This window comes from Burkholderia sp. 567 (assembly GCF_040545115.1).
Lineage (GTDB): Bacteria > Pseudomonadota > Gammaproteobacteria > Burkholderiales > Burkholderiaceae > Burkholderia > Burkholderia ambifaria.
On sequence record NZ_JBEPLG010000017.1, the window covers coordinates 1 to 57,671 of the forward strand.

The 57,671-nt window shown below is 66.2% G+C and carries 51 protein-coding genes (1 of these 51 running past the window's edge); 12 read left to right on the plus strand and 39 right to left on the minus strand.

All coding sequences use genetic code 11. The annotated features are described in order from the left end of the window. The 3 genes from ABIC50_RS32480 to ABIC50_RS32490 form a co-directional block, all read left to right on the plus strand. Nucleotides 1–409 (plus strand): hypothetical protein (locus ABIC50_RS32480; RefSeq protein ID WP_502913538.1); only part of this gene is annotated, 409 nt, incomplete at its 5' end. 51 nt (nt 410–460) lie between these two features. Continuing rightward, entirely contained in the window at nt 461–892 is a 432-nt protein-coding gene (cadR, locus tag ABIC50_RS32485; protein ID WP_354168854.1) for a Cd(II)/Pb(II)-responsive transcriptional regulator, read from the plus strand. A 68-nt stretch (nt 893–960) separates the two neighbouring features. Next, complete coding sequence (locus tag ABIC50_RS32490) at nt 961–1,533, plus strand: PadR family transcriptional regulator (protein ID WP_354168857.1); 573 nt, start codon at nt 961–963, stop codon at nt 1,531–1,533. A gap of 26 nt (nt 1,534–1,559) precedes the next feature. Here ABIC50_RS32490 and ABIC50_RS32495 read toward each other — a convergent pair whose 3' ends face one another. The 4 genes from ABIC50_RS32495 to ABIC50_RS32510 all read right to left on the minus strand — a co-directional run bounded on the left by ABIC50_RS32495 (nt 1,560) and on the right by ABIC50_RS32510 (nt 5,964). Further along, nucleotides 1,560–2,990, minus strand: coding sequence for an FAD-binding oxidoreductase (locus ABIC50_RS32495; RefSeq protein WP_354168860.1), 1,431 nt, complete (start codon nt 2,988–2,990; stop codon nt 1,560–1,562). 13 nt (nt 2,991–3,003) lie between these two features. Further along, nucleotides 3,004–3,792: an ABC transporter substrate-binding protein gene (locus ABIC50_RS32500; protein WP_175657298.1), complete on the minus strand. Its 789-nt coding sequence runs from the start codon at nt 3,790–3,792 to the stop codon at nt 3,004–3,006. A 116-nt stretch (nt 3,793–3,908) separates the two neighbouring features. Further along, on the minus strand, nt 3,909–5,063 hold the full coding sequence (locus tag ABIC50_RS32505) for a pyridoxal phosphate-dependent aminotransferase (protein ID WP_175700211.1): 1,155 nt from the start codon (nt 5,061–5,063) through the stop codon (nt 3,909–3,911). Nucleotides 5,064–5,295: 232 nt separating this feature from the next. After that, nucleotides 5,296–5,964 carry a TetR/AcrR family transcriptional regulator gene (locus tag ABIC50_RS32510; protein WP_354168863.1) on the minus strand — a complete coding sequence of 223 codons (669 nt, stop codon included), beginning with the start codon at nt 5,962–5,964 and terminating at the stop codon, nt 5,296–5,298. Nucleotides 5,965–6,083: 119 nt separating this feature from the next. Here ABIC50_RS32510 and ABIC50_RS32515 point away from each other — a divergent pair, with 119 nt between their 5' ends. Further along, the gene (locus ABIC50_RS32515) at nt 6,084–7,736 is read left to right on the plus strand and encodes an acyl-CoA dehydrogenase family protein (RefSeq protein ID WP_229061223.1); all 1,653 of its coding nucleotides are present in this window, start codon (nt 6,084–6,086) and stop codon (nt 7,734–7,736) included. Nucleotides 7,737–7,770: 34 nt separating this feature from the next. Here the strand turns inward: ABIC50_RS32515 and ABIC50_RS32520 are convergent, their stop codons facing one another. After that, a complete protein-coding gene (locus ABIC50_RS32520; RefSeq protein WP_105830791.1) occupies nt 7,771–8,622 on the minus strand; it encodes a LysR substrate-binding domain-containing protein in 852 nt (283 codons plus the stop codon). A gap of 113 nt (nt 8,623–8,735) precedes the next feature. Here ABIC50_RS32520 and ABIC50_RS32525 point away from each other — a divergent pair, with 113 nt between their 5' ends. Further along, nucleotides 8,736–9,404 (plus strand): FMN-dependent NADH-azoreductase, encoded by a 669-nt coding sequence (locus ABIC50_RS32525; protein WP_354168866.1) that lies wholly within the window; start codon nt 8,736–8,738, stop codon nt 9,402–9,404. Nucleotides 9,405–9,581: 177 nt separating this feature from the next. Here ABIC50_RS32525 and ABIC50_RS32530 read toward each other — a convergent pair whose 3' ends face one another. The 4 genes from ABIC50_RS32530 to hemE form a co-directional block, all read right to left on the minus strand. Then, the gene (locus ABIC50_RS32530) at nt 9,582–10,721 is read right to left on the minus strand and encodes a branched-chain amino acid ABC transporter substrate-binding protein (protein WP_006751777.1); all 1,140 of its coding nucleotides are present in this window, start codon (nt 10,719–10,721) and stop codon (nt 9,582–9,584) included. An 84-nt stretch (nt 10,722–10,805) separates the two neighbouring features. Further along, complete coding sequence (gene putA / locus ABIC50_RS32535; RefSeq protein ID WP_354168869.1) at nt 10,806–14,738, minus strand: trifunctional transcriptional regulator/proline dehydrogenase/L-glutamate gamma-semialdehyde dehydrogenase; 3,933 nt, start codon at nt 14,736–14,738, stop codon at nt 10,806–10,808. A gap of 351 nt (nt 14,739–15,089) precedes the next feature. Continuing rightward, nucleotides 15,090–17,351: a primosomal protein N' gene (locus ABIC50_RS32540; RefSeq protein ID WP_175665552.1), complete on the minus strand. Its 2,262-nt coding sequence runs from the start codon at nt 17,349–17,351 to the stop codon at nt 15,090–15,092. 448 nt (nt 17,352–17,799) lie between these two features. Then, entirely contained in the window at nt 17,800–18,894 is a 1,095-nt protein-coding gene (gene hemE, locus ABIC50_RS32545) for a uroporphyrinogen decarboxylase (RefSeq protein WP_041491061.1), read from the minus strand. 149 nt (nt 18,895–19,043) lie between these two features. Between hemE and ABIC50_RS32550 the strand changes: the two genes are divergently transcribed. Next, nucleotides 19,044–19,856 (plus strand): transporter substrate-binding domain-containing protein, encoded by an 813-nt coding sequence (locus ABIC50_RS32550; protein WP_354168872.1) that lies wholly within the window; start codon nt 19,044–19,046, stop codon nt 19,854–19,856. 716 nt (nt 19,857–20,572) lie between these two features. On the opposite strand, the gene ABIC50_RS32555 is transcribed toward ABIC50_RS32550, so the two are convergent. The 26 genes from ABIC50_RS32555 to ABIC50_RS32680 all read right to left on the minus strand — a co-directional run bounded on the left by ABIC50_RS32555 (nt 20,573) and on the right by ABIC50_RS32680 (nt 49,681). Continuing rightward, a complete protein-coding gene (locus tag ABIC50_RS32555; protein WP_354168875.1) occupies nt 20,573–22,300 on the minus strand; it encodes an AMP-binding protein in 1,728 nt (575 codons plus the stop codon). A gap of 256 nt (nt 22,301–22,556) precedes the next feature. Then, nucleotides 22,557–22,982, minus strand: coding sequence for a F0F1 ATP synthase subunit epsilon (locus ABIC50_RS32560; RefSeq protein WP_006477288.1), 426 nt, complete (start codon nt 22,980–22,982; stop codon nt 22,557–22,559). A gap of 150 nt (nt 22,983–23,132) precedes the next feature. After that, on the minus strand, nt 23,133–24,527 hold the full coding sequence (gene atpD / locus ABIC50_RS32565; RefSeq protein ID WP_175661328.1) for a F0F1 ATP synthase subunit beta: 1,395 nt from the start codon (nt 24,525–24,527) through the stop codon (nt 23,133–23,135). Nucleotides 24,528–24,593: 66 nt separating this feature from the next. Further along, entirely contained in the window at nt 24,594–25,469 is an 876-nt protein-coding gene (atpG, locus tag ABIC50_RS32570) for a F0F1 ATP synthase subunit gamma (RefSeq protein ID WP_006751770.1), read from the minus strand. Between the two features lie 69 nt (nt 25,470–25,538). After that, a complete protein-coding gene (gene atpA / locus ABIC50_RS32575) occupies nt 25,539–27,080 on the minus strand; it encodes a F0F1 ATP synthase subunit alpha (protein WP_126226910.1) in 1,542 nt (513 codons plus the stop codon). Nucleotides 27,081–27,124: 44 nt separating this feature from the next. Continuing rightward, nucleotides 27,125–27,664: a F0F1 ATP synthase subunit delta gene (locus ABIC50_RS32580; protein WP_006756468.1), complete on the minus strand. Its 540-nt coding sequence runs from the start codon at nt 27,662–27,664 to the stop codon at nt 27,125–27,127. 2 nt (nt 27,665–27,666) lie between these two features. Further along, a complete protein-coding gene (locus tag ABIC50_RS32585) occupies nt 27,667–28,137 on the minus strand; it encodes a F0F1 ATP synthase subunit B (protein WP_006751767.1) in 471 nt (156 codons plus the stop codon). 128 nt (nt 28,138–28,265) lie between these two features. Continuing rightward, on the minus strand, nt 28,266–28,535 hold the full coding sequence (gene atpE, locus ABIC50_RS32590) for a F0F1 ATP synthase subunit C (protein WP_006482730.1): 270 nt from the start codon (nt 28,533–28,535) through the stop codon (nt 28,266–28,268). A gap of 75 nt (nt 28,536–28,610) precedes the next feature. Next, nucleotides 28,611–29,459 (minus strand): F0F1 ATP synthase subunit A, encoded by an 849-nt coding sequence (gene atpB, locus ABIC50_RS32595; protein WP_011655618.1) that lies wholly within the window; start codon nt 29,457–29,459, stop codon nt 28,611–28,613. Nucleotides 29,460–29,569: 110 nt separating this feature from the next. Continuing rightward, nucleotides 29,570–30,097, minus strand: coding sequence for an ATP synthase subunit I (locus ABIC50_RS32600; RefSeq protein WP_006751765.1), 528 nt, complete (start codon nt 30,095–30,097; stop codon nt 29,570–29,572). 573 nt (nt 30,098–30,670) lie between these two features. Next, nucleotides 30,671–31,801 (minus strand): SLC13 family permease, encoded by a 1,131-nt coding sequence (locus tag ABIC50_RS32605; RefSeq protein WP_354168954.1) that lies wholly within the window; start codon nt 31,799–31,801, stop codon nt 30,671–30,673. A 13-nt stretch (nt 31,802–31,814) separates the two neighbouring features. Then, on the minus strand, nt 31,815–32,708 hold the full coding sequence (locus ABIC50_RS32610) for a ParB/RepB/Spo0J family partition protein (protein WP_006756473.1): 894 nt from the start codon (nt 32,706–32,708) through the stop codon (nt 31,815–31,817). Between the two features lie 31 nt (nt 32,709–32,739). Beyond that, complete coding sequence (locus ABIC50_RS32615) at nt 32,740–33,519, minus strand: ParA family protein (RefSeq protein ID WP_105830746.1); 780 nt, start codon at nt 33,517–33,519, stop codon at nt 32,740–32,742. Nucleotides 33,520–33,570: 51 nt separating this feature from the next. Next, entirely contained in the window at nt 33,571–34,257 is a 687-nt protein-coding gene (gene rsmG, locus ABIC50_RS32620) for a 16S rRNA (guanine(527)-N(7))-methyltransferase RsmG (RefSeq protein WP_354168878.1), read from the minus strand. Further along, nucleotides 34,254–36,224: a tRNA uridine-5-carboxymethylaminomethyl(34) synthesis enzyme MnmG gene (mnmG, locus tag ABIC50_RS32625; RefSeq protein WP_175657290.1), complete on the minus strand. Its 1,971-nt coding sequence runs from the start codon at nt 36,222–36,224 to the stop codon at nt 34,254–34,256. The genes rsmG and mnmG overlap by 4 nt, the downstream gene beginning before the upstream one ends. Nucleotides 36,225–36,721: 497 nt before the next feature. After that, entirely contained in the window at nt 36,722–37,480 is a 759-nt protein-coding gene (locus ABIC50_RS32630; protein WP_126226906.1) for an ABC transporter ATP-binding protein, read from the minus strand. Then, nucleotides 37,480–39,264, minus strand: coding sequence for a branched-chain amino acid ABC transporter ATP-binding protein/permease (locus ABIC50_RS32635; protein WP_175676241.1), 1,785 nt, complete (start codon nt 39,262–39,264; stop codon nt 37,480–37,482). The genes ABIC50_RS32630 and ABIC50_RS32635 overlap by 1 nt, the downstream gene beginning before the upstream one ends. A 4-nt stretch (nt 39,265–39,268) precedes the next feature. Then, entirely contained in the window at nt 39,269–40,324 is a 1,056-nt protein-coding gene (locus ABIC50_RS32640; RefSeq protein ID WP_105830751.1) for a branched-chain amino acid ABC transporter permease, read from the minus strand. A 200-nt stretch (nt 40,325–40,524) separates the two neighbouring features. After that, on the minus strand, nt 40,525–41,682 hold the full coding sequence (locus tag ABIC50_RS32645) for an ABC transporter substrate-binding protein (protein WP_175708636.1): 1,158 nt from the start codon (nt 41,680–41,682) through the stop codon (nt 40,525–40,527). Nucleotides 41,683–41,783: 101 nt separating this feature from the next. Further along, nucleotides 41,784–42,500 (minus strand): hypothetical protein, encoded by a 717-nt coding sequence (locus ABIC50_RS32650; protein ID WP_354168881.1) that lies wholly within the window; start codon nt 42,498–42,500, stop codon nt 41,784–41,786. Between the two features lie 287 nt (nt 42,501–42,787). Beyond that, on the minus strand, nt 42,788–43,762 hold the full coding sequence (locus ABIC50_RS32655) for a branched-chain amino acid ABC transporter permease (protein WP_164714849.1): 975 nt from the start codon (nt 43,760–43,762) through the stop codon (nt 42,788–42,790). Further along, complete coding sequence (locus ABIC50_RS32660) at nt 43,762–44,646, minus strand: branched-chain amino acid ABC transporter permease (protein WP_011655604.1); 885 nt, start codon at nt 44,644–44,646, stop codon at nt 43,762–43,764. Before ABIC50_RS32660 ends, ABIC50_RS32655 begins: the two co-directional genes overlap by 1 nt. A gap of 119 nt (nt 44,647–44,765) precedes the next feature. Then, complete coding sequence (locus tag ABIC50_RS32665; RefSeq protein WP_012362755.1) at nt 44,766–45,965, minus strand: ABC transporter substrate-binding protein; 1,200 nt, start codon at nt 45,963–45,965, stop codon at nt 44,766–44,768. A 77-nt stretch (nt 45,966–46,042) separates the two neighbouring features. After that, entirely contained in the window at nt 46,043–46,798 is a 756-nt protein-coding gene (locus ABIC50_RS32670) for an ABC transporter ATP-binding protein (protein ID WP_011655602.1), read from the minus strand. Further along, nucleotides 46,795–47,574, minus strand: coding sequence for an ABC transporter ATP-binding protein (locus ABIC50_RS32675; RefSeq protein WP_011655601.1), 780 nt, complete (start codon nt 47,572–47,574; stop codon nt 46,795–46,797). The genes ABIC50_RS32670 and ABIC50_RS32675 overlap by 4 nt, the downstream gene beginning before the upstream one ends. 421 nt (nt 47,575–47,995) lie before the next feature. Continuing rightward, complete coding sequence (locus ABIC50_RS32680; protein WP_354168884.1) at nt 47,996–49,681, minus strand: GMC family oxidoreductase; 1,686 nt, start codon at nt 49,679–49,681, stop codon at nt 47,996–47,998. Nucleotides 49,682–49,855: 174 nt separating this feature from the next. Here ABIC50_RS32680 and ABIC50_RS32685 point away from each other — a divergent pair, with 174 nt between their 5' ends. Both ABIC50_RS32685 and ABIC50_RS32690 read left to right on the plus strand, forming a co-directional pair. Beyond that, complete coding sequence (locus ABIC50_RS32685; RefSeq protein ID WP_354168886.1) at nt 49,856–50,755, plus strand: LysR family transcriptional regulator; 900 nt, start codon at nt 49,856–49,858, stop codon at nt 50,753–50,755. A gap of 196 nt (nt 50,756–50,951) precedes the next feature. Continuing rightward, nucleotides 50,952–51,485 carry a class IV adenylate cyclase gene (locus ABIC50_RS32690; RefSeq protein WP_354168889.1) on the plus strand — a complete coding sequence of 178 codons (534 nt, stop codon included), beginning with the start codon at nt 50,952–50,954 and terminating at the stop codon, nt 51,483–51,485. A gap of 54 nt (nt 51,486–51,539) precedes the next feature. On the opposite strand, the gene ABIC50_RS32695 is transcribed toward ABIC50_RS32690, so the two are convergent. Beyond that, nucleotides 51,540–52,025 (minus strand): Lrp/AsnC family transcriptional regulator, encoded by a 486-nt coding sequence (locus ABIC50_RS32695; RefSeq protein WP_006408082.1) that lies wholly within the window; start codon nt 52,023–52,025, stop codon nt 51,540–51,542. A gap of 106 nt (nt 52,026–52,131) precedes the next feature. Between ABIC50_RS32695 and phhA the strand changes: the two genes are divergently transcribed. Together phhA and ABIC50_RS32705 are read left to right on the plus strand one after the other, a co-directional pair. After that, the gene (gene phhA, locus ABIC50_RS32700) at nt 52,132–53,058 is read left to right on the plus strand and encodes a phenylalanine 4-monooxygenase (RefSeq protein WP_354168892.1); all 927 of its coding nucleotides are present in this window, start codon (nt 52,132–52,134) and stop codon (nt 53,056–53,058) included. 160 nt (nt 53,059–53,218) lie between these two features. After that, nucleotides 53,219–53,527, plus strand: coding sequence for a 4a-hydroxytetrahydrobiopterin dehydratase (locus ABIC50_RS32705; protein ID WP_269016335.1), 309 nt, complete (start codon nt 53,219–53,221; stop codon nt 53,525–53,527). 90 nt (nt 53,528–53,617) lie between these two features. Here ABIC50_RS32705 and ABIC50_RS32710 read toward each other — a convergent pair whose 3' ends face one another. Further along, nucleotides 53,618–53,848, minus strand: a complete 231-nt coding sequence (locus ABIC50_RS32710; RefSeq protein WP_041491056.1) for a DUF3717 domain-containing protein — start codon at nt 53,846–53,848, stop codon at nt 53,618–53,620. A 122-nt stretch (nt 53,849–53,970) separates the two neighbouring features. On the opposite strand from ABIC50_RS32710, the gene ABIC50_RS32715 reads away from it, so the two are divergent. Beyond that, entirely contained in the window at nt 53,971–54,663 is a 693-nt protein-coding gene (locus ABIC50_RS32715) for a response regulator (protein ID WP_006401494.1), read from the plus strand. A gap of 116 nt (nt 54,664–54,779) precedes the next feature. Next, nucleotides 54,780–56,264 (plus strand): sensor histidine kinase, encoded by a 1,485-nt coding sequence (locus ABIC50_RS32720; RefSeq protein WP_105830761.1) that lies wholly within the window; start codon nt 54,780–54,782, stop codon nt 56,262–56,264. A 108-nt stretch (nt 56,265–56,372) separates the two neighbouring features. Here ABIC50_RS32720 and ABIC50_RS32725 read toward each other — a convergent pair whose 3' ends face one another. Together ABIC50_RS32725 and ABIC50_RS32730 are read right to left on the minus strand one after the other, a co-directional pair. Further along, entirely contained in the window at nt 56,373–56,909 is a 537-nt protein-coding gene (locus ABIC50_RS32725; RefSeq protein ID WP_011655594.1) for an SET domain-containing protein, read from the minus strand. 180 nt (nt 56,910–57,089) lie between these two features. Further along, nucleotides 57,090–57,671 carry the 3' portion of an NADH:flavin oxidoreductase/NADH oxidase gene (locus tag ABIC50_RS32730; protein WP_175735406.1) on the minus strand. The gene runs 531 nt beyond the window's last position, so 582 of the gene's 1,113 nt are visible here — the last part of the coding sequence; its start codon lies beyond the right edge, outside the window — the gene reads right to left on this strand; the stop codon is at nt 57,090–57,092.

Consider the following 57,671-nt stretch of genomic DNA (forward strand, 5'->3'; position numbering starts at 1 on the left):
CCGCGTCGCCGTGCGCAGGGTCGGCCTGATCGCCGTGGTCATGCCCCGTGCCGCGCGCAGATCCGTGATCGTGATCATGCTTGTGACCGCATCCACGCGGCTGCGCGCCGCGCGCTGCCGCGTCGCCGTGCGCAGGGTCGGCCTGATCGCCGTGGTCATGCCCCGTGCCGCGCGCAGATCCGTGATCGTGATCATGCTTGTGACCGCATCCATCCGCCTGCGCGCCGCGCGCTGCCGCGTCACCATGCGCGTGCTCGCCGGCCGCCGGCCCCGCATCGGCAACGGTCGCCGCCTGCGTGTCGCGCGCGTCGGCGCTGCAGGTCGCGGCGCCGCCGGCATGACGGTGTCGTGGGTCGTGGGGACGCTGCGCGTCGGTCATGACAACCTCCTCTATGGCTTGACGGTGTAGAGTTAACACCCTGAAGCCACTACAAGGTCAACCCTTGCAACGGAGAAAGCCATGAAGATCGGCGAATTGGCCAAGGCGGCCCGCTGCACGCCCGAAACGATCCGCTTCTACGAGCGGGAGGGGCTGATGCCCGACGCCGAGCGCACCGATGCGAACTACCGCAACTACACCGACGTGCACGTCGAACGGCTGCGCTTCATCCGCAACTGCCGCGCGCTCGACATGGCGCACGACGAAATCCGCACGCTGCTGCAGCTCACCGACACGCCGGCCCACCCGTGCGATTCGGTCAACTCGCTGCTCGACGAGCACATCGGCCACGTCGACGCGCGCCTCGCCGAACTGACGCATCTGCGCGACCAGCTCACCGAATTGCGCCGCCAGTGCGTCGGCGAACATTCGGTGGAGGATTGCGGAATCGTGCATGGTCTGGCGACGATGGAAACCGTCGCGCCGGCCGCGAAGCGCTCGCACCTCGGCTGAAACCCTTGTGGAATATGATTGTCTAGTTAATACTAGTCATATTCTTACTAGGTATAAGATAACTATTCATGACATCGAGCCGCCCGTCTCCGCTCGCGCTCGCGGTCCTCGCGACGCTCACCGAAACGCCGATGCATCCGTACGGGATGCTGCAGCAGCTGAAGGCGCGAGGCTATGACGAAGTCGTCAACGTGCGGCAGCGCACGAGCCTCTACCAGACGATCGACCGTCTGCTGCGCGACGGGCTGATCGCCGTGCACGACACCGAGCGCGATGGCGCGTTTCCCGAGCGCACGCTGTACACGCTGACCGAGACCGGACACACGGCCGGGCAGGCGTGGCTGCATGCGCTGCTCGCGGAGCCTGCGCGCGAGTTTCCGGCGTTCGGCGCCGGCCTTGCATTCCTGCCGCTGCTCGACGCGGAGGACGCACGCCACCAACTCGAGCGCCGCATCGCCGCGCTCGAAGCCGAACGCGAACGTCTCGAGTCGCTGCGCAACGCCGCGCAGAACGACCAGGTGCCGCGCCTGTTCCTGCTGCAGAACGAGCATGCGCTCGTGCTGCTCAACGCGGAGCTCGACTGGGCCCGCAGCGTCGTCGAACACCTGAAGATCGGCGCGCTGCGCTGGGTCGACGTCTGACGCGCATCACCCTCGGCTCGCGCCGCTCAAAGCACCTTGCCGGGATTGAGTAGGCCTGCGGGATCGAGCGCGGCCTTCAGGCGCCGCATCAGGCCGATTTCGGCTTCGCCGCGCGTGTGGCCGAGATAGGCTCGCTTGAGCATGCCGATGCCGTGCTCCGCCGACACCGAGCCGCCCATCTCGCGCACGACCGCATACACGCACCGATCGATCGCGTCGGCATCCGTGTCGCGCATGTCGGCGAGCGATACGCCGATATGCACGTTGCCGTCACCGACGTGGCCGAAGCACAGACACACAATGTCGGGCCAAAGCGCACGCAATGCCGCTTCGCAGCGCTCGGCGAACAGGCCGAGTTCACCGGTCGGCAGGCTCACGTCGAAGTTCATCAGATGCGGCAGCGCATCGATTGCAAGGCCCTCGCGCAAGGTCCACAGGTCACGCGCCTGCCGCTCCGAGGTCGCCAGCGCGGCATCGTCCACCAACCCCATGTCGATCGCATCCGCGAGCGCGGTTTCCAGCGCCTCGCGCGCATCGCCGCGCGGGGCGCTCGTCGCGCACTCGATCAGCACCGCGAAGCTGCCGTCGCCCGCGAACGGCGCGACGACGCCGGGCGTATGACGCGCGACATAGTCGTAGAAAGCCGGCCACATCGCTTCGAAACTGACGATCTCCGGTAGTGCGCGCATGCGGTTCCACAACGCGACGACGGCGTCATAGCCATGCACCCGGCAGAGTGCGGTGGCCGGTGCGGCGAGCTTGGGATGCAGCCGCAGCACCGCACGCGTGACGACGCCGAGCGTGCCTTCGCTGCCGATGAACAGCTGCTTCAGGTCGTAGCCCGCGTTGTTCTTCAGCATCCGGTTCATCGACGACACCACGGTGCCGTCGGCCAGCACGGCCTCGAGCCCGAGCACCTGCTCGCGCATCATGCCGTAGCGGATCGCGCGCGTGCCGCCCGCGTTGGTCGCGAGCATGCCGCCGATCTGGCACGAACCGCGCGCGCCGAGATCCACACCGAACGTGAAACCCGCCGCGTCCGCCGCTTCCTGCACCGTCTGCAGCGGCGTCCCGGCGCGCACCGTCATCGTCCCTGCCGCCGTGTCGATCGCTTCGACGCCGGCGAAACGTTCCAGCGACAGCACGACCTCGCCGCCCAGCGCGACCGCGCCGCGCGCAAGCCCCGTGAGGCCGCCCTGCGGCACGACCGGCTGCCCGAGCCGCGTGCACAGCGCAAGCGTGCGCGACACGTCGTCGACGCTGCGCGGCCGCACCAGCGCGCGCGTCCGCACGCCGGCCGGCTCGTTGTACGCGGTGAAGTAGTGCGGATCGATGTCGGCCGCCCGCGTGACGAGTGCGTCGCCCAAGCCGGCGACGAGCGCCGCCTCCAGCGCGTCGTCCGCCAGCGGTGCCGCGCCGTGACCGTCTTTCGCGGCAGCCGTATTCTGGCTCTGCATCACGCGCGCCCGCTTACTTGGTGGAAATGTCGATGTCGCCGAAGTACTTCTGGCCGAGCGACTTCACCGTGCCGTCCGCCTTCAGCTTGTCGATCGCCGCATCGAGCTTCGCCTTCAGCGCGTCGTCGCCCTTGCGCAGGCCGAACGCGATCCCGCTGCCGAGAATCTTGTCGTCGCGCACCGGCTGACCGACGAACGCGAAGCCCTTGCCATCCGGACGCGACAGGAAGCCGCGCTGGCCGGCCGGCGCGAGCACCAGCGTCGCGTCGACGCGACCCGCCACGAGATCCGCATACGCCTGGTTCTGGTCCTGGTACGCGACGATCGACACGCCGGCCGGCTCCCAGTGCGCCTTCGCATAGGTTTCCTGGATCGACGCCTGCAGCACGCCGACGCGCTTGCCCTTCAGCGCTTCCGGCGTCGGCAGCAGGCCGCTGCCGGTGCGCGCGATCAGTTGCGTCGGCACGCGATAGATGATCGTCGTGAAGTCGATCGCCTGGCGCCGCTGTTCGGTCGCATTCATCGCCGAGTTGATCGCGTCGAACTTGCGGCCTTTCAGCGCGGGAATCAATCCGTCGAACGACGTCTCGACCCATTTGCACGACAGCTTCGCGCTCTGGCAGACGGCGTTGCCGACGTCGATGTCGAAGCCCTGCAGGTCGCCGTTCGGCGCCTTCGATTCGAACGGCGGGTATTGCGCCTCCAGGCCGAAACGCAGGGTCTGGCCGTCGGCGAACGCCGCACCGGCGCCGAGCGCGCATGCGAGTGCGAACGCGAGTTTCAGGGTGTGTCCGTGCTTCATCGTGAATCTCCTGACTTGTCGACCGGCGCCGCGCTTCGGCGCGTGCTCCGGTCCCATCCGTGGCCTTCGGTGCGACGTACATGTCGCCTGCTTGGGTGCGGGCTCGCGCCCGCGATTTACAGCGACCGCAACCGCCGCGCGCCTTCGATCAGCGTCGCGTCGTCCTTCGAGAAACTGAGGCGAATCACGCCCGCGTCGGTGCCGTCGGCATAGAACGCCGACAGCGGAATCGTCGCGACGCGCGCATCGCGGATCAGGCGCAGCACGAAGTCGCTGTCGCGCTCGTCCGAGAAGTGCCGGAACCGCGCGAGCATGAAGAATGAGCCTTCGCTCGGCAGCAGCTCGAAGCGCGAATCGGCCAGCTCGCGCGCGAGCAGGTCGCGCTTGGCCTGGTAGAACGCCGACAGGCCGAGATAGCTTTCGGGCCGCGCGAGGATTTCCGCGAACGCGACCTGCATCGGCGTATCGGCCGAGAACACCATGAACTGGTGCACCTTGCGGATCTCGCCCATCAGCTCGGCCGGCGCGAGGCAATGGCCGACCCGCCAGCCCGTCACGTGGAACGACTTGCCGAACGACGACACGATCACGCTGCGCTCGGCCAGCTCGCGATGACGCGCGACGCTCTGGTGCTGCGCGCCGTCGAACACGACGTGCTCGTAGACTTCGTCGGACAACACCACGATGTCGGTATCGCGCGTGAGCTGCGCGAGCCGTTCGAGATCGTCGGCGGAAAACACCGTCGCGGTCGGGTTGTGCGGCGTGTTGACGATGATCATCCGCGTGCGCGGCGTGATCGCCGCGGCCACTTCGTCCCAGTTCACGCGGAAATGCCCGGACGACAGCTTGATCGCGACCGGCGTCGCGCCCTGCATCCGCACGATCGGCGCATAGCTGTCGAACGACGGCTCGAAATAGATCACCTCGTCGCCCGGATGCACGAGCGCGCTGATCGCCGCGTAGAGCCCTTCGCTCGCGCTCGCGATCACCGTGATCTCGGTGCCCGGGTCGTAGCGCGCGCCGTACAGCGCCTCGGTCTTCTCCGCGAGCCGCTCGCGCAGCGACGCGAGGCCGGCCATCGGCGCGTACTGGTTGTGGCCGTCGCGCATCGCGCGCGCGACGCCCTCGACGAGCGCCGGATCGGGCGCGAAATTCGGCGCGCCCTGCGACAGGTTCAGCGCATCGTGCTGCGCGGCGAGTTGGCCGATCACCGTGAAGATCGTCGTCCCGACGTCCGGCAGTTTCGAACGGGGCGTGGTGGCGCTTCGCATGACTCCTCCTTCTGATGTCCTTTCGGGCTGGCCCGCGCAACGCAACGCGCGCGGCCCGGCTCATGCGGGATGATTTAGCCCGAGCCAATAAGCGTGGACAACCGAAAGTTCGTCATGGAGGCCATGCATTTTTCTCATGGCCCGGCAGCAGAAAGGCGCGATGCCACCGTGGTGCCGCCGACAATGCATGCGAATCAGGCATTACCCCTAGGCGGTGCGGCCGCAGCGCGCATCACTCGCCTGCTGCCGCCAGATAGGCGCGCAGCACGGCCTGAAGCTCGGCGCGCAACGCGATGAAATCGAGTGAGGGCCCGAGCGTGAGCAGCGCCTGCGACACGCCGCCGTAGCAGATCGTATGCGCCATCCGTGCGATCCCGTCGAGCCGCGCGGCCGGCGGCGGATCGGCGGCCTGCGCGAACGCGTCGCGCCACAGCGCGACATACGCGTCGTAATGCCGGCGGTACGCGGCGAGCGGCGACACCTGCCGCTCCAGCGCGAAGAAAGCGCCCCACAGTGCGGCGTCGGCGCCGATCGCATCGACCTGCACATCCACCAGCGCGGCCGCGAGTTCGACGCGCGGCGCGCCGCGCAAGCCGTGCGCCGCGTCGCGCAGCCGGTCGGCCAGCGCCTGCACGCGCCGGTGGATGCACAGCGCGGCGAGGCTCTGCTTGTCGCCGAAGTATTCGTAGAAGGTGCCGATGCTCACGCCCGCGACGGCCGCGATCTCGCGGATCGTCGCCTTCGCGTAGCCGTGCTCGAGCAAAAGCTGAACGAAGGCCTGCTGGAGCGCGTCGGACGTGGCCTGCGCGCGCGACTGGCGCGGCCGGCGGCGCAACGCGGGCGCGGGTTGCGCCGCCGGCTGGCCGGGCGGCGCCGGAACCTGAACATGTCGCGGCGGCATATTTGCTACTCTGAAATTCAGTGGATACACGTATGACCGGAAGCCGGCGCTGGCGCGCAAACGCCAGCGCTGCGGCACCCGAGCGGCAGACCGCGAAGCACGAGACCGGAGACAGCCCGATGACCGAATCGAACCATGCCGTCACGAACCAGTTCGACGAACTGGTCGACTATAACCTCTTCGCCACCGACATCGCGCTGCGCGACGCGCTGGCCCGCGCGGGCGCCGACTGGGCCGTGCCGCAGCTCGACGCATACGGCGCGCGCCTTGGCAGCGCCGACACCGCACAGCTCGCCGACGAAGCGAACCGCCACACGCCGGAGCTGAACGCGTTCGACCGGCGCGGCCGGCGCATCGACCGCGTCGACTTCCATCCGGCCTGGCACACGCTGCTCGGCCTGTACCGCAACGAAGGCTTCGTGTCACTGCCGTTCCGCGATACGCGCCCCGGCCGCTGGGCCGCGAGCGCGGCCGGCTTCTACCTGCACGGCCAGATCGAAGCCGGCACGCTGTGCCCGGCGACGATGACGCAGGCCGCGATTCCGGTGCTGCAGAAGGAGCCCGCACTGTGGAACCTGCTGCGCGACAAGCTGTACAGCGACGACTACGATCCGCGCGACGTGCCGGTCGCCGACAAGCGCTCGATCTGGTTCGGCATGGGGATGACGGAGAAACAGGGCGGCTCCGACGTGCGCGCGAACACGACGCTCGCGACCGCGGTCGGCGCGGGCGGGCGCGGCGGCGAATACCGGCTGCGCGGCCACAAGTGGTTCTTCTCCGCGCCGATGTGCGACGCGCACCTGGTCGTCGCGCGTACCGAGGCCGGCGGCCCGTCGTGCTTCTACGTGCCGCGCTGGCGGCCGGACGGCACGAAGAACGCGGTCGAAATCCAGCGGCTGAAGAACAAGGTCGGCAACCGCAGCAACTCGAGCAGCGAGATCGAGCTGAATGATGCGTGGGGCATCATGCTCGGCGACGAAGGCCGCGGCATTCCGACCATCATCGAGATGGCCACCTACACGCGGCTGAGCTGCGTGCTCGGCAGCGCGGCGATGCTGCGCCAGGGCGTCGTGCAGGCGATCGCGTACACGCGCCAGCGCCATGCGTTCGGCCGCGCGCTCGCCGAGCAGCCGCTGATGCGCACCGTGCTCGCCGATCTCGCGCTCGAAAGCGAGGCCGCGCTCGCGCTCGCGATGCGGCTCGCCGACGCGTTCGAGCGCGACGACTCGCCGCGCGAACGCGCGTGGAAACGGATCGTCACGCCCGCCGCGAAATTCTGGGTCTGCAAGCGCGCGGTTGAGCTGACCGGCGAGGTGATGGAAGTGTTCGGCGGCAACGGCTACGTCGACGACGGCCCGATCGCGCGGCTGTTCCGCGAAGCGCCGGTCAACTCGATCTGGGAAGGCTCCGGCAACGTGATGTGCCTCGACGTGCTGCGCGCGGTGTCGCGCGAACCCGACGCGGCCGCGGCGTTGCTCGCCGAACTGGCCGACCTCGGCGCCGGCGAACCGCGCATCCGCGCGGCGCTCGATGCGCTGCGCGCAATGCTCGCGGCGCCGGCCGACACGCTCGAGGCGTCGGCCCGCCTGTTCGCGCAGCGGCTCGCGCTGGTCGCGCAGGCGTGCCTGCTGCGGCGTGACGCGCCCGCGGCCGTCGCCGACGCGTTCATCGCGACGCGGCTCGCCGCGCCCGACTGGGGCCGCATTGCAGGCGGCTTCGATCCGCATGCGCTCGACGTCGCTGCGTTGCTGCAACGGGCCTATCCGGCTTGATGGCCTCCCGCCCCGGTCGCCGCGATGATCGTCGTCATCCTTTGTGCGCGAATGCCAGCACGATCGCGTTGCCCAGTTCATCGACGACCCGGGCCGACGCGCCCGGCGCCGCGAACATCGTGAACTCTACATCGGGCAGCGCCGGCAGGCCGGCATCCGGCGGGATCGCACGCAAGCCGTGCGCAAGTTGCGTGTGCACGATCGGCGTGACCGCAAAGCCCGCGTGCGCGGCGGCGCACAGGCCGGCGCTGCTCGGGGATACGAGCACGATCCGGTAATCCACGCGCGTGCGGGCCAGTGCTGCCAGCGCGGCCTCGCGATACGGGCACGGTTCCGGCAGCAGCGCAATCGGCACCGGTGCGCCAGGCGTGAGCGACGCCCAATCCGCACCGGCCCACACGAGCGGCTCGCGCCAGAGCACGCGTCCGGTGGGCCCGTCGTGGCAGCGTCCACCCATCACCACATCCAGTTCACCGTGATCCAGCGCCTGGAGCAGTTCGCCCGGGATGCCGACCCTGATGCTGAATGCGATGCGCGGGTACCGCACGGCAAACGCCTGCATCACATGCATCAGCCTGACATTGGCGAGGTCTTCCGACAGACCCACGCGGATCGTGCCAGCGCTCGGTTCGCGCATCAGCTGCGCCCGCGCGTCCTGATTGAGCGCGAGGATGGCGCGCGCGTAACCGAGCAGCAGTTCGCCGTCCACTGTGAGCGTGACCGAGCGGGTGGTGCGCACGAGCAGGTCACGGCCGATCTGTTTTTCCAGGCGCCGCAGATGCGCGCTGACCGCGGACTGCGTCAGATTCAGACGGGCCGCGGCATGCGTGAACCCGCCTTCCTGGACGACGGCCACGAAGGAGCGCAGCAAAACGGTATCGAACATGAGATGCCCCGCCATTTAGTGCGAATCCTACTGATTAGCGCGATGATACTTCGTTTATATTTTGAATCGAACTATGTTCTGATGAGGGCCGTCAACCCGTCAGGAGTGGTTCCATGTCGACCTTGCTGCATATCGAATCTTCCCCGCGCAAGTCGCGGTCCGCATCGCTCGACGTCGCGCACGCGTATCTCGACGCCTGGCGCGACGCGCATCCGGAGCATCGGGTCGACGTGCTCGACCTGTGGGCGACGCACTTGCCCGAACTCGACGGCGATGCGCTCGATGCCAAATACGCGGACTTGAGCGGCACGCCGCTCAGCGAAGGTCAGCAGCAAGCGTGGGCAGGTTTTCGGCAGCTGGCGCAGCGGATGCACGACGCGGATACGCTGTTGTTCTCCGTGCCGCTGTGGAATTTTTCCATCCCCTACAAGCTCAAGCATTTCATCGATGCCGTGTCCCACCGCGGCATCCTGTTCTCATATGACGAGCGCGGGTTGGCGGGATTGCTGAACGGCAAGAAAGCCGTCGTGATCTATGCGAGAGGCCTCGACTATTCAAGGCAATCGAGCACGCCCGCCGAGTCGTTCGACTTTCAGCGGCCGTTTCTTGAAGCGTGGCTGCGCTTCATCGGTATCACGGACATCGAATCGATCGTCGTCGAGAAAACGCTGTTTGGACCTGAAATCGATCACGCGGGCAGAGAGGCTGCGCGCGAACGGGCCGTGACGCTGGCACACGCGGCTTCGTCATCATCGGTAGCGTCGGCTTCGGTTGACGGCTGAACTGGCCAATCGCTGGAGATCGCCGAGCAGCGTGCGGTCGTCGGCGATCGAAAATCATTGCAGAAGAAAAAACGCCCGCCACAAGCGCATCGCGCTTGCAGCGGGCGTTCGACGCTGGCCGCCGACGCCGCGAAACTCCCGTTTCACGGCGCCGCGAACCACGTCATACCATCGTGCTTACTTGCCGCCGATGCTCTTCAGCGGCTTCCACTCGCCCTTCTCGACCTTGTACATCGTGATGCCGCCGTTCTTCAGGTCGCCCTTCGCGTCGTACGCGACGTGGGTCGACGTGACGCCGGCCATGTCGGTCTTCGCGAGCACCGGCAGGTACTTCGCCGGATCGGTCGAATCGGCCTTCTTCATCGCGTTCAGCATCGCCATCGCGCCGTCGTATGCGTACGGCGAGTAGGTCTGCACGTCTTCGCCGAAGCGCTTCTTGTACTTCTCGGCGTACGACTTGCCGCCCGGCATTTCGTCGAGCGGGAGGCCGGCCAGCGATGCGATCGTGCCTTCGGCCGCGTTGCCCGCGATCTTCAGGAACGTCGGCGTCTTCACCATTTCGCCGCTCATCAGCGGTGCGGCCATGCCAAGCGCCTTCATCTGCTTGACCATCGGCGCTGCCTGCGAATCCGCGCCGCCGTAGTAGACGAGATCCGGCTTCGCCGCCTTCAGCTTGGTCAGGATCGCCTTGAAGTCGACGGCCTTGTCGTTCGTGAACTCACGGTCGACGATCGTCGCGCCGCCAGCCTTCGCGGCCTTCTCGAACTGGTCGGCGAGACCCTGGCCGTAGGCCGTGCGGTCGTCGACGATCGCGATCTTCTTCATGCCGAGATCCTTCGACGCGAACGTGCCCGCCACCGAGCCCTGCTGCGTGTCGGACGTCATCATGCGGAAGGTCGTCTTGTAACCCTGCTGCGTGTATTCCGGCGCCGTCGCCATCGCGATTTCCGGAATGCCGGCGTTCGCGTAGATGCGCGAGGCCGGGATCGTCGTGCCCGAGTTGAAGTGGCCGAGCATGCCCTTGATGCCGTCGTCGACGAGCTTCTGCGCAACCGTCGTGCCGGTGCGCGGGTCAGCCTGGTCGTCCTGCGTCTCGAGCATGAACTTCACCGGCTTGCCGCCGATCTTCGGGTTCGTCGCGTTGAAGTCTTCCAGCGCGAGCGCGATCCCGTTCTGCATATCCTTGCCGTAGTGAGCCTGGGCGCCCGTCATCGGCCCTGCGTAACCGATCTTCACGTCGTCCGCATGGGCCGTCCCCGCCAGCGACATGACAGCGACGAACGTCGCGCCTGCCACCTTTTTCATCGTGTGTTGCATAGCATCTCCTTGGTACCAGGGTAAATGGAGCGGCTTCGGGATCGCCTTGCCGCTTCCTTTGTTTGATCCGAACGGCAAGGATGGTCAGCCGATCGTCATCAAATTCGCATTGCCGCCCGCCGCGGCCGTGTTCACGCTGACCGAGCGCTCGGTCAGCAGTCGCTCGAGCGCGTAGTCTTCCGCGTCGCCGTTCTCGAACGCGCCCGCCGACACGCCCTGCACCGACACGATCGGGCCCGGCCGCTGCGCGACGTCCTTCACGAGCGTCTGCAGTTCGTCGCTGTCGCCTTCGAACAGCACCGCGTCGAACGGCGCGTCGGGCTGCTTGCGCACGGCCGCATGCGCCTTCAGCGCAGCCGGCAGCGCCGCGACCAGCGCCTCGCCCGCCGCACCGGCGAACAACGCGCGGTTGCCCGTCGCCAGCACCGCCGCGAACTGCGCACGCGCACCGCTCGGCGTCGCCGCGACGCACAGCACCGTGCCGCGCGGGCCGAGTGTATACGTGTTTCGCTCGCCCGTCGGGCCGGTCAGCACCGCGGTCGCGCCGGCCGGCACCTGCGCCAGATAGCCGTCGCAGCGCGCGGCCAGCGCCGGTTCGCGCTGCTCGATCAGCCAGTCGCGCAGCGCGGTAAGCGCCGCCGCCGGGTTGCCGCGCGAGTCGCCTTCGACCGCGCCGTCCGCGATCAGCATCTGCGCGAGCGAACGCGGCAGGCCCGACGGACGCGTCGCGAGCAGGCGCTGCAGATACAGCGCGCCGCCGGCCTTCGGGCCCGTGCCCGACAGCCCTTCGCCGCCGAACGGCTGCACGCCGACCACCGCGCCGATCACGTTGCGGTTCACGTAGATGTTGCCGACGTGCGCGTTCGAGATCACGTGCGCGATCGTCTCGTCGATGCGCGTGTGGATGCCGAGCGTCAGCCCGTAACCCGTCGCGCGGATCTGCTCGAGCAGCTTGTCGAGCTGATTGCGGCGGTAGCGCACGACGTGCAGCACGGGGCCGAACACCTCACGCTTGAGCTCGTCGATGCTGCCGATCTCGATCAGCGTCGGCGGCACGAAGGTGCCGTGCGCGCAGGCTTCCGGCGCCGGCAGCTGCGTGATCGTGTGACCCTTGTCCGTCATCGTCGCGACGTGCGTGTCGATCGTCTGCTTCGCTTCGGCATCGATCACCGGGCCGACGTCGGTCGACAGACGGTCCGGGTTGCCGAGCGCCAGCTCGTGCATCGCGCCCTTGAGCATCGTCAGCGTGCGGTCCGCGACATCGTCCTGCAGACACAGAACGCGCAGCGCCGAACACCGTTGACCGGCCGAGTCGAACGACGACTGCAGCACGTCCGCGACCACCTGTTCCGCGAGCGCCGACGAGTCGACGATCATCGCGTTCTGGCCGCCCGTTTCCGCGATCAGCGGAATCGGCTTGCCGTCCGGGTCGAGGCGCGCGGACAGCGTCTTGTTGATCAGGCGCGCGACTTCGGTCGAGCCGGTGAACATCACCGCGCGCGTGCGCGGATCGGCGACCAGCGCCGCACCGACGGTCTCGCCGGTGCCCGGCAGCAACTGCACCGCGCCGGCCGGCACGCCGGCCTCGCGCAGCAGGCGCACGGCTTGTGCCGCGATCAGCGGCGTCTGTTCGGCCGGCTTCGCGAGCACCGTGTTGCCGGCTGCCAGTGCAGCGGCCACCTGGCCCATGAAGATCGCGAGCGGGAAGTTCCACGGGCTGATGCAGACCACGGGGCCGAGCGGACGATGCGTGTCGTTCGAGAATTCGTCGCGGATCTGCGCCGCGTAGTAGCGCAGGAAGTCGACGGCTTCGCGGATTTCGGCGATCGCGTTCGGCAGCGACTTGCCGGCCTCGCGCACGATCAGGCCCATCAGCGTGTGCATCTGCGCTTCGAGCAGGTCGGCCGCGCGCACCAGGCAGTCGGCGCGCGCATCGACCGGCGTCGCCTGCCAGATCGGCGCGGCAGCCACCGCATGCGCGAGCGCCGCGCTCACGTGTTCGGCCGTCGCTTCGCTGACCGTGCCGACCACGTCGCGCAGGTCGGCCGGGTTGCGCACGTCGCGCGCCGGTGCGTCGGCGAGCGCGTCGTCGGCGAGCATCGGCGCCGCGCGCCACGGATGATGCGCGCTCGCGAGCAGCGCGGACGACAGCGACGCGAGACGGTGTTCGTTCGACAGGTCGAGGCCCATCGAATTGGGACGCTCGTCGCCGTACAGGTGGCGCGGCAGCGGGATCTTCGCGTGCGGCGCGCCGAGCGGCACGACCTTCGACGCCTCGTCGACCGGATCGGCGACCAGTTCCTTCACCGAAACGGTCTTGTCGGCGATGCGGTTCACGAACGACGTGTTCGCGCCATTCTCCAGCAGGCGGCGCACCAGGTACGCGAGCAGCGTTTCATGCGTGCCGACCGGCGCGTACACGCGGCACGGACGGTTCAGCTTGTCGCGGCCCGTGACTTCCTCGTACAGCGGCTCGCCCATCCCGTGCAGGCACTGGAATTCGTACTGGCCCGGGTAGTAGTTGTGGCCGGCCAGGTGATAGATCGCGGCCAGCGTGTACGCGTTGTGCGTCGCGAACTGCGGGTAGACGGCGTCGGGCGCCGCGAGCAGCTTCTTCGCGCACGCGAGGTACGACACGTCCGTGTAGATCTTGCGCGTGTAGACCGGATAGCCTTCGAGGCCGTCGACCTGCGCGCGCTTGATTTCGCTGTCCCAGTACGCGCCCTTGACCAGGCGGATCATCAGGCGGTGACGGCTGCGGCGCGCGAGATCGATCAGGTAGTCGATCACGAACGGGCAGCGCTTCTGGTAGCCCTGCACGACGAAGCCGATGCCGTTCCAGCCCGCGAGCTCCGGATCGAAGCACAGCGCCTCGAGCAGGTCGAGCGACAGTTCGAGACGGTCGGCTTCTTCCGCGTCGATGTTCAGGCCGATGTCGTAGCGGCGCGCGAGCAGCGCCAGCGCGCGCACGCGCGGCAGCAGCTCGCTCATCGTGCGGTCCTGCTGCGAGCGCGCGTAGCGCGCGTGCAGCGCCGACAGCTTGATCGAGATGCCCGGGCCTTCGTAGATGCCGCGGCCGCCGGCCGCCTTGCCGATCGCGTGGATCGCCTGCTCGTACGACGCGTAGTAGCGCAGCGCGTCCTCTTCGGTCGTCGCCGCTTCGCCGAGCATGTCGTACGAGTAGCGGAAGCCGCGCGCTTCGTACTTGCGGCTGTTCGCGAGCGCCTCGGAAATCGTCTCGCCGGTGACGAACTGCTCGCCCATCAGGCGCATCGCCATGTCGACGCCCTTGCGGATCAGCGGCTCGCCGCCGCGGCCGATCAGGCGCGTGAGCGCCGACGACAGGCCCGCTTCGCTGTTGGTCGTCACGAGCTTGCCGGTGATCATCAGTCCCCAGGTCGCCGCGTTCACGAACAGCGACGGCGCGTGGCCGACGTGCGAGCGCCAGTCGCCCTTGCTGATCTTGTCGCGGATCAGCGCGTCGCGCGTCGCGCGGTCGGGGATGCGCAGCAGCGCTTCGGCGAGACACATCAGCGCGACGCCTTCCTGGCTCGACAGCGAGAACTCGTGGATCAGCCCTTCGACGCCGCCGCCGGAGTTCTTCTCGCGCAGCGCCTCGACGAGCGTCGTCGCGAGCGCCTGCGCGTCCGCTTGCAGGTTGGCCGGCAGGCGCGCCTGGCCCAGCAGGAACGGCACGCATTCCGGCTCGGGGCGGCGATACGCGGCCGTGATCGCCGCGCGCAGCACCGATTGCGGCTGCACGTTCTGCGCGAACTCGAGGAACGGATGCGGCGAGTTGTCGTCGTCGCTGTCCGTCGACTGACCGTCGGCGAGCTCCGTCACGCCGCTGTGGCCCGACAGCTCGGGCGGCAACTGGCCGTGCTCGATCCGCTCGAGATACGCGAAGATCGCCTGCTTGATCAGCCAGTGGGGAGTGCGCTCGAGACGCGCGGCCGCGTCTTTCAGGCGCGAGCGGAGAAGGTCGTCGACTTTGACGCCGAGAGTCGTGCTTGCCATGGTGGGTTCGTGCGCCGGTGCGGGCCCGGCAATGTGGTGTGAGAGGATGCGCGAAATCCTACGGCACGCAATAAAAAGGTGCAACCGAATTGCGAGATTGGTTGCACCCACAAGTTAGCCAATATAATCAGCCACTTAGATCGTTGCAACCTAGGGGTTGCCCGTGGTCGGCGGATCGGTGTTTTCCCTGATCGGGCCGCTTTGAGGCGCGTGGGCAACCCCCGGGATGAAGGGTGGAGAGGAAAAACGGTTGCACTGGGCGGCCGGGCGGGCGCCGCAAGCGGGTGTGGAAAGGGCCTCGACGGCCGGCCCGCGTGATCAGATGGTGGCGCGCGGCCCGCGCCGCTCGGATCAGATATCGAGCGGATCGACCTCGAGGTTCCACCGATGTACGCCCTTCAGCGCGCGCAGCTCGGGGAGCCAGGCCCGCAGCGCATGCTGCAGCGCCGCCCGCGACGCGCTTTCGAGCAGCAGCTGCGCGCGGTGGACGTTCGCGACTTTCACGATCGTCATCGGCACCGCGTCGTATACGGTCACCCGATCGGCGCCCGGCAGCCCCGGCAGCGCGGCGGCGGCCTGCAGCAGGAACGCGAGCGCCGCGTCGAGCGTGCGTCCTTCGGCGCGCAGCAGCGCCTGGTAGACGAACGGCGGCAGGTGCGCGTCGCGGCGCTCGCCGAGCGTCGAATTCGCAAAACCGACGTAATCCTGCCGGCCGAGCGCGTGATACAGCGCGTGACGCGGATAGCGCGTCTGCACGAGCACCTCGCCGGGCAGCCCGGCGCGCCCCGCGCGGCCGCTCACCTGCATCAGCTGCGCGAACAGCCGCTCGCTCGCGCGGAAGTCGTGCGAGAACAGCGCGGTGTCCGCATTGAGCACGCCGACGAGCGACACGCGCTGGAAGTCGTGCCCCTTCGCGATCATCTGCGTGCCGACCAGGATGTCGACTTCACCGGCGTGCACGTCCGAGAACAACGCCTGCGCGCTGCCCTTGCGTCGTGTGCTGTCCGCGTCGATCCGCAGGATCCGCGCGCCCGTCACGGCCTCCGCGAGCGCCTCCTCGATGCGCTGCGTGCCGCGCCCGAGCGGCGCGATGTCGACGTTCCCGCATTCCGGGCACGAGCGCGGAATACGCGCTTCCCAGCCGCAGTGATGGCAGCGCAGCGCATGCTCGGGCTTGTGCAGCACGACGTAGGCGCTGCAGCGCGGGCAACCGGCGACCCAGCCGCACGCGTCGCACGCGAGCTGGGGCGCGTAACCGCGCCGGTTCAGGAACACGAGGCTCTGTTCGCCGCGCTCGAGCCGCGCCTTCAGCGCCGCGACGAGCGGCCCCGACAGCCCGCCCAGCGACGCGCGCCCGCGCCGCCGCTCCTCTTCGAGATCGATCAGCCGCACGGTGGGCAGCGTCGCGTCGGCCACCGCGCGGCGCGACAGCGTGAGCCGCGTGTAGCGCCCCTGCTCGGCCTGCCACCAGCTTTCGAGCGACGGCGTCGCCGAGCCGAGCACGACCGGAATGCCGAGATGCTTCGCGCGCCACACCGCGAGATCGCGCGCCGAATAGCGCAACCCTTCCTGCTGCTTGTACGCGGGCTCGTGTTCCTCGTCGACGACGATCAGCGCGAGCGTCGGCAGCGACGCGAGCACCGCGAGCCGGGTGCCGAGCACGATCCGCGCGCGGCCCGTGTGCGCGGCGAGCCAGTTGCGCGCACGCTCGCCCTCGGCGAGCCCGCTGTGCAGCGTGACGATCGCGTCGTCCGCGAGCGTGCCCGCGAAGCGCGCGCGAAACGCGGCCTCGAACTGCGGCGTCAGGTTGATTTCGGGCACGAGCACGAGCGCCTGCGCGTCGGGCCGCGCGTCGAGCAGCGCGGCAAGCGCATGCAGATAGACCTCGGTCTTGCCGCTGCCCGTCACGCCATGCAGCAGGAACGGCGCGAAACCCTGCGCGGCGCGGATCGCGTCGAGCGCCTCGGCCTGCTGGTCGGTGAGCGCCGGCGGCACAGCTCGTCCACTGGTTGTCGACAGGTTATCCACAGCTTTGGGCACAGGCGCATCGGCCCAGCCGATCTCCTCGATCGCGACCCAGCCGCGCGCCGCCCAGTCGTCGAGCGTGGCGGCCGCCTTCGGGTGCAACGCGCGCACGTCGGGCAATGTCAGCGAATCGGTGTCGGCGAGTGCCTGCGCGAGCCGCCGCAACGCGGCCCCGCGCGCGGGCAGTGCGTCGGGAAGCGCGGCGCGGCCGGCTTCGCTCAGCCGGTAGCGTACTTCCGGCGCCAGCAGCCGCCCCCAGCGCTGCGCATCGCGCAACGCCTGCGGCAACGCGGGCAGCGCGACTTCGCCGCGGCCACGCTGGTAGTAATCGGCCGCGAACGACACGAGCGCGAGCCAGTCCGGCGCCAGCGGCGGCAGTTCGGTACAGATTGCGTCGATCGCGCGCAACCGGGACGGCGGCACGTCGGTGTGAGTCGTCACTTCGCAGACGAGCCCGACGACCTGCCGCTTGCCGAACGGCACCTGGACGAGCGTGCCGGGCTCGGGCGCTGGCTGGACGTCGCAGCGGTAGTCGAACAGGGTGGCGAGTGGGTGGTCGAGCGCGACGCGCAGGTAGGTATCGGCCATCAGCGCGCTCCGTCGGCGGTTCGCGGCGCGCGAACGGCCGGCGCCCACGTTCGCGTCAAGGTGGCGAACTTAAAGTAAAACTTCAGATTCGGCGCTAAGTTTTGGATTCGCATTAGGAATCGCCGTATACCCTGAACTGCCTGTGGATAACTTTGTTGAGAACTCGCCGTTCAACAGCCGCAAAGCGCGCGGGGCCGTGCTTTCCGCCGATTTGGCCCGCCCGCTGCCGCATCCCGCGAAGCCTTATTCCATAAGGCTGCTATTCAAATTCCCAAACCATAGCGAGACAATTCGACCGATACAGGGCTCTACCGCGCTGCAACGTGGAAAATGTGCATAAGTCAAGTCTTGACAAGCGATGAATCGGCAACCGGTGCGGGCTTGCGCCCTGTTTAGTGCCGGCCGCGCAACGCCGTCACGCCGCGGTGCAGCATGACGGCGCTGGCGCTCAGACCGCCGCTCCGCTAAGGATCTTGCGGCTGTGGCTATGCACTTCGTCGACGAGTTCGGCGACGTGATCCGGCGACGTGAACTGCGAAATGCCGTGGCCGAGGTTGAACACGTGGCCCGGATGATTGCCGTAGCTGTCGAGTACCGCGCGCGCCTGCTCGCGCACCGCGGCCGGCGGTGCAAACAGGATCGTCGGGTCGAGGTTGCCCTGCAGCGCGACGCGCCCCGCGACGCGCTCGCGCGCGGCGCCGAGGTTCACCGTCCAGTCGAGCCCGACCGCGTCGACGCCGGTCGCCGCGATTTCCTCGAGCCACAGGCCGCCGCCCTTCGTGAACGTGATCACCGGCACGCGCTCGCCGTCGTGCTCGCGCTTGAGCTGGCCGACCACGCGGCGGATGTAGTCGAGCGAGAAGCGCTGGTACGCGCCGTCCGCCAGCGCGCCGCCCCACGTATCGAAGATCATCACGGCCTGCGCGCCGGCTTCGATCTGCGCGTTCAGGTACGCGGCCACGGCCTGCGCGTTCACGTCGAGGATCCGGTGCATCAGGTCGGGGCGCGAATACGCCATCGACTTCACCGTGCGGAAATCGTCCGATCCGCCGCCTTCGACCATGTAGCACGCGAGCGTCCACGGGCTGCCCGAGAAGCCGATCAGCGGCACGCGCTGGCGGCCTTGGCCGTCGGTCAGCGCGCGGCGGATCTCGCGCACGGCGCCCGTCACGTAGCCGAGCGTCGCTTCGATGTCCGGCACCGCGAGCTTCGCGACGTCGGCCTCGGTGCGCACCGGATGCGCGAACTTCGGCCCTTCGCCGACCTGGAAGTCGAGGCCGAGACCCATCGCGTCGGGAATCGTCAGGATGTCCGAGAACAGGATCGCGGCGTCGAGCGGGAAGCGCTCGAGCGGCTGCAGCGTCACTTCGGTCGCGTAGTCGGGATTCTTCGCGAGGCCGAGGAAGCTGCCGGCGCGTGCGCGCGTCGCGTTGTATTCGGGCAGGTAGCGGCCCGCCTGGCGCATCAGCCAGATCGGCGTGTAGTCGGTCGGCTCGCGCAGAAGCGCACGCAGGAAGGTGTCGTTGAGCAGGTTATGGGCCACGGTAGGAGCGACGATGCGAAGGCAAAGCGGCATTTTACCGGAGCGGGGCCGTGCCGCTGCGTATGCCGATGCGATGGCGGCCATATGACGCGCGCGAGGGCTCCGTTATGATCGGACGCTGATATCAACCCGAACGAAGGAGGAGACCGATGAAGACATTCGCCCCGCTGGCCGCGCTTGCCGCCGCCACCCTGCTTTGCTGCGCCGCCGCGCACGCTCAGACCGCCGCAGCCGCGTCCCCGGTCGCCGGCGCCAACGCCGGCTCGCGACTCGACGACATGCTCGCCCGCGGCACGCTGCGCGTGTGCACGACAGGCGACTACAAGCCGTATTCGTACTACCGCACGGACGGCCGCTTCGAGGGCATCGACATCGACATGGCCGAATCGCTCGCGAAATCGCTCGGCGTGAAGGCCCAGTTCGTGAAGACGAGCTGGTCGAACCTCACCAACGACTTCGTCGCGAAGTGCGATATCGCGGTGGGCGGCGTATCGACCACGCTCGAGCGCCAGAAGCGCGTGTTCTTCACGCAGCCATACGTGGTCGACGGCAAGACGGCGATCGCGCGCTGCGCGGATGCAGACAAGTACCAGACCGTCGCGCAGATCGACCGGCCCGAGACCCGCGTGATCGTGAACCCGGGCGGCACCAACGAGCGCTTCGCGAAGCAGTTCTTCACGCACGCGAACCTCACCGTCTATCCGGACAACGTGACGATCTTCAAGCAGATCCTCGCGGGTAAGGCGGACGTGATGGTGACGGACGCGTCCGAGACGATGCTGCAGCAAAAGCTGAATCCGGGCCTCTGCTCGGTGCATCCGGACAAGCCGTTCCAGTTCGGCGAAAAGGCGTACATGGTGCCCCGCGGCGACGTCGCGTTCCAGCAGTACGTCGACCAGTGGCTGCACCTCGCGCTGTCGAGCGGCGAGTACCAGTCGATCTCCGACAAGTGGCTGAAATAAGCGCGATCGCGCACGGCAACGGCCGCCGATAACGCGCACCGACCCCGCGTCCCTCTCATCGAATGCGAAGCGCCGTTACATCTCGGCGCGGGACGCGGCGGTCGCAAAATCGTGAAACTGGCCGAATGGCCGACTATCGCGGCCGCCGATCACGTTTCAAAATCTTTCCGACGAATGAATCGTCATACACGGTAGCTGTCATGCGATGCACGTTCGGTCGTGTAAATCGGCAATTCGCTGATGCCGATACGCATGAAAAACGCATTGCGCGCACACGATGAAAACTCTGCGGAAAGGATAAGTAAATATGACCATTTTCAGGATCCCGAAAACAGCAAAAAATCCCGGAAAGCCTTATCTGGCGGGCGTTACAACCTGAAACACTTTGTTACCGCGAGGGGTCATTAATTCGCCCACAATGGGCCTCAACGGTTTCAACACGGATGCGGTCTCGTGTGCCAAGTGTGAGCGGACGCGAAGCGCTGCGAGCCAGTCGGTCACGTACCGAAGCCCTTCCGAGGGGCATCCCTGTTGGAGTCGTTTCCGGCCCCCGCCGGACACGGTTTCATCTTTGGTCTCCTCGCGCTAACCCCGTAGCGTGTGGTTTTTAGCGGGCTAATAAGCCCGCTTTTTTTCGTCCATCGAAAACGCAGCGGCCCGCATCGGGCGGCCCGAAGGCCGCCGCGCTTGTTCCCGCATCCGGGCCGCCCGTCGTTTCAAGCGGTCTTCTGCACGTCGAGCTTCAACTCTTCGATCATCCGTTCGCGCATCACGAACTTCTGCACCTTGCCCGTCACCGTCATCGGCAGCTCGTCGACGAAGCGGATGTAGCGCGGAATCTTGTAGTGCGCGATCTGGCCATTGCAGAACGCGCGCACGTCGTCCTCCGACATCTGCTCGTCCGCACGCAGCACAATCCATGCGCACAGCTCCTCGCCGTACTTCGCATCCGGCACGCCGAACACCTGCGCGCTCTGAATCTTCGGATGCCTGAACAGGAATTCCTCGATCTCGCGCGGATACACGTTCTCGCCGCCGCGGATCACCATGTCCTTCAGCCGGCCCACGATGTTGCAGTAGCCATCCGCATCGAGCGTCGCGAGGTCGCCCGTGTGCATCCAGCCGTCGACCAGCACCTCGCGCGTCTTCGCGTCGTCGTCCCAGTAGCCGAGCATCACCGAATAGCCCTTCGTGCACAGCTCGCCCGTCGCGCCGACCGGCACGATGCGCCCTTCCGGATCGACGATCTTCACTTCCAGATGCGGCTGAATGCGGCCGACCGTCGTCGTGCGCTTCTCGAGCGGATCGTCGGTCGAGCTCTGGAACGACACGGGGCTCGTCTCCGTCATCCCGTACGCGATCGTGATCTCGGACAGATGCATCTGCGACACGACGCGCTTCATCGTCTCGATCGGGCACGGCGAGCCGGCCATGATCCCGGTGCGCAGCGTCGACAGGTCGAATTTCGCGAATTCCGGATGATCGAGTTCCGCGATGAACATCGTCGGCACGCCGTGCAGCGCGGTGCAGCGTTCGTCGGCGACGGCCGCGAGCGTCGCGACCGGGTCGAACGCCTCGCCGGGGAACACCATCGCCGCGCCCGTCGATACGCACGCGAGCACGGCCAGCACCATCCCAAAGCAGTGATACAGCGGCACCGGGATGCACAGCGCGTCCTGCTCGCTGAACCGCATCGTCATCGCGATGAAGCGCGCGTTGTTGACGACGTTGCGGTGCGTGAGCGTCGCGCCCTTCGGGCTGCCGGTCGTGCCGCTCGTGAACTGGATGTTGATCGGATCGGTAGCCGCGAGCGTCGCGCCGATCGCATCGAGCCGCGCGACGTCGAGCGTGTCGCGGCCGCGCGCCATCACGTCCGCGAAGCGGAACATGCCGGCCGGCGCGACCTCGCCCATCGACACGACCGTGCGCAGGCTCGGCACGCGCGCCGCCCGCAGGTCGCCCGGCGTCGCGCTCGCGAGCTCCGGCGCGATGGTCTGCAGCATCTCGACGTAGGCCGACGTCTTGAAGCGCTCGGCCGCGATCACGGCCTTGCAGCCGACCTTGTTCAGCGCGTACTCGAGTTCCGCGAGCCGGTAGGCCGGATTGATGTTGACGAGGACCGCGCCGATGCGCGCGGTCGCGAATTGCGTGAGCAGCCATTCGCTGCGGTTCGGCGACCAGATGCCGACGCAATCGCCCTTCACGATCCCCAGCGCAGTCAGGCCGGCCGCGAGCACGTTGACCTCGTGCACGAACGCGCGCCAGGTCCAGCGCACCTGCTGTTCGCGGAACACGACGGCCGGACGATCGGGAAAGCGGCCGGCCGTGTCGAGCAGGAACCGGCTGATCGTCGCTTCGGATAGCGGCACGTCGGTCGCGCCGCGCACGTACGACAGTCCGTTTTCGGGCGCGATCAGCGCCCCCACGTCAAGGTCTGCTGCCATCGATGTCTCCGTCCGTTTTTGTCCGATCGGCCCGGCACGCGGCTCACGCGCGCCTGCTCCGCCGCGATCGCGGCGGACCGCCTCTGCACGCATGATGCCGCGCGCCGCTGACGACACTCTGACATCAAATCACGGCGGACGGACGAAATAGCACGACCGGACGATACGATCCGGCCCGCAAAAAACAGACGAAAACGACGGACGAAAAAAAAGCAGCCCGAAGGCTGCTTCCTTTCGCGGGATACGCGCGCGCGGCTTAGTGCCGGCTGCGAATCTTCGCGAGGCGCTGGATCGCCTCGAGCTGCGCCATCGCGGTCGCGAGCTCGGATTGCGCCTTTGCGAGGTCGAGGTCCGACTTCGCGTTCTGCAGCGTTTCCTCGGCACGCTTGCGCGCTTCCTCGGCTTTCGCCGCATCGAGGTCCTTGCCGCGGATCGCGGTGTCGGCGAGCACCGTCACGGCGCCCGGCTGCACTTCGAGAATGCCGCCCGCGACGAACACGAATTCGTCGTTGCCGCCCTCGACTTCGATGCGCACCGCACCCGGACGAATCCGCGTGATCAGCGGCGTGTGACCCGGCAGAATGCCCAGCTCACCCGTTTCGCCCGGCAGCGCGACGAATTTCGCCTCGCCCGAGAAGATCTGCTCTTCCGCGCTGACGACGTCTACTTTGATGGTTGCCATATGAACTCCTGTCGATCGGAGTGAGCGCTTCAGCGCTTACTCCGATCCCATGCCGTGGTTGGCCTGAATTAGCGCTTTAGCGCTTACTCGGGCCCCATGGCGGTCGGCAGAAGTGAGCGCTTCAGCGCTCCCTTCCATCCCACATGACCCTTACTGGATCTTCTTGGCCTTTTCGAAGGCTTCGTCGATCGTGCCGACCATGTAGAACGCCTGTTCCGGCAGGTGGTCGCACTCGCCGTCGACGATCATCTTGAAGCCACGGATCGTTTCCTTCAGCGGCACGTACTTGCCCGGCGAACCCGTGAACACTTCAGCGACGTGGAACGGCTGCGACAGGAAACGCTGGATCTTACGCGCACGTGCGACCGACAGCTTGTCTTCCGGCGACAGTTCGTCCATGCCCAGAATCGCGATGATGTCGCGCAGTTCCTTGTAGCGCTGCAGCGTCTGCTGAACGCGACGGGTGATCGAGTAGTGCTCTTCACCGATCACGTTCGGGTCGATCTGGCGCGACGTCGAGTCGAGCGGGTCGACCGCCGGGTAGATACCCAGCGAAGCGATGTCACGCGACAGAACGACGGTTGCGTCCAGGTGGCCGAAGGTCGTGGCCGGCGACGGGTCGGTCAAGTCATCCGCAGGGACGTACACGGCCTGAACCGACGTAATCGAGCCCTTCTTGGTCGACGTGATGCGTTCCTGCAGCTTGCCCATTTCTTCAGCCAGCGTCGGCTGATAGCCCACTGCCGACGGCATACGGCCGAGCAGTGCCGACACTTCGGTACCGGCCAGCGTGAAACGGTAGATGTTGTCGACGAAGAACAGCACGTCGAGGCCTTCGTCACGGAAGTGCTCGGCCATCGTCAGGCCGGTCAGCGCGACGCGCAGACGGTTGCCCGGCGGCTCGTTCATCTGGCCGTACACCAGCGCGACCTTGTCGAGAACGTTCGAGTCCTTCATTTCGTGGTAGAAGTCGTTCCCTTCACGGGTACGCTCGCCCACGCCCGCGAACACGGAGTAACCGCCGTGTTCCTTAGCGATGTTGTTGATGAGCTCCATCATGTTGACGGTCTTGCCCACGCCAGCACCGCCGAACAGGCCAACCTTGCCGCCCTTCGCGAACGGGCAGATCAGGTCGATGACCTTGATACCCGTTTCGAGCAGTTCGGTCGACGGCGACAGTTCGTCGAACGCCGGAGCCTTCTGGTGGATCGAACGCGTCACTTCGCTTTCGATCGGGCCAGCTTCGTCGATCGGACGGCCAAGCACGTCCATGATTCGGCCGAGGGTCGGCTTGCCGACCGGCACCGAAATCGGTTTTGCCGTGTTCTTCACGGTCAGGCCGCGGCGCAGGCCGTCGGATGCACCCAGACAAATGGTACGGACCACGCCGTCACCCAGCTGCTGCTGGACTTCGAGCGTCAGTTCCGAGCCATCGAGAATGAGCGCGTCGTAGATCTTCGGCATGCTTTCGCGCGGGAATTCCACGTCGATAACGGCGCCGATGCACTGTACGATCTTGCCTTCTACCAAAGCAGCAGTACTCATCGCTTTTCCTTTAAATACCTGATTCTTTACTCGCGCAAAGGCGCAGTTGTCGTCCCGGGCGCGCGCTTAAACAGCGGCTGCGCCGCCGACGATCTCCGACAGTTCTTTCGTAATCGCGGCCTGGCGGCTCTTGTTGTATACGAGCTGCAGTTCGCTGATCACCGTCTTCGCGTTGTCGGACGCGGCCTTCATCGCGACCATCCGCGCCGATTGCTCGGACGCCATGTTCTCCGCGACAGCCTGGTAAACCAGCGCCTCGACGTAACGCACGAGCAGTTCGTCGACGACTGCCTGCGCGTCCGGCTCGTAGATGTAATCCCACGACGTGGCCGGCGTACCGTCATCGGCCTCGAAGTGCTCCGACGACAGCGGCAGCAACTGCTCGATCACGGCTTCCTGCTTCATCGTGTTGACGAAGCGCGTGTAAGCGATATAAACCGCCGACAGCTTGCCTTCCGAGTACAGGTCGAGCTGCGTCTTCACGGCGCCGATCAGCTTGTCCAGATGCGGGGTGTCGCCGAGGTGCACGACCTGCGACATCACCTTCGCGCCGAAGCGGTTCAGGAACCCGAGGCCCTTGCTACCGATCGCGGTGGCTTCGACCTTCTGGCCCTTCTCTTCCAGCTCCTTGAACTTCTGCACCGTCGCACGCAGCACGTTGGTGTTCAGACCACCGCACAGACCCTTGTCCGTCGTGACAAGGATGATGCCGGCCGTCGTCGCGCCGTCGTTCGCCACCATGAACGGGTGGCGGTACTCCGGGTTCGCACGGCTCATGTGCGCGGCGATGGCTCGGACCTTGTCCGCGTACGGACGAGCGGCGCGCATGCGTTCCTGCGCGCGGCGCATCTTCGATGCGGCCACCATCTCCATCGCCTTCGTGATCTTGCGCGTGTTTTGCACGCTCTTGATCTTGCCGCGAATTTCCTTCATTCCAGCCATAGCTTGCTCCTTGACCGAAGCGGCGCGGGCGCATCAGCACCCGCGCGGCCTCAGTGTGTCACTCGCGGATCAATAGGCACCCGACTTCTTGAAGGACTCGATCGCCGCGCGCAGCGCGCCTTCGTCGTCCTTCGAGAGATCCTTGGTGTCTTCGATGCGCTTGATGAGGTCAGCGTGGCTGGTCTTCAGGTTGTCGCGCAGGCCCTTCTCGAACGGCAGCACTTGCTTCACGTCGAGATCGTCGAGGTAGCCGTTGTTCGCGGCGTACAGCGACACGGCCAGTTCCCACACCTGCAGCGGCTGGTACTGCGGCTGCTTCAGCAGTTCCGTCACGCGGCGGCCGCGCTCGAGCTGCTTGCGGGTCGCTTCGTCGAGGTCCGATGCGAACTGCGCGAATGCGGCCAGTTCACGGTACTGCGCGAGGTCGGTACGGATACCGCCCGACAGCTTCTTCACGACCTTCGTCTGAGCGGCGCCGCCGACGCGCGACACCGACACGCCGGCGTTGATTGCCGGGCGGATGCCTGCGTTGAACAGGTCGGTTTCCAGGAAGATCTGGCCGTCGGTAATCGAGATCACGTTCGTCGGAACGAACGCGGTCACGTCGCCAGCCTGCGTTTCGATGACCGGCAGTGCCGTCAGCGAGCCGCTCTTGCCCTTCACTTCGCCGTTCGTGAACTTCTCGACGTACTCTTCCGACACGCGAGCAGCACGCTCGAGCAGACGCGAGTGCAGATAGAACACGTCACCCGGGTAGGCTTCACGGCCCGGCGGGCGGCGCAGCAGCAGCGAGATCTGACGGTATGCCCAAGCCTGCTTGGTCAAGTCGTCATAGATGATCAGCGCGTCTTGACCGCGGTCGCGGAAGTATTCGCCCATCGTGCATCCGGCGTACGGTGCGAGGTACTGCATCGCGGCCGAATCCGAAGCCGAAGCGGCGACGACGATCGTGTATTCCATCGCGCCCGTTTCTTCGAGCTTGCGCACCACGTTCATGATCGACGAAGCCTTCTGGCCGATCGCGACGTAGATACAGACCAGGTCCTTGCCCTTCTGGTTGATGATCGCGTCGATCGCCACCGCGGTCTTGCCGCACTGACGGTCGCCGATGATCAGCTCACGCTGGCCACGGCCGATCGGTACCATCGCATCGATCGACTTGATGCCCGTCTGCACCGGCTGCGACACCGACTTACGCCAGATCACGCCCGGAGCGATCTTTTCGATCGCGTCGGTCAGCTTCGCGTTGACCGGGCCCTTGCCGTCGATCGGGTTGCCGAGCGCGTCGACCACGCGGCCGACGAGTTCCGGACCAACCGGGACTTCGAGAATGCGGCCCGTCGTCTTGACGATGTCGCCTTCCGAGATGTGTTCGTATTCACCGAGAATCACGGCGCCGACCGAGTCGCGCTCGAGGTTCAGCGCGAGGCCGAACGTGTTGCCCGGAAACTCGAGCATTTCGCCCTGCATCACGTCCGACAGGCCGTGGATACGCACGATACCGTCGGTCACGGAGATCACGGTGCCCTGGTTGCGAACGTCTGCGCTCGCTTCAAGGCCCTGGATCCGGCTCTTGATCAGCTCGCTGATCTCAGAGGGATTGAGTTGCATTATTCGCTCCTGATAGTCAATTCTGTTGCGTGCCGGCGTGGCGCTCAGGCGGTCAAGGCAGCCTGCATCGATGCGAGGCGCGCGCGAACCGAGGTGTCGAGCACTTCGTCGCCGACCGTCACGCGCACGCCGCCGATCAGCGACGAATCGACTTCGACCGTCGGCTTCAGCTTGCGCTTGAACTTGCGTTCGAGGCCAGAGACGAGACTTTCGAGATCCGCGCCGTTCAGCGGGAACGCGCTCACGATCTCGGCGTCGGCTGCACCTTCACGTTCGTTCTTGAGCGCCTCGAACTGCTCGGCGATTTCCGGCAGCAGCGCGATACGATGATTGTCGACCAGCATCTGCACGAAGTTCTTCGCTTCCGCGCCGGCCGCGACCGGCGACTTCACCGCAGCAAGCAGCAGCTCGACCACTTGCGTGCGCGTCACCTTCGGGCTCGACGCGACCGACAGCACTTCCGGCAGACGCGCAACCTGGGCCAGCTCTTGCACGAGCGTGGACCAGGCGGCGATGTCACCTCCCTCGGCCACGCGGAACAGCGCTTCTGCGTAAGGGCGGGCGATGGTTGCAAGTTCGGCCATGATCAGAGCTCGGCTTTCAGTTGATTCAGCAGTTGGGCGTGGGCCGTTTGATCGACTTCGCGCTTCAGGATCTGCTCGGCGCCCTTCACGGCCAGCGAGGCGACTTCGCCACGCAGCGCTTCGCGCGCCTTCACGATTTGCTGTTCTGCTTCCGCCTTCGCCTGGGCGACGATGCGGGCGGCTTCAGCCTGGGCGTTGGCCTTGATTTCCTCGGCGACCGCCTGGGCACGCTTTTCAGCGTCGGCGATGCGCTGCTGGCCGTCGTTGCGGGCCTGCGCGAGTTCCTGGTCCACGCGCTTGTGCGCTGCGTCGAGTTCCGCCTTGCCCTTCTCCGCGGCGGCGAGGCCGTCGGCGATCTTCTTCGAACGTTCGTCGAGGGCGTTGATCAACGGCGGCCACACGAATTTCATCGTGAACCACGCGAGGACCAGGAACACGACCATTTGCGCAAACAGAGTTGCGTTGAGATTCACGGTGTTTCCTTATCTGCTATCCGGAAAAATGAAACGGTAAGGCGCTCATCGAGTTGCATTCGATCAGCGCCCCAAGTCTCCGTTCCGCCCTGCGCCGGCTTGCGCCGGGCGCATATTTCCGAGGAACCTTAGCCTGCGAGCTTCGACAGGAGCGGGTTCGCGAACGCGAACAGCATTGCGACACCAACACCGATCAGGAATGCAGCGTCGATCAGGCCGGCCAGCAGGAACATCTTCGTTTGCAGCGGGTTGATGAGTTCCGGCTGACGTGCGCACGCTTCGATGTACTTGCCACCCATCAGCGCGATACCGATACAGGCGCCGATTGCACCCAGGCCGATGATGATGCCGATACCGATGGCGGTCAGACCCTGGATGTTGGCGATGTAAGCTTGCATGATCACTCCTTTGTGAAAAGACTTGGAACTGAGATTTAAAAAACTAAAACGAAGACTCTTTGTTGCACGCCGCGCTTAGTGCTTGTCGTGCGCCTGGCCGAGATACACCAGCGTCAGCATCATGAAAATGAATGCCTGCAACAGAACAATCAGGATGTGGAAGATTGCCCAGACGCTGCCCGCGATCACGTGACCAATGAAGCCGAGGAACGTTGCGTCGCCACCGAAGCTCCACATGCTGCCGAGCAGGGCGATCAACAGGAACAACAGCTCACCCGCGTACATGTTGCCGAACAGCCGCATGCCGAGCGAAACGGTCTTTGCGACGTATTCGACGATGTTGAGCGCGAGGTTGGGGATCCACAGCAGCGGGTGGCCGCCGAACGGGGCCGAGAGCAGCTCATGCACGAAGCCGCCCGCGCCCTTGATCTTGATGCTGTAGTAGATCATCAGGACGAACACGCCGAGCGCGATGCCGAGCGTGCCATTCAGGTCGGCCGTCGGGACGATGCGATGGTGGGAAATCACGTCCGACAGACCGAGCAGGCCGATCACGCGGCCCGGCAGGTCGACCGGGAGGAAGTCGAGCGAGTTCATCAGCGTGACCCACACGAACACCGTGAGGGCGAGCGGCGCGATGAACGTACGATTGCCGTGGACGATGGCTTTCGACTGGTCTTCGACCATTTCGACGAGCATCTCGATCGCGCACTGGAAACGGCCCGGCACGCCCGACGTCGCCTTGCGGGCGGCCAGACGCAGCACGAGGATCGTCACGATGCCGCACACGATCGACCAGAACAGCGTATCGAGATTCCAGACGTGGATATCGAAAATCGACGTCTGATGCGAGGTGGAGAAATTCTGCAAGTGGTGCGCAATGTACTCGGACGGATCCGGACGCGTGCCTTCGCTAGCTGCCATATCGTTAATGCCACCCAAATTGTCGAAAATCGTTTTGCCCCATTCCGCAATACGCTATTGCGGGAACGGGCCGGTGCGGTTCGTTGTCGAAACCGCACGCTGCTTGTTTCTTACCGCCAGGCCAGCGCGATCCAGTACGTCTTCAGCACGACGAGGTACGTGACCAGGAACGGCACCCAGTGCACGCCGGCCCAGCCGAACGCCACTGCTGCGAACATCCCGATCGTCAGGCCGAGTTTCAGGGCTTCGCCCATCACCCAGCTCATGACGGTGGCCGAGCCACCTGCCTTCAGTCGTGCCACGAACAACGCGCTTGGCACCCAGCCGATCGCCCCGCCCAGAAACGCGGACTGCGCAGCGGCGCCCGGCGACTTTGAAAACAGCCACCACGCCAGCGTTGCAACCAGGGACAAGACCACCTGCGCGGCCACCACCTTGGAGGGGGTCACGCGCGACGGCTTGCTCACGTTCGGACCGAACAGCCTTTCGGCTTCCGTCCGCGTGAGCGGAACGATGTTGTTATCTTGCTGCTCGGCATCCCAGTCGTCGGCATCGGACTCGCGCCGTTCGCCGGCCGCTGAAGCGGTGCGTTGCGCTCGGTGATCATCGTGCCTGTCGTTCGGCGCCTGACCCGCCATCGCAATTTTCCGCAAAATCCTTGAACCCGGCCCCAGACTTTCCGAAAGCTTTCAGGGGTGCCTAGCTAACAAATCCGGGCGATTGTAAGCGATAGTTGCAAGTGATTCAAGGCTTTAGACGCGACAAAAACCTGTGCAAAACGACGCCTCATCATGTGAAAAACGCGCGAATCGGCGACGTACGATGACAGTTGTAAGGTCGCCTTCCTGCACCGGTATTTCTTGCCCGAAAAAGTGCGGCGACGAGGAAATGACGCGACATCGATGCCTGGCACGGGCGTCATCGACGCGACGCGATCGCAGCAGGAATGCTGCTGTGACGCGACCACGGAAAACGACCGTGCGCAGCGATGCGGAACGAAGGAAATAGCGCGACCACCGCGTTGGGCGCGACGCGCGAAATGCGCTCGGCCGCGAGCGGGCCGAGGCTCGCAATCAGTTGTTGTGCCGCCACAGAATATCGACTGTGAATCGCCGCACTTATCAACAGCCCGGGTTCGCCACGGCCGGGAACGCCGTGCGCCCTCCCCCGTCACGCTTGCAGCACGTCTGCACCGCAGGCGGCCGCGCCGCTCAACCGTGAACGAGCAACCACGCGCCCAGTGCCGCGCTCACGATCGCGAACGGAATCGACACCAGGTGAAACGGCAGCCACATGCGCGGCTCCTTCGCGAGACGCACCGCGATCAGGTTCGCGAGCGAACTGATCGCGAAGCCGAAGCCGCCGACCGATACGCCGAACGCGAGCGCACGCCAGTCGTGCGTGAATTCCGACAGCAGGATGGCCGCCGGCACGTTGCTGATTCCCTGTGACAGCACCACACCCGCCCCGAACACCCGCAGCGGCGAATCGAGATGGGTCCGCGCGATCGCGTCGTGCACGATGGGCAGCGCGGCCGCGCTACGCAGCACGACGAACATCAGCACGAAGATCAGCAGCAGCAGCCAGTCGATCTTCAGGACTGCGTCACGTTTTGCGACCAGCAGCGCGATCACGACGGCGAGCAGCGCCGGCACCGGATGGTGCGCGTCGGCCAGCAGCACGAACGCACCGAACAGCACCGCCGCGAGCAGCGCGTGCATGCGCTGCACGGGAACGGCCTCGACGTCGCCCGACAGGTCGAGCGGTTTCGCGCGGAACGCGCACGCCGTCAGCACGAGCAGCAGCGCCATCAACGCCAGTGCGAGCGGACCGAGCGTCACGACGAAGCGGCCGAACGACATGCCGCTCAATTGCCACAGGAACAAGTTCTGGGGATTGCCGAGCGGCGTCGCGACGGACCCCGCGTTGACGGCCAGCGCGACCACGATCACGAGCCGACGGAACGGTAGCGGCGTCAGCGCGCGCAGTGACACCATCAACGGCACGACGACGAACAGCGCGACGTCGTTGGTGAGCCACATCGCGAGTGCCGCCGCGAACACGACAAGCAGTATCGCGAGCCCGCGCTCCGAATGCACGTGATGGACGATGCGATGCGCGAGCCACATCAGGCATCCGGACAACTCGAGCGCCTTGGTCAGCATCAGCAGGCCCGCGAGCGTCGCGACGGTCTGCCAGTCGACGCGCCCGGCCAGCGTGGCGATTGGTTGCGGATGCAACCATTGCAGAATGATCAGTGCAAGCGCCAGTACCGACAGCACCGGCTCCTTCAACAGCCAGGCAAGCCAACAGCGTGGTGCCGCCGCGCCCGTGTTCTCTATCAATCGCGCCTCGTTATTCTTCGGTCGCGACGTTGCCGCGCAGGCGCACGAGAATGCCCTCGAGCGCATCGAGGTTGCCGAAATCGATCATCACCTGCCCTCGCCCGCGGCGGCCGAGCTTGATCTTCACCGTCGACGCGAGCAGGTCGGACAACTCCTCTTCGAGACGGCGCGTGTCGCGGCCGCCGTCATCCTTGGCGCGCGCCTTCACCGCAGGCGCTTCCTTTGTCGTGTGCGCGACCAGCTTCTCGGTCTCGCGCACCGACATGCGCTTGTTGACGACCTGGTGCGCGAGCGTGATCTGCGTCGCCGCGTCGACCGCGAGCAGCGCACGCGCGTGGCCCATGTCGAGATCGCCGGCCAGCAGCATCGTCTGCACCGGCGCAGCGAGGTTCAGCAGGCGCAGCAAGTTCGACACCGCGCTGCGCGAACGGCCGACCGATTCGGCCGCCTGTTCGTGCGTGAAACCGAACTCGTCGAGCAGGCGCTGGATACCGTGCGCCTCTTCCAGCGGGTTCAGGTCTTCACGCTGGATGTTCTCGATCAGCGCCATCGCGGCAGCGGCCTGATCGGACACGTCCTTCACGAGCACCGGCACTTCGTCGAGACCGGCCAGGCGCGCCGCGCGGAAACGTCGCTCGCCGGCGATGATCTCGTATTTGTCAGATGAAATGGGCCGCACCAGGATCGGCTGCATCACGCCTTGCGCGCGGATGCTGGCCGCCAGTTCCTGCAGGCTGCCTTCGTCCATCCGGGTCCGCGGCTGGTACTTGCCGGCCTGCAGCTTGCCGAGCGCGAGCGTGTTCGGCGCCCCTTCGATCTTCACCGCTTCGGTGATGTCCGCACTGCCGCCGAGCAGCGCTTCGAGGCCACGTCCCAAGCCCTTCTTCTTTGGTACCGCGTTCATGTCTTTCTTCCTCGCTTCGCTCATGTCCGGATCACGACACCTCGAACGCGCGCACGCGGTCGATCATCTCGGCACCGAATTGGATATACGCCTGCGCACCGCGCGAGTTGCGGTCGAACACGACGCCCGGCAACCCGTAACTCGGCGCTTCCGCCAGGCGCACGTTGCGCGGGATCACCGCGTCGAACACCTTGTCGCCGAAGTGCGCTTTCAGTTGATCGGAGACCTGCTGCTGCAGCGTGATGCGCGGATCGAACATCACGCGCAGCAAGCCGATGATCTTCAGGTCGCGGTTCATGTTCGCGTGAACCTGCTTGATCGTATTGACGAGATCCGACAGCCCTTCCAGCGCGAAGTACTCGCACTGCATCGGGATCACGACGCCATGTGCCGCGCACAGTCCGTTCAGCGTCAGCAGCGACAGCGTCGGCGGGCAATCGATCAGCACGAAGTCGTAGTCGTCGGCCACGTGCTCAAGCGCGGCCTTCAGCCGACGCTCGCGGTTGTCGATGCCGATCAGCTCGATCTCGGCACCCGACAGCTCGCGGTTGGCCGGCAGCACGTCGTACGTGACGCCCTCCGGACGCACGCGTGCGTCCGACACCGATACGCCGTCGATCAGCACTTCGTACACGGTCGACTCGCAGGCGGCCTTGTCGATCCCGCTGCCCATCGTCGCGTTGCCCTGCGGGTCGAGATCGATCAGCAGGACTCGTTGCTCCTGCGCTGCAAGGCTTGCGGCGAGATTGACCGATGTCGTCGTCTTGCCGACGCCCCCCTTCTGGTTCGCAACGCAGAAGATCTTTGCCATCGTTGGTGTGTTCCCTTTACCTTCAAACAAACGGCGCGCTACCGCGCGCCTTCAATTCGCCTCGTCGACGACGACCTCAATCAGGTGCCGTTCGGCATCGAGCATCGGTACTGCAAGCCGCATCGTCTGCTTTACGCGGCTGCCTTCCGGCAGTCGCGCAATTTCGTCGTCCGGGTGAACACCCTTCATTGCCCAGATCGATCCGCCGGGCGCGACGAGATGACGAGCAAGTTTAACGAAGTCGGATAGATCCGCGAAGGCGCGGGACACGATCATGTCGAATTTTTCCGGCACGTCGACACCCGGCTGCAGCAATTCGACCCGCCCGGTGACGACCGACAGGTTCGCGAGCTTCAGCTCCGCGCGCATTTGCGTCTGGAATGCAGACTTTTTCTGCACGATATCGTTCAACGTCACCAGCCAGTCCGGCTGGACGATCGCCAGCACGATGCCGGGCAGGCCGCCGCCCGAACCCACGTCGAGCACGCGCGCCGATGCACGGTCGCGCAGATGCGGAACGATGGAGAGCGAATCGAGGATGTGCTGGATCAGCATCTGCTTCGGGTCGCGGATCGCAGTCAGGTTGTAGACCGCGTTCCACTTGCCGAGCAGCGCGACATAGTCGAGCAGCTGGTTGCGTTGTGCATCCGTCAATGCGATGTCGAGCGCGGCCGTGCCGTCGACGAGCATCTGTTCAAGTACGTCCCGATTAACCGCCGGCGCGCGACGCGCCGTCATTGTTGCGTCGGGACGGTGCCGTCCCCCTGCTCCGTCGCCTCTGCGGCGGTGCCGTTACGACGGCCAAGGCCACGGCGTTTCAGATGCACCATCAGCAATGAGATCGCAGCCGGCGTGACGCCCGAGATCCGCGAGGCCTGACCGATCGTTTCCGGCCGGAACTCGTTCAGCTTCTGGCTCACTTCGAACGACAGGCCGCGAACCTCGCGGTAGTCGATACCGTCCGGCAGGCGCGTGTTCTCGTTCGCATCGTTGCGCTCGATCTCGCTCGCCTGCCGCTCGATATAGCCCTGATACTTGATGCCGATCTCGACCTGCTCCTTGATCTGCTCGAGCAGAACCGGATCGTCGGCCAGCGGTTCGGCCGGTGCGCATTCGCCACCCTTCAGGCTGCACACGCCGTCGTAGCTAATGCCTGGGCGGCGCAGCAGCTCGGCGAGGCTGTATTCGTGATCGATCGCCTTGCCGAGCAAAGCCGTCGCTTCTTCCGGCGGCAGCGTCTTCGGCGTGACCCACGTCGACTTCAGGCGTTCGGTTTCACGTGAAACAGCGTCGCGCTTCCGGCTGAATGCGTCCCAGCGCGCGTCGTCGACGAGCCCCAGTTCGCGGCCGATCTCCGTCAGTCGCATGTCCGCGTTGTCTTCACGCAGGCTCAGGCGGTACTCCGCACGGCTCGTGAACATCCGGTACGGTTCGGCCACGCCGCGCGTGACGAGGTCGTCGACCAGCACGCCCAGGTACGCCTGGTCGCGACGCGGGCACCATGCGTCCTTCTCCTGCACGTAGCGGCCTGCGTTCAAGCCGGCCAGCAGGCCTTGTGCGGCCGCTTCTTCATAGCCGGTCGTGCCGTTGATCTGGCCCGCAAAGAACAGCCCGTTGATCGCCTTCGTCTCGAGCGACGCCTTCAGCGCGCGCGGGTCGAAGTAGTCGTACTCGATCGCGTAGCCGGGCCGCAGGATGTGCGCGTTCTCGAGGCCGCGCATCGAGTGCACGAGCTCGAGCTGCACGTCGAACGGCAGGCTCGTCGAGATCCCGTTCGGATAGAACTCGTTTGTCGTCAGCCCTTCCGGCTCCAGGAAGATCTGGTGCGATTCCTTCGACGCGAACCGGTGAATCTTGTCCTCGATCGACGGGCAGTAGCGCGGGCCGACGCCTTCGATCACGCCTGTATACATAGGCGAACGGTCGAGGCCGCCGCGAATGATGTCGTGCGTGCGCTCGTTCGTATGCGTGACCCAGCATGGCAGCTGCTGCGGATGCTGCTCTGCCCGGCCCAGGAACGAGAACACGGGAATCGGATCGAGGTCGCCCGGCTGCTCGTCCAGCTTCGAAAAGTCGATCGAGCGGCCGTCGATACGCGGTGGCGTGCCCGTCTTCAGGCGGCCCTGCGGCAGCTTCAGCTCCTTCAGGCGCGCCGACAACGACACGGCCGCCGGATCGCCCGCGCGACCGCCCGTATAGTTGTTCAGACCGACGTGGATCTTGCCGTCGAGGAACGTCCCTGCCGTCAGCACCACCGCACGCGCGCGGAAGCGGATGCCGATCTGCGTAACGGCGCCGACCACGCGGTCGCCTTCGACCATCAGGTCGTCCACGGCCTGCTGGAACAGCCACAGGTTCGGCTGATTCTCGAGCCGATGGCGGATCGCAGCCTTGTACAGGATACGGTCAGCCTGAGCGCGCGTCGCACGCACGGCCGGGCCCTTCGACGAATTGAGGATCCGGAACTGAATACCGCTCTCGTCCGTCGCGGCGGCCATCGCACCGCCGAGCGCATCGACTTCCTTGACCAGATGGCCCTTGCCAATGCCGCCGATCGACGGATTGCAGCTCATCTGCCCGAGCGTTTCGATGTTATGGGTCAGCAGCAGCGTCTTCGCACCCATACGGGCCGATGCCAACGCGGCTTCCGTGCCCGCGTGCCCGCCACCGACAACGATGACGTCAAATTCTGTGGGAAAAAGCATGGTGGATTCCGCACACAGGACTGTGCACGAACCTATCTGAGAAATGTATGGGGCGAATTATAGCGGGTTCGCTTTTCACCCGAAGGCCATCCGAATGGTAGGGCCGGTTCATTTCACCGTTTTTTTGGCCGATCGGCCGAGCTGTGCCGGCCCAGCCTGCTACGGCAATGTGCGCCCGCGGCCTCGACGCACATCGCCAAGCTGTGCAAAACAGGCGTCGACATCCCTCCGAGGTCACAGTATTTCCGATCGATCGCCCGATACTTATCCACTGTGCCGCTCGTCTCACGGCAATAGCGGGCTGTCGTGCACACAATGCTCGTTATCCTGTGCAGCCCGGCACGATAGGCACCGCGCCCCCATCACAGCGCTTCGGCTGGATGCTCCGGCACTTATCCCCAAACTCGATTCGTCGGAGCATCGCCCTGCCCCCGAAAACAAAAACGGCGTGTTTCACGTGAAACACGCCGCCCGTTTCCCGCCACCCGCCCTAACCATCAAGCCATCTTCTTCGCCAGCCCCAGGTACGTTTCGATCACGCGCGGATTCTGTGCCAGTTCGGCCGCCGGCCCCTCCAGCGCCAGCTCCCCCGTCTCCAGTACATAACCGTAGTCCGAGATCTGCAGCGCCGCCCGCGCGTTCTGCTCGATGAGCAGCGTCGCCACACCTGTGCCGCGCAACGCGCTGATGATATGAAAAATCTCCTTCACGATCAGCGGCGCCAGCCCGAGGCTCGGCTCATCGAGCATCAGCAGGTCGGGTTTGCCCATCAGCGCGCGGCCCACCGCAAGCATCTGCCGCTCACCGCCCGACAGCGTACCGGCCGCCTGCTTGCGCCGCTCCTTGAGCCGCGGAAACAGCGCAAACACATGATCGAGCTGGTCGAGGAAGTTCGACTCGCCCGCGAGCTTGCGGCGATACGCACCCAGCACGAGGTTGTCCTCGACCGTCATCGTGCTGAACAGCTCGCGTTTTTCCGGCACGAGGCACATCCCGCGAGCGACGCGCTGCTCCACCGGCAGCGCGCCCACGTCGTTGCCGCGGTACATGACCGCGCCCGACGCATGCCCGGTCACGGGCAATGCCCCCATGATCGCGTTCAGCATCGTCGACTTGCCGGCACCGTTCGGGCCGATCACGCTGACAATCTGCCCGGCGCCCACCTTGATCGCCGCACCGTGCAGCGCCTCGACTTTCCCGTACCGGACCGCCAGTCCGCGCACCTCGAGAATCGGCATCGTCGTATCCGCCGTCATCACTCCACCCCGCCCAGATACGCTTCGAGCACCGCCGGATCCTGCTGCACGTCTTGCGGCAGCCCTTCCGCGATCCGCGTGCCGAATTCCATCACCACCAGCCGGTCGGTGAGATTCATCACGAAATCCATGTCATGTTCCACGAGCAACACGCTCATCCCTTCGGCCTTCAGGCGCCGCAACAGATCGGCGAGTTGCTGCTTCTCCTGGTAGCGCAGCCCGGCGGCCGGCTCATCGAGCAGCAGCAGCGTCGGGTCGCAGCACAGCGCGCGTGCGATTTCGAGAATCCGCTGCTGGCCGAGCGCGAGGCTGCCCGCTTCGTCGTACATGTGCTTTTCGAGCCCGACGCGGCGGATCTGCCGTGCCGCTTCGGCCAGCAGTTGCGCCTCCTCGTGCGCGTTGAGCCGCGCGATGCTGCGCCACACGCCCGTGTGGCCGCGCAGATGTGCGCCGATCGCGACATTCTCGAGCACCGTCATCGTCGGCAGCAGCTTCACGTGCTGGAACGTACGGCCGATCCCGCGCCGGACGATCTGACGCGACGTAAGCCCGTCGATCCGCTCGCCGCGGAACGTGATCGTGCCGCCGGTCGGCTGCAGCACGCCGGTCACGAGGTTGAACGTGGTCGACTTGCCGGCGCCGTTCGGGCCAATCAGGCCGATGATCTGCCCCGCCTTCACGTCGAAACTGACGTCGTTGACGGCCACCAACCCGCCGAACTGCTTGCGCGCGTTGTCGACGACGAGCAGCGGCTCGCCGGCCACAGGTTTCGCGCGCTGCGGCAGCGGATCGGCCTGATCGGGCGCATGTGCGCGCGGCCCGCGCGGAAACAGCTTCGCGACGAACGGCCACACGCCCTGGCGCGCGTACTGCAGCAGCAGCACCATCAGCACGCCGAACACGATGATCTCGAAGTTGCCTTCCGAGCCGAGCAGCTTCGGCAGCAGCGTCTGCAGGTAGTCCTGCAGCACGGTGAGAATCGCCGCACCGAGCACCGCGCCCCACACGTGCGACACGCCGCCGACCACGGCCATGAACAGGAATTCGATCCCGTGGTTCAGCCCGAACGGGGTCGGGTTCACCGCGCGCTGCAGGTGCGCGTACAGGAAGCCCGATACCGCGGCGAGCACGGCCGCGTAGACGAAGATCACGACGCGCATCCATGCGGTGTTCACGCCCATCGCCTCGGCCATTACCCCGCCGCCGCGCAGCGCGCGGATCGCGCGGCCGGGGCGGCTGTTGAGCAGGTTCTGCACCGACACGATCGCCGCCAGCACGACGGCCCAGATCAGGAAGTACAGGCTGCGGCCGCTGCCGAGCTCGATGCCGAACAGGTTCAGCGCCGGAATCCCGTTGATCCCGTCGTACTTGCCGAGCAGCTCGAGGTTGCCGAACAGATAGAACAGCGCGAGGCCCCACGCGATCGTGCCGAGCGGCAGGAAGTGCCCGGACAGCCGCATCGTGACCGCACCGAGCACGAGCGCGACGAGCGCCGTCAGCACGACGCCGACGATCAGCGCGAGCCACGGCGACACGCCGTATCGCGTCGTGAGGAACGCCGTCGCATACGCGCCGATGCCGACGAACGCGGCCTGCCCGAAACTCGTCATCCCGCCGACACCCGTCAGCAGCACGAGCCCGATCGCGACGATCGCGTAGAGGCCGATGTAGTTCAGCAGCGTGATCCAGTATTCGGGCACCTGCAGCGCGCCGGGCAGCACCGGCAGCGCGAACAGCACCACGAGAAACACCCAGAAGGTCTTGTTGCGTACCATCGTCTTCATCGCGTCACTCCTCTTCCTCTTCCGCATGCGGCGTCGCGAAACTGCGCCACAGCAGCACCGGGATGATCAGCGTGAACACGATCACTTCCTTGTACGCGCTCGCCCAGAACGACGAATACGATTCGAGCACGCCGACGAGCAGCGAGCCGGCGGCCGCGAGCGGATAGCTGACCAGCCCGCCGATGATCGCGCCGACGAAGCCCTTCAGGCCGATCAGAAAGCCGGAGTCGTAATAGATGGTCGTCAGCGGACCGACGAGGATGCCGGACAGCACGCCGAGCCCCGCTGCCAGCGTGAACGCCAGGCGCCCCGCTTCGGTCGTGCCGATGCCGACGAGCCGCGCGCCGAGCCGGTTCACCGACGTCGCGCGCAGTGCCTTGCCGGCGATCGTGCGGCCGAAGTACACGTAGAGCGCACCGATCAGCACCAGCGCGGTCACGACCACGAGAATGCTCTGCACCGACACAGTCATGCTGCCGACCGACAGCGACGCATCCGCGAATCCGTTGGTACGCGAACCTTCCGCGCCGAACATCACCAGCCCGAGGCCGACCATCGCGAAATGGACGGCGACCGACACGATCAACAGCAGCAGCGTCGTGCCTTCGGCGATCGGTTGATAGACGAGCCGGTAGACGAACGGCCCCATCGGCACGACGATCGCGAGCGTCAGTGCGATCTGCGCGAGCATCGGCAACGGCTGCGCGGCAAAACTGCGCGTGAGCGCGAACACCGCGAGCGGCAGCAGCACGTAGCGGCTCGCCAGCGTCGCGAGCGTGCGGCCGAGCTGATGGCGGCGTTCGCGATGACGGACCAGGCCGCCGACTTCCAGCATGAAGCACGCGATGCCCATCACGAACAATAGCCAGCAGGTAGCGGGAAATTTCTGCGCCTGCAACGCCGCAAGCGTGAGCGCGCCGTAGGCGACGAATTCGCCCTGGGGAATGAAGATCACCCGCGTGACGGAAAACACCAGCACGAGCGCCAGCGACAGCAATGCATAAATGGCGCCGGTCGTGATGCCGTCTTGCGCGAGGATCGCCGCAATCGAGAAATCCATACGTTTCGTGTATCGAGAATGCTGCGGAGAAACGGCGACGGGAGCGGCCCGCGCACGCGGACGGCAAGACCGGAGGTCAGGCGTCGTGCGGCGGCTTCCCGGACACTCCATGCGGCGCGAGCGCGGGCCGCCAGACCCGCCGCGCTGCCGACGGCGCGCACGGCGCCGTTCGCGCCGCGCCCGCCGGTTTCACGTGATGCTTACTCGGCCTGCAGCTTCCACTTGCCGTCGACGATCTGCACCATCACGCGCGCACGCGTGTCGAAGCCGTTGTGATCGGTCGACGTCATGTTGATCACGCCGTGCGACACGGGCAGGTCCTTCACGCTCTCGAGCGACGCGCGCAGCGCCTCGCGGAACGCCTCGGTGCCCGGCTGGCCCTTCTTCAGCGCGTCGGGAATCGCGCGCTGCAGCAGCAGCCCCGCATCCCACGCATGCCCGCCGAAGGTCGACAGCGAGCCCGCGCCGTACGCCTTCTCGTACGCAGCCTTGTAGCCGAGCGCCGGCTTCTTCACCGGATTCGAATCGGGCAGCTGGTCGGTCACGAGCACCGGGCCGGCCGGCAGGATCTCGCCTTCGCAATCCTTGCCGCACACGCGCAGGAAGTCGTTGTTCGCGACGCCGTGCGTCTGGTACACCTTGCCCTTGTAGCCGCGCTCCTTGAGCGTCTTGGCCGGCAGCGCGGCCGGCGTGCCGGAACCGGCGATCAGCACCGCGTCCGGGTTCGAGCCCAGCAGCTTCAGCACCTGCCCCATCACCGACGCATCGGTGCGGTTGTAGCGCTCGTTCGACACGACCTTCAGCCCGTTCTTCGCCGCGGCCGCGTTGAACGTGTTGTACCAGCTGTCGCCGTACGCGTCGGCGAAGCCGATGAAGCCGATCGTCTTCACGCCGTGCTTCGCCATGTAGCCGGCGATCGCGTCGGCCATCAGCTGGTCGTTCTGCGGCACCTTGAACATCCACGCGCGCTTCGCGTCCATCGGCGCGATGATCTGCGCGCTCGCCGCGAGCGAGATCGTCGGCGTCTTGCCCTGCGACACCGGGTCGAGCATCGCGAGCGAATTCGGCGTGACGGACGAACCGATGATCGCGTCGACGTGATCCTCGTCGATCAGCTTGCGCACGTTCTGCACCGCGCGGCTCGTGTCGGACGCATCGTCGAGCACGATGTACTGGACGCTCTTGCCCGCGATTTCCTTCGGCAGCAGCGCGATCGTGTTCTTTTCCGGAATCCCGAGCGATGCGGCCGGCCCGGTGGCCGACAGCGTCACGCCGATCTTCACCTGTGCCGACGCCGTGGCCGCCGCACACACGAGGCCCGCGGCAAGCAGAACCTCCATCCATCGATTCATCTTCATTTATGTCGTCTCCAAACGCTGCTCGAAAAATCCACGGGTCGCTCGGGCGGCTCCCGGTCCTCAAAACAAGTTAATAATTTAACTATCTCGCCATGCCGCGCCTACGCTCGTTTTCCCGTGAAACGCGCGCGCGCCGCCGCGCATTCCGCAGCGGTCGTTCGACCGTCACGATGCGCGGCAGCAATGTCGTCAGGATGAAGCAAGCGCGGAAAGGCGGCTTGGCGGGAAAGGCGATCGATGCGCACGCAACCATCATCGGCAGATCGACCGGCCAGAGCGAATTCGGCCACGCGCGCGGGCGGCGCAAGATCGGAAGCGCGGCAGTTCATGTGGATGCGAACGCAACGACCGGAGAAAGAACCGTGCCGGCCAATCGTGCCGGAGCGCGCATACCGGCCGCAGAACGGCTCGCGAAAGCGCGGGCATACCCATGCGCTCCCCACCCCGTACGAGCGGCGCCAGCCGCCCGTCGTGCCCCGATCCATCGTCCTGCGCTTCTCATCCAACCGTACTCCCTCTTCTGCATTTTGCTTGTAGGAGAACTGCCGACCGATTTTCCCGACCGCGCGGTCGGCGAAAGCTGAGTGTAACGGACGCTTTTTGCGCACGCCAACCGGGTAAGCCCGGACGGCATGCACGCGGCTGCGCGCCAGTGGCGATCGACCGGCAGGCATGACGAAAACGGGGGGACGGGGGTGAAACTGAAACGCGGGCAGTGCGAAGCCGAATACGGGCGCGCGGAACGCGGCGCCGCTTCCCTGCACCATCGAGGGAAATTCGCGCACACAAATGAAAAAGCGCTGTTGGATTCCGTCCAACAGCGCTTTGGGGTCCGGGCACTTTGTGCCTCGATTGTCTCCTCGTTCTCCACCTGCAAATTCGTTTCGCGGTGCATCAGAACTGAACGAAGATTAAAGGACCTTTCATGCCGGGACAACTTAGCATTTACCCCTATGGTGCATCGCCGCACGAAAATGGGGCACCAGCGCTGCCGCGCGGGGCCGGCCGGAGGCCGCCGAAACGCCCTTCCCGGCCATGCCGGATGGTGCTTCGCATCAACCTCGCCTCCCCCTCGCACCACCCCGCCGCACCGGCGCGATGCACGTCAGGACGGCCTGAGCGTCTTGACCCGCGCGACCATCTCGCCGACGATCCCGCGCCGGAATGCCAGCACGCACGCGATGAAGATCAGCCCCGTGACGATCGTCGTCGATTCGCCGAGCGAGTGGAACCAGCCGATGCCGGTGACCGACGCAAGCCATTCGCCGATGTCGCCGAGCCGGTCCTCCAGCGCGACGATCAGCGCCGCGCCGAGCAACGGCCCGAACAGCGTGCCCATCCCGCCGACGAGCGTCATCAGCACGACGAGGCCCGACATCGTCCAGTGCGCGTCGGATAGCGTCTCGAAGCCGAGCACCAGCACCTTCAGCGAACCGGCCAGCCCCGCGAGCCCGGCCGACAGGATGAATGCGAGCAACTTGAAGCGATCGGTGTCGTAGCCGAGCGAGATCGCACGCGCCTCGTTCTCCTTGATCGCGACGAGCACCTGGCCGAACGGCGAGTGCACGATACGCACGATGAACGCGCACGCCGCCACGATCACCGCGAGCACGACGTAGTAGAGCGCGACGTCGTTCGACAGGTCGACGAGCCCGAACAGGTGGCCGCGCGGCACGCCCTGCAGGCCGTCCTCGCCGCGCGTGAACGGCGCCTGCAGGTAGATGAAGTAGACCATCTGCGCGAACGCGAGCGTGATCATCGCGAAGTAGATGCCCTGCCGCCGGATCGCGAACAGCCCGACGACGAGCCCGAGCAGCGTCGCGGCGAACGTGCCGACGAGCACGCCGAGCTCCGGCGTGAAGCCGAGCGTCTGGATCATATAACCGGTGCCGTAGCCGGCGGTCGCGAGGAACATCGCGTGGCCGAACGACAGCAGCCCCGTATAGCCGATCAGCAGGTTGAACGCGGCCGCGAACAGCGCGAACGTGAGCACCTTCATCACGAAGACCGGATACGCGCCGATGAACGGCGCGGCGAGCAGTGCGGCGAGCAGCACGCCGTAGAGCACTTTTCTCTGCATCATTTTTCCTTGCCGAACAGGCCCGCCGGGCGGATCAGCAGCACGATCGCCATGATCACGAACACGACCGTGGCCGACGCTTCCGGATAGAACACGCGCGTGAAGCCCTCGATCACGCCGAGCATCAGCCCCGTGATGATCGAGCCGAGAATCGAGCCCATCCCGCCAATCACGACCACCGCGAACACGGTGATGATCATCGGCTGGCCCATCAGCGGCGACACCTGGATCACCGGCGCGGCGAGCACGCCGGCAAACGCCGCGAGCGCGACGCCGAAGCCGTAGGTGAGCGTGATCATCATCGGCACGTTCACGCCGAACGCCTCGACGAGCTTCGGGTTCTCGGTACCGGCACGCAGATAGGCGCCCAGGCGCGTCTTCTCGATCACGAACCAGGTCGCGAGACACACCGCGAGCGACGCGACGACCACCCATGCGCGGTAGTTCGGCAGGAACATGAAGCCGAGATTGGTCGCGCCGGACAGCTGCGACGGCACGTCGTACGGCTGGCCGGACGAGCCGTAGACCGAGCGGAACACGCCTTCGACGACGAGCGTGAGGCCGAACGTGAGCAGCAGCCCGTACAGGTGATCGAGCTTGTACAGCCAGCGCAGCATCGAACGCTCGACCAGGATCCCGAACGCACCGACGAGCAGCGGCGCGAGCGCGAGCATCGCCCAGTACGGCAACCCGAGGTACGACAGCCCCATCCATGCGAGCATCGCGCCCAGCATGAACAGCGCGCCGTGCGCGAAGTTGATCACGTTGAGCAGCCCGAAGATCACCGCGAGCCCGAGGCTCAGGATCGCGTAGAACGAGCCGTTGACGAGCCCGAGCAGCAACTGGCTCAGCATCGCCGGCAACGGAATGCCAAAGATTTCCATCGACTTAGCCGTCAGTATGAGTTTCGTTGCGTGCGCAACCTTCAAGCCGCGGCGCACGCGGGCGGCGCAGCGAGCGCCTCGCCGCGGCCGCCGCCCGCTGCTGCGTCGCTACGTCGCGCTTACTTCCACAGCGCGCAGCGCGATTCCTTCTTGGTGCCGAACGCCTGGTCGCCCGGAATCGTCGCGAGCACCTTGTAGTAGTCCCACGGCTCCTTCGACTCCGACGGCTTCTTCACTTCCATCAGGTACATGTCGTGAATCATGCTGCCGTCCTGGCGGATCGCGCCCTTCGCGTAGAAGTCGTTGATCTTCATCTTCTTCAGCTCGGCCATCACCTTGTCGGAGTCGGTCGTGCCGGCGGCCTGCACGGCCTTCAGGTAGGTCGTCACCGACGAGTAGTCGGCCGCCTGCAGGCTCGACGGCATCTTCTTCATCTTGCCGAAGTAGCGCTGCGCCCACTGGCGCGACGCCGCATCGCGGTTCCAGTACCAGCTGTCGGTCAGCACGAGGCCCTGCGTCGTTTCGAGGCCGAGGCTGTGCACGTCGTTGATGAACATCAGCAGCCCGGCGAGCTTCATCGTCTTCGTGATGCCGAATTCCTTCGCGGCCTTGATCGAGTTGATCGTGTCGCCGCCCGCGTTCGCGAGGCCCAGGATCTGCGCCTTCGACGATTGCGCCTGCAACAGGAACGACGAGAAATCCGACGCGGACAGCGGGTGGCGCACCGTGCCGAGCACCTGGCCGCCATTCGCCTTCACGACGTCGGACGTGTTCTTCTCGAGCGCCTTGCCGAACGCGTAGTCGGCGGTCAGGAAGAACCACGTCTTGCCGCCCTGCTTCACCACCGCCGAGCCGGTGCCTTTCGCGAGCGCCATCGTGTCGTACGCATAGTGCACCGTGTACGGCGTGCATTCCTCGTTCGTCAGCGTGTCCGCGCCCGCACCGATGTTGATGTAGACCTTCTTCTTCTCCGCGGCGAGCTTGGCCATCGCCAGCGCCGTTCCCGAATTCGTGCCGCCGACGAGCAGGTCGAGCCCGCCGCGGTCGATCCATTCGCGCGCCTTCGACGCGGCAATGTCCGCCTTGTTCTGGTGATCCGCGTACACGACCTCGATCGGCTTGCCGAGCACCTTGCCGCCGAAGTCGGCGACCGCCATGCGGATCGCCTCGAGGCCGCCCTGACCGTCAATGTCCGCATACAGCCCCGACATGTCGGTGACGAAACCGATCTTCACGGTATCCGCGGCATGCGCGGCGCCGGCGGTGAACGCGGCGGTCGCGAGCGCGAGACAGGCCTGCGCGAGGGTCTTCATTTTCATTGACGTCTCCTGTTGTTCTGATGCGTTGTGGTTATTCGAGAGCCGCCACGGCTAGCGGCAAGGGAAACGGGGCGGCGTCACACCCCGAGCAGGTCGTGAAGGATCGGCATCTTGCCTTCCAGTTCGGATGCACGGAAATGCTCGACGATGCGGCCATGCTCCATCACGTAGAAGCGGTCGGCGAGCGGCGCGGCAAAACGGAAATTCTGTTCGACCATCACGACCGTGTAGCCGCGCGCCTTCAGCGCGATGATCATGCGCGCGAGCGCCTGCACGATCACCGGCGCGAGGCCTTCGGAGATTTCGTCGAGCAGCAGCAGGTTCGCGCCGGTGCGCAGGATCCGCGCCACGGCGAGCATCTGCTGCTCGCCGCCGGACAGCCGCGTGCCCTGGCTCTGCCGGCGCGACGCGAGATTCGGGAACATCGCGTAGATCTCGTCGAGCGGCATCGCATGCTCGCGCGGCCCGATCAGCGGCGGCAGCATCAGGTTTTCCTCGCACGACAGGCTCGAGAAGATCCCGCGCTCCTCCGGACAATAGCCGACGCCGAAATGCGCGATGCGGTGCGTCGCGAGGCCGATCGTCTCGTTGCCCGCGACCTTGATCGACCCGCTGCGGCGGCCGGTGAGGCCCATGATCGCGCGCAGCGTCGTGGTGCGGCCCGCGCCGTTGCGGCCGAGCAGCGTCACGACCTCGCCGCGATGAACGCTCAGGTCGACGCCGTGCAATATGTGGGATTCCCCGTACCAGGCCTCGAGGCCCGTGATCTCCAGCGCGGGCGTGCCGCTCTCGACGCCGCTCAATTCGCGTTCCTCCCGTTCGCTGCGCTTCATGCGTGCGCCCCCGCGAGCGCCGCGTCGGCGCTGCCCATGTAGGCTTCGATCACGAGCGGATTCTTCGACACCTCCGCATACGAGCCTTCGGCCAGCACCTCGCCGCGCTGCAGGACGGTGATCGTGTCGGAGATGCCGGCGATCACGTTCATGTTGTGCTCGACCATCAGGATCGTGCGGCCGCTCGCGACCTTCTTGATCAGCGCGGTCACGCGGTCCACATCTTCGTGGCCCATCCCTTGCGTGGGCTCATCGAGCAGCATCAGTTCGGGTTCCATCGCGAGCGTCGTCGCGATCTCGAGCGCGCGCTTGCGGCCGTATGCGAGCTCGACGGTCGGCACATGCGCGAAATCGGTGAGGCCGACCTGCGTGAGCAGGTCCATCGCGCGATCGTCGAGCCGCTTCAGCGTGCGCTCGCTGCGCCAGAAATGGAATTCGGTGCCGAGCGAGCGCTGCAGGCCGATGCGCACGTTCTGCAGCGCGCTCAGGTGCGGGAATACCGCCGAGATCTGGAATGAACGGATGATGCCGCGGCGCGCGACCTGTGCCGGGCGCTCGTCGGTGATGTCGATGCCGTTGAAGACGATCTGACCGGCCGTCGGTGTCAGGAACTTGGTCAGCAGGTTGAAGCAGGTGGTCTTGCCCGCGCCGTTCGGTCCGATCAACGCATGGATCGCACCGCGACGCACACGCAAGTTGACACCGTTCACGGCGGTGAAGCCCCTGAATTCCTTCGTCAGTCCGCGTGTTTCGAGAATCGTGTCGCCGAGAATCATGTTCCCTTCCGTACGAAGTCAGGCGAACCACCGGGAAGATTCGCGCAAGCGACCGCGAACAGGTCTGCGGATGAGCGGGCTGTCCCCGGACGCCGTATTACGCATCGAGGGTGGTCTCCCGCGCCGACGCGTCTGCACATTGCGCCACATTGTCGCCCCGTTGGTGCAGTGCAATCATCGGGATTTGCACTTATAGGGCTGGCCGCCATATCCGATGCGGCGCTTCGAGAATTTGCGGCGTGTTTTTTGACACGCGCATCATCGGTACGCGGATGCGCATCGCGCGTGCCTGCGCGAACGCACGCACACTGTGCACGTTTATCTCACCAATCCGGTGCGATCCGCTCGCTTCGGCTTGCTTCGCATAGCGAATCAGCGGGCGACTGGATGACGGCCCGCTGTCGTGGATGTCAGCATGGTGTCACGCCGCCGTCACCGCCGCTTCCGTTCGCACGTGCGTCGCTTCGTGCGCCGCGCGTCGATCGGCGCGGATCATGTCGCTCGCGCGCTCGGCGATCATCAGCGTCGGCGAATTCGTGTTGCCCGATGTGATGAACGGCATCACCGATGCATCGACGATCCGCAGCCCCGCGATGCCGCGCACGCGCAGCCGGCTGTCGACGACGGCCCGTTCGTCGTCCGCGCGCCCCATCCGGCACGTGCCGACCGGATGGAAGATCGTGGTGCCGATCGCGCCCGCCGCATCGATCAGTTCGGCTTCGGTCCGATACTGCGTGCCCGGCAGGATCTCCTCCGGACGATAGCGGGCGAGCGCCGGCGCGGATGCGATCCGGCGCGTGAGACGCAGCGCGTTCGCGGCGACATGACGATCGTGGTCGGTCGATAGGTAGTTCGGCGCGATCGATGGCGCCACGCTCGCATCGGGGCTCGCGATGTGCACGCTGCCGCGCGAGCTCGGCCGCAGATGGCAGACGGACGCCGTAAATGCGTTGAACGCGTGCAGCGGCTCGCCGAAGCGTTCGAGCGACAGCGGCTGCACGTGATATTCGAGATCGGGACGTGTGAGCGCGGGATCGTCCGGATCGGACTTCGCGAACGCGCCGAGCTGCGACGGCGCCATCGACATCGGCCCGCGCTGCAGCAGCGCATATTCGGCGCCGATCATCAGCTTGCCCCACCAGTGCGCGGACAGCGTGTTGAGCGTGCGCACGCCATCGACGCGAAACGCCATCCGCAACTGCAGGTGATCCTGCAGGTTCTCGCCAACACCGGGCAGATCCTGCACGACGTCGATGCCGAGCGCCTGCAACCGTGCGCCCGCACCGATGCCGGACAGTTCGAGCAGCTGCGGCGAATTCACCGCGCCGGAAGTCAGCAACACTTCGGCGCGCGCGTGCGCGACATAATCGGTGCCGCCGCCGCGATACTCGACGCCAACCGCGCGCCGCCCGTCGAAGATCACGCGCTGCGCGTGCGCGCCGGTGATCACGGTCAGGTTCGGGCGCGTCATCGCGGGCCGCAGGAACGCCTTCGACGTATTCCAGCGCACGCCGCGCTTCTGGTTCACTTCGAAATAGCCGACCCCGGTGTTGTCGCCGCGGTTGAAATCGTCGGTGGCGGGAATGCCCGTCTGCTGCGCGGCCTGCGCGAACGATTCGAGGATCTCCCAGCGCAGCCGCTGCTTCTCGACGCGCCAGTAGCCGCCCGCGCCGTGCGCATCGCTCGCGCCCGAGTGGTGGTCTTCGCTGCGCTTGAAGATCGGCAGCACGCTGTCCCACGACCAGCCGGCGTCGCCGGTTTCCTGCGCCCAGCCGTCGTAATCCTCGCGCTGGCCGCGCATGTAGATCATCCCGTTGATCGACGAGCAGCCGCCGAGCACGCGGCCGCGCGGATACGACAGCGCGCGGCCGTTGAGCGCCGCCTCGGGCTGCGTCTTGTACAGCCAGTCGGTGCGCGGATTGCCGATGCAGTACAGATAGCCGACCGGGATGTGGATCCAGTGATAGTCGTCCTTGCCGCCCGCCTCGAGCAGCAGCACGCGGATCTCCGGATCCTCGGTCAGGCGGTTCGCGAGCACGCAGCCCGCGGTGCCCGCGCCGACGATCACGTAATCGAATTCGCCCTCGAGCGTACGTTGAGTACTCACGACATGTCTCCTTACGTCTTCTTCCTTGTTGTACGCCGCGCAGCGCGCTCGCGCACGGCGTTTTCAGCATGGTGCGCCGCGGGCGACGCGATCGATGAAGCGTACTCCGCCGCCCGGCCGTCGATCCAATGAGTTATGCTGAACTGCGTTATAAGCTGCGCTCATATCACGACGATGGATCTCACCCTGCTCCGCGCGTTCGCGACGGTCGCCCGCGAAGGCAACCTGACGCGCGCGGCCGTGCAGCTGCACCTCACGCAGCCGGCCGTCAGCCTGCAGATCAAGCATCTGCAGGAAACGCTCGGTATCACGCTGTTTACGCGCACGTCGCGCGGGCTCGCGCTCACGCGCGACGGCCAGACGCTGCTGCCGCACGCGGAGCGCGCGCTCGCCGCGGCCGCCGACGTGCAGCGCGCCGCTGCCGCGCTGCGCCACGAAGTGCGCGGCCGGCTGCGGATCGGTACGATCCTCGATCCGGGCTTCCTGCGGCTCGGCGGCTTTCTGCGCGCGCTGGTCGAAACCCATCCGCAGATCGAGACGGCGCTGCGGCACGGGATGTCGGGCTGGGTACTCGAGCAGGTGCGTGCGCAGGCGCTCGACGTCGGCTACTACATCGGCCGGCCGGGCGAGGACGATCCGCGCGACGAGATGCTGTTCAATACGGTCACGCTCACGCATTTCCAGTATCGCGTGCTGGCGCCGGCCGGCTGGAAGGAGCGCGTGCAGCGCGCGCACGACTGGCGTGCGCTCGCCGCGCTGCCGTGGATCTGGACGCCGCCCGCGTCCGCCCATCACCGGCTGCTGTCGCGGCGCTTCACGGCGGCTGGCGCGCAGCCGGTCAAGGTCGCCGAGGTCGATCAGGAGCAGTCGATGCTCGACCTGGTCAAATCCGGGATCGGCTTGACGCTCGCGCGCGACTCGACCGCGCTGGCCGAAGCGCATGCGCACGCGCTGACGATCGTCGAACGCGTGACGGTGCCCACCGAGCTGACGTTCGTGACGCTCGCCGAGCGGCGCGACGAACCGGCGATCGCGGCCGCGCTGCGGCTGATCGAGGCGCAGTGGGCGATATGAGGGCTGCTGATGTCGATGCGGCCGATCGTTCACCGGGCTTCTGAGCCTGATCCGGCGCCGGATCCGCTGCAACGCCCGAATCACCTGCCCCCGCGTCGTGTCGCCGCGTCCCGGTGGCGCGTCACGCCACCATCGCGGGCTTTTTGCTAGATTGTGCGTTCGCAAACCGCGAGATCCATGATTGAAGGAGACCCGCATGGCCCGCAACATCGAGATCAAAGCCCGCGCCCGTGAATTCGACCGGCTGCGCGAACAGGCGGCTACGCTCGCGACCGAAGCACCGCTTTTCTACCGGCAGCAGGATTTCTTCTACGACGTGCCGCGCGGCCGGCTGAAGCTGCGCCGCTTCGAGGACGGCACGCCGGCCGAACTGATCTTCTATCAGCGCGACGACCGTGACGGCCCGAAGGCGTCGTACTACACGCGCAGCCCCGTGACGAACCCGGACGCGATGCATTCGCTGCTCGCGACCGCGCTGACCACGCGCGGGATCGTGACGAAGGAACGGCACGTGTACCTCGTCGGCCGCACGCGGATTCACCTCGACCGCGTCGACGGCCTCGGCGACTTCATCGAACTGGAAGTGGTGCTCGACCCCGACGACGACGAAGCCAGCGGCGAAGCCGAAGCGCATGACGTGTTCACCAAGCTCGGCGTGGCGCAGGACGATCTCGTCGCGGTCGCGTACGTCGACCTGCTGAACGCCGACGCGCAATCCGAAGCGGCCTGATCGGTCCCTATCCGCGGCGGGATCCAGCATCCCGCCCGCGGCCCGGCCGCCGCCTCACGCGGCGCCGGGCGCCAGATGCGCGAGCGGCAGCGCGCCGTTGCGCTTGAAGGTCGTCAGCACGATGTTCGAGCGCACGCTGTCGACGCCCGGCACGCGCATCAGCTTCTTCATCACGAACTGCGACAGCGCGTTGAGATCCGGCGCGACGATCCGCAGCAGGTAATCGGCATCGCCCACCACCGCATGGCATTCGAGCACCTCGGGCAGCACGTCGATCTGCTGCTGGAACTGCTCGATGATCGAATCGCCGTGGTGCTTGAGCTTCAGGCTCGTGAACGCGGTGACGCCGAGCCCGAGCTTTTCGGGGCGCAACATCACGCGATAGCCTTCGATCACGCCGGCCGCCTCGAGCCGCTGCAGCCGCCGGCCGATCTGCGACGGCGACAGCGGCACCTCCTCGCCGAGCTGCTGGTGCGTCGCGCGGCCGAAGCGCTGCAGCACGTCGAGAAGCGCGAGATCGAAGTGATCGAGTTCCAGCATGAGCATACTCCGCATTGATTCGTGTTTTGATGCGCGATTATCGCATCAACGAGCGAATTCACGCCATCTTTGCGCCCATTCCGCACGTCGCCCGCTCTACACTTGCATGGTTCCCAACCACAGCGTGCAGAGCCTGATCATGTCCACCGTCGTCACCGCGAAACTGCAGGAGCAGTTCGATGCGGGCCTCGAAACCCGCGCCGATTTCACCATCGACCAGCCGCTCGAACGCTACGGCCAGGTCGACCACGCGGTGTGGCAGCAGCTCTATGCGCGCCAGTCGGCGCTGCTGCGCGGACGCGCATGCGATGCATTCGTCGCCGGGCTCGGAAAGATCGACTTGCCGGCCGACCGCGTGCCGTCGTTCGCCGACGTGAACCGCCAGTTGAAGCGGGCAACCGGCTGGGAGATCGTCGCGGTGCCGGGCCTCGTGCCCGATCGCGTGTTCTTCGAGCACCTCGCGAACCGGCGGTTTCCGGTCACCTGGTGGATGCGCCGCCCGGACCAGCTCGACTACCTGCAGGAACCCGACTGTTTCCACGACCTGTTCGGCCACGTGCCGCTGCTGATCGAGCCCGTGTTCGCCGACTACATGCAGGCTTATGGCCGCACCGCGCTCGCGGTCGCCGACGACGAAGCGGCGCTCGCGCGGCTGGCGCGCCTCTACTGGTATACGGTGGAATTCGGGCTGATTCGCGACCCGAACGGCACGAACGGGCTGTCGATCTACGGCGCCGGGATCGTGTCGAGCAAGGGCGAGAGCCTTTACAGCCTCGAAAGCGCGGCGCCGAACCGGCTCGGCTTCGACCTGGAGCGCGTGATGCGCACGCAGTACCGGATCGACACGTTCCAGACGACCTACTTCGTGATCGACGATTTCGCGCAGCTGTTCGCACTCGCCGACGTCGACGGCCGTGCGCTGGCCGACCGGCTGGCCGCGCTGCCGGAGTTCCCGGCCGGCGCGGTGCTCGAGCACGATCTCGTGCTGCATCGCGGCACGGGCGAAGGCTGGCCGGACGACGCGCACGCATAACGCTGCAGGCCACGCCGGCATGCTTCGGGCGCTGGCGCCCGCCTCCGGGCGGCCGCCTCCAGATGCCCGTCGCACAACTATGAAACAATGACCGGTACCGGCTTTGCCGCGTGGCCTTTGCCCGCGCGCGGGCGCCGCTGGTTACCGAACGAGGTGCAACATGATCCACAAGCTCACATCAGAAGAACGCAAGACCCGGCTCGAAGCGCTGCCGCACTGGACGGCCGTGCCGGGGCGCGACGCGATCCAGCGCAGCGTGCGCTTCGCCGATTTCAACGAGGCCTTCGGCTTCATGACGCGTATCGCGATCAAGGCGCAGGAAATGAATCACCATCCGGAATGGTTCAACGTGTACAACCGTGTCGACATCACGCTGTCGACCCACGATGCGCATGGCCTGACCGAGCGCGACATCTCGCTCGCGCAGTTCATCGACCATGTGTGCGCGCACACCGAACCGGCCGCCTGAGACTACTCCGCCGCCGCGCAACCTGCGACGCGCGGCGCGTCAACTTTTCATTTTGCTGAACGTTTTCTAGGATGTACTGAGCGAAAGCCTTCAGCTTTCCAAGCCATCCTTAAGGCGCACGTAAGTCTCGTACGCTTTCCGCGCCTTGGGGTCTAAACCTTCCAGTTGCAGCGCGGCTTCGCGCTGTACAATCAGCAGCGCATACGGCTTGGAGAGCGCGCTGGCCTCTTCGCAGAGTTTGAGTTCGTCGCCGCTCGACGGCGAGCGGGCGCGCCAGAAATTGATCGCGGCTTCGAGGTCGTGGATCGAGATATCGGACATGATTGGATGTAATCGTTCGCTGGCCGCCATGCTTGATGTCAGGCGATGCGGCGCCCCTGTGGAAACGGTGTCGTGCTGTCCGCGTGCCTGAACCGCCAACCCATTGTACTTGAGCGAACTTCATGCGACTCCTTCTGATCGAAGACGACCGCCCCATCGCACGCGGTATCCAGAGCAGCCTCGAGCAGGCTGGCTTCACCGTCGACATGGTGCATGACGGCATCTTTGCCGAACAGGCGCTGGCACAAAACCGCCACGAACTCGTGATCCTCGACCTCGGCCTGCCGGGCATCGACGGCATGACGCTGCTCACGCGTTTCCGCCAGACCAACCGCCACACGCCCGTCATCGTGCTGACCGCGCGCGACGAACTGAACGACCGGATCCAGGGCCTGAACTCCGGCGCCGACGACTACATGCTCAAGCCGTTCGAGCCGGCCGAGCTCGAAGCGCGCATCCGCGCGGTGATGCGTCGCAGCGGCCCGCACAGCGACATGCCGCGTCCGGAAGTGTCGCTCGGCGGCGTCCGCCTGTCGGGCGTCGATCGCCGCATCTTCAACGACGACAAGCCGCTCGAACTGTCGCCGCGCGAGTTCGCGGTGCTCGAAATGCTGCTGCTGCGCCACGGCCGTGTCGTCAGCAAGGCCCAGCTGCAGGATCACCTCACGCATTTCGGCGGCGATCTCGGCGACACCGCGATCGAAGTCTACGTGCACCGCGTGCGCAAGAAACTCGAGCAGTGCCGTGTCGAGATCGTCACGGTGCGCGGCTTCGGCTACCTGCTGCAGGAAATCCGCCAGACCGCGAGCGTCTGAGCGGCGCCGCCTGCCGGCCGGCCACGTGCCGCCGGCGCGCCGCCCTGCCCGCGTCGCCGTCCGGCGCACGACCGCGCCGCTCCCCGTGAGCGGCGCTTATCCATTTGCCCGTCGAAATGTCTTCTGATCCGGCTGTCACCACCAGCCTGCGCCGCTCGCTGCTCAGACGCCTCGCCGCGCCGCTGTCGATGCTCGCGCTGATGAGCGGCCTGATTGCCTACTGGCTCGCGTGGCAATACACGCAACACGTGATCGACCGCTCGCTCGCCGATCTCGCGACCGCCATCTCCAAACAGATCCAGATCGCCGGCCCCGACGCGCCGTTCACGGTGCCGCCGCTCGCGCAGGCGATGTTCTCCGATCCGGCCGAGGCGTTGATCTACCGAATCAGCGACGGCGAGGAGGAGCTCGCCGGCGATCCGAAGCTGCCGCTGCGCGGCATCAACGTGCGCCGCATGCATCACGCGTACGTGTTCGAGGCCGAGTACGACAACCGCGCCGTGCGGGTCGCGCAGGTGCGCGTCGAGGAAGTCGACGGCGGCCGGCCGATGGTGGTCGAGGTCGCGCAGCCGGTGCGGCACCGCTACCGGATCGCCGCCGAATTCCTCGTCGCGATCATGATGCCGCTGCTGCTGTTGCTGCTGGCGGGCTGGGGCATCGTGTGGCGCGTCGTGAACCAGCAGCTCGGCCCGCTCACGCATCTCGCCGATTCGCTGAACCGGCAGACCCACACGTCGCTGGAGCCGGTCGACGAAACCGACGTGCCGCTCGAAATCCGGCCGCTGACGAGCGCGATGAACGCGCTGCTCGGCCGCCTGAAGACCGCGCTCGACGCGCAGCGCAAGTTCATCGCCGATGCCGCGCACCAGTTGCGCACGCCGCTCACCGCCGTGAAGCTGCATGCCGAGCAGGCCGCCGTCGCGCGCGACCCGCAGCAGACCTACGCCGCGGTGCGCGAGCTGCGCGCGGCCGCCGACCGCGCGGTGCGGCTGTCGAACCAGTTGCTGTCGCTCGCGCGCGCGGAGCCGGGCGAACAGGCCGCGCGTTTCGTCGACGTCGACCTCGCCGCGATGGCATTCGAGACGGGTGCCGAGTGGGTGCCGCGCGCGCTCGCGTCGCATGTCGACCTCGGCTTCCAGCGCAGCGACGAACCCGGCGAAGACGAAACGCTGAACGTGCGCGGCAACCCCGTGCTGCTGCGCGAGGTGATCGCGAACCTGCTCGACAATGCGTTGAAATACGTGCCGCTCGCACGGCCGAACGGCGCGCGGATCACGGTGAACGTCGCGCGCGGCGCGCTCGAGGACGGCCAGCCGGCCGCCGAGATCGTCGTCGAGGACAACGGCCCGGGCGTGCCGGCCAGTCAGCAGGCCGACCTGTTCAAGCGCTTTTTCCGCGGCGATGCGCAAAGCGGCAACGGCGTCGAGACGGGCGCCGGGCTCGGGCTCGCGATCGTCCACGACATCATCGCGATGCACGGCGGCACGGTGTCGTACGAGGATGCATCGGAAGGCGGGTCGCGCTTCGTCGTGCGCGTGCCGCTCGCCAAGCGTACCGAGAAGCCGGCGAGCGAAACGCCGGCCGCCGCGCCGACGCACTGAGTCGCGCGCGGTGCGCGCCTGGGGAGGGAGGGAAGAACGGCTGCGGGGCGCTTCGGCGCGCGGCGGCCGTCCGATGAAGCCGCCGCGCGCGATGCGCGGCCGCCCCGGTCACTTCTTCTTTTTCTTGTCCTTCGCGGCGGACTCGGACTTGCCGTCCTTGTCCTTCTTGTCTTTCTTCTTCCTCTTCTTGCCGTCGTCGTCCGGTGTGGCGAGCAGCGTGCCGCGGCATGCGTCCGCGCCGCAATGGCACGCGTATTCGCGCTTGAGCTTCTTCGTCAGCTTCTCGTCGATCACGAGGCCATAGTCGTAGAACAGCTCTTCTTCCGGCTCGATGTCGCGCAGCGCGTGGATGAACACGCGACCCTTCGTCTCCTCGGCCTCGCAGTTCGGCGCGCACGAATGGTTGATCCAGCGCGCGCTGTTGCCGTCGATCTTGCCGTCGATCACCCCGCCTTCTTCCAGTGCGAAGTAGAACGTATGGTTGGGCTCGCTCGGGTCGTGCGGATGCCGACGCAGCGCTTCCTTCCATGAAATCCGCTCGCCCTTGTATTCCACTACGCGCTCGCCGGCCTTGATCGGCGCCACCGCGAACACGCCCTTGCCGTGTACTCCCGAGCGGCGCACCGCGATCCTGCGTGAACTCATCGAACGAATCCTTGTGAAGACGAATTGAATGGAAGACGGCCGCGCTCACGGCCCAGCGTCGCGCAAAACGAAAACGCGGCACCGGTGGGTGCCGCGTCGGGCCATGCGGCGAATCATCCGCATCCTACACGTTCAAGATTGCTTCGTTCAACATCGTGCGCAATATCGCGCGCATGACGCTCAACGCTGGCCGAATGCGATGTCGCCGAACAACGCCTTGTGCTCGCGCGGCTGCGAGCGCCAGTACTGCGGCGGCGCCGACACCTGCGCGCCGAGTTCGGCGGCCGCATGCCACGGCCAGCGCGGGTCGTACAGCATCGCACGCGCCATCGCGACCAGATCGGCGTCGCCCGCCTCGATCAGCCGGTTCGCATGCGCGGGATCGTTGATGAGGCCGACCGCGATCGTCGGCATCCCAACGGCGCGCTTCACGGCCTGCGCGAACGGCACCTGGTAACCGGGCGACAGCGGAATCTTCTGCAGCGGCGACACGCCGCCGGACGACACGTCGATCCAGTCGCAGCCGCGCTGCTTCAGTTCGTGTGCGAACGCGATCGTGTCGTCGAGTTCCCAGCCGCCCTCGACCCAGTCGGTCGCCGACACGCGCACGCCGACCGGTCGGTCTTCCGGAAACGCCGCGCGCACGATCTCGAAGATCTCGAGCGGAAAGCGCATCCGGTTCTCGCGCGAGCCGCCGTATTCGTCGGTGCGCTGGTTCGAGATCGGCGACAGGAACTGATGCAGCAGGTAGCCGTGCGCCGC

Bases quoted from the DNA above. Each gene is read 5' to 3' on its own strand.
- ABIC50_RS32665 (WP_012362755.1), bottom strand. From the start codon at position 45,965: ATGAAAATGAAGACCCTCGCGCAGGCCTGTCTCGCGCTCGCGACCGCC.
- atpG (WP_006751770.1), bottom strand. From the start codon at position 25,469: ATGGCTGGAATGAAGGAAATTCGCGGCAAGATCAAGAGCGTGCAAAAC.
- ABIC50_RS32600 (WP_006751765.1), bottom strand. From the start codon at position 30,097: ATGGCGGGTCAGGCGCCGAACGACAGGCACGATGATCACCGAGCGCAA.
- ABIC50_RS32550 (WP_354168872.1), top strand. From the start codon at position 19,044: ATGAAGACATTCGCCCCGCTGGCCGCGCTTGCCGCCGCCACCCTGCTT.
- ABIC50_RS32640 (WP_105830751.1), bottom strand. From the start codon at position 40,324: ATGGATTTCTCGATTGCGGCGATCCTCGCGCAAGACGGCATCACGACC.
- ABIC50_RS32540 (WP_175665552.1), bottom strand. From the start codon at position 17,351: ATGGCCGATACCTACCTGCGCGTCGCGCTCGACCACCCACTCGCCACC.
- ABIC50_RS32710 (WP_041491056.1), bottom strand. From the start codon at position 53,848: ATGTCCGATATCTCGATCCACGACCTCGAAGCCGCGATCAATTTCTGG.
- ABIC50_RS32660 (WP_011655604.1), bottom strand. From the start codon at position 44,646: ATGGAAATCTTTGGCATTCCGTTGCCGGCGATGCTGAGCCAGTTGCTG.
- ABIC50_RS32630 (WP_126226906.1), bottom strand. From the start codon at position 37,480: ATGACGGCGGATACGACGATGCCGATTCTCGAGGTGCGCGGACTGGCG.
- ABIC50_RS32580 (WP_006756468.1), bottom strand. From the start codon at position 27,664: ATGGCCGAACTTGCAACCATCGCCCGCCCTTACGCAGAAGCGCTGTTC.
- ABIC50_RS32560 (WP_006477288.1), bottom strand. From the start codon at position 22,982: ATGGCAACCATCAAAGTAGACGTCGTCAGCGCGGAAGAGCAGATCTTC.
- ABIC50_RS32615 (WP_105830746.1), bottom strand. From the start codon at position 33,519: ATGGCAAAGATCTTCTGCGTTGCGAACCAGAAGGGGGGCGTCGGCAAG.
- phhA (WP_354168892.1), top strand. From the start codon at position 52,132: ATGGTTCCCAACCACAGCGTGCAGAGCCTGATCATGTCCACCGTCGTC.
- ABIC50_RS32505 (WP_175700211.1), bottom strand. From the start codon at position 5,063: ATGCGAAGCGCCACCACGCCCCGTTCGAAACTGCCGGACGTCGGGACG.
- ABIC50_RS32655 (WP_164714849.1), bottom strand. From the start codon at position 43,762: ATGCAGAGAAAAGTGCTCTACGGCGTGCTGCTCGCCGCACTGCTCGCC.
- ABIC50_RS32645 (WP_175708636.1), bottom strand. From the start codon at position 41,682: ATGAAGATGAATCGATGGATGGAGGTTCTGCTTGCCGCGGGCCTCGTG.
- ABIC50_RS32705 (WP_269016335.1), top strand. From the start codon at position 53,219: ATGATCCACAAGCTCACATCAGAAGAACGCAAGACCCGGCTCGAAGCG.
- ABIC50_RS32520 (WP_105830791.1), bottom strand. From the start codon at position 8,622: ATGTTCGATACCGTTTTGCTGCGCTCCTTCGTGGCCGTCGTCCAGGAA.
- ABIC50_RS32685 (WP_354168886.1), top strand. From the start codon at position 49,856: ATGGATCTCACCCTGCTCCGCGCGTTCGCGACGGTCGCCCGCGAAGGC.
- ABIC50_RS32525 (WP_354168866.1), top strand. From the start codon at position 8,736: ATGTCGACCTTGCTGCATATCGAATCTTCCCCGCGCAAGTCGCGGTCC.
- ABIC50_RS32635 (WP_175676241.1), bottom strand. From the start codon at position 39,264: ATGAAGACGATGGTACGCAACAAGACCTTCTGGGTGTTTCTCGTGGTG.
- ABIC50_RS32510 (WP_354168863.1), bottom strand. From the start codon at position 5,964: ATGCCGCCGCGACATGTTCAGGTTCCGGCGCCGCCCGGCCAGCCGGCG.
- atpA (WP_126226910.1), bottom strand. From the start codon at position 27,080: ATGCAACTCAATCCCTCTGAGATCAGCGAGCTGATCAAGAGCCGGATC.
- ABIC50_RS32495 (WP_354168860.1), bottom strand. From the start codon at position 2,990: ATGCAGAGCCAGAATACGGCTGCCGCGAAAGACGGTCACGGCGCGGCA.
- ABIC50_RS32720 (WP_105830761.1), top strand. From the start codon at position 54,780: ATGTCTTCTGATCCGGCTGTCACCACCAGCCTGCGCCGCTCGCTGCTC.
- ABIC50_RS32690 (WP_354168889.1), top strand. From the start codon at position 50,952: ATGGCCCGCAACATCGAGATCAAAGCCCGCGCCCGTGAATTCGACCGG.
- ABIC50_RS32610 (WP_006756473.1), bottom strand. From the start codon at position 32,708: ATGAACGCGGTACCAAAGAAGAAGGGCTTGGGACGTGGCCTCGAAGCG.
- ABIC50_RS32695 (WP_006408082.1), bottom strand. From the start codon at position 52,025: ATGCTGGAACTCGATCACTTCGATCTCGCGCTTCTCGACGTGCTGCAG.
- ABIC50_RS32500 (WP_175657298.1), bottom strand. From the start codon at position 3,792: ATGAAGCACGGACACACCCTGAAACTCGCGTTCGCACTCGCATGCGCG.
- atpB (WP_011655618.1), bottom strand. From the start codon at position 29,459: ATGGCAGCTAGCGAAGGCACGCGTCCGGATCCGTCCGAGTACATTGCG.
- ABIC50_RS32515 (WP_229061223.1), top strand. From the start codon at position 6,084: ATGACCGAATCGAACCATGCCGTCACGAACCAGTTCGACGAACTGGTC.
- ABIC50_RS32530 (WP_006751777.1), bottom strand. From the start codon at position 10,721: ATGCAACACACGATGAAAAAGGTGGCAGGCGCGACGTTCGTCGCTGTC.
- ABIC50_RS32715 (WP_006401494.1), top strand. From the start codon at position 53,971: ATGCGACTCCTTCTGATCGAAGACGACCGCCCCATCGCACGCGGTATC.
- ABIC50_RS32670 (WP_011655602.1), bottom strand. From the start codon at position 46,798: ATGAAGCGCAGCGAACGGGAGGAACGCGAATTGAGCGGCGTCGAGAGC.
- atpD (WP_175661328.1), bottom strand. From the start codon at position 24,527: ATGAGTACTGCTGCTTTGGTAGAAGGCAAGATCGTACAGTGCATCGGC.
- mnmG (WP_175657290.1), bottom strand. From the start codon at position 36,224: ATGCTTTTTCCCACAGAATTTGACGTCATCGTTGTCGGTGGCGGGCAC.
- atpE (WP_006482730.1), bottom strand. From the start codon at position 28,535: ATGCAAGCTTACATCGCCAACATCCAGGGTCTGACCGCCATCGGTATC.
- putA (WP_354168869.1), bottom strand. From the start codon at position 14,738: ATGGCAAGCACGACTCTCGGCGTCAAAGTCGACGACCTTCTCCGCTCG.
- ABIC50_RS32555 (WP_354168875.1), bottom strand. From the start codon at position 22,300: ATGGCAGCAGACCTTGACGTGGGGGCGCTGATCGCGCCCGAAAACGGA.
- cadR (WP_354168854.1), top strand. From the start codon at position 461: ATGAAGATCGGCGAATTGGCCAAGGCGGCCCGCTGCACGCCCGAAACG.
- rsmG (WP_354168878.1), bottom strand. From the start codon at position 34,257: ATGACGGCGCGTCGCGCGCCGGCGGTTAATCGGGACGTACTTGAACAG.
- ABIC50_RS32490 (WP_354168857.1), top strand. From the start codon at position 961: ATGACATCGAGCCGCCCGTCTCCGCTCGCGCTCGCGGTCCTCGCGACG.
- ABIC50_RS32725 (WP_011655594.1), bottom strand. From the start codon at position 56,909: ATGAGTTCACGCAGGATCGCGGTGCGCCGCTCGGGAGTACACGGCAAG.
- ABIC50_RS32675 (WP_011655601.1), bottom strand. From the start codon at position 47,574: ATGATTCTCGGCGACACGATTCTCGAAACACGCGGACTGACGAAGGAA.